Origin of the sequence: Micromonospora sp. NBRC 110009 (genome assembly GCF_030518795.1) — a bacterium.
GTDB lineage: Bacteria > Actinomycetota > Actinomycetes > Mycobacteriales > Micromonosporaceae > Micromonospora.
On sequence record NZ_CP130427.1, the window covers coordinates 1,529,040 to 1,584,721 of the forward strand.

Sequence of the window (55,682 nt, forward strand, 5' to 3'; positions counted from 1 at the left end):
CGAGCGTCGGCCGCAGGCCCATGATCGCCTCGATCAGCTCGGTCTGCCCGTTGCCCTGCACGCCCGCGATGCCGAGCACCTCACCCGCGTGCACGGTCAGGTCGACCCCGTCGACCGCGCGTACCTGCCGGTCGTCGTCGACGACCAGGCCGGCGACCTCGAGGATCGGCTTGCCGGGCGTGGCCGGCTTCTTGTCCACGGTCAGCCGGACGTTGCGGCCCACCATCAGCGCGGCCAGCTCGTCCCGGCTGGCGGTCGGCGAGGCGGTGCCGACGGTCTTCCCGCGCCGGATCACCGTGATCCGGTCGGCGATCGCCTTCACCTCGCCCAGCTTGTGGGTGATGAAGACGATGGACTTGCCGGCGGCCTTGAGCGACCGCATGACCGTGAGCAGTTCCTCGGTCTCCTGCGGGGTCAGCACGGCCGTCGGCTCGTCGAGGATCAGCAGGTCGACGTCGCGGGTGAGGGCCTTGACGATCTCCACCCGCTGCTGGATGCCGACCGGCAGGTCCTCGATCACCGCATCCGGGTCGACCCGGAGGTTGTACCGCTCGGAGACCTCGGCGACCTCCCGCCGGGCCCGCCGCCGGTCCAGGAAGCCGGTGAAGCTGCCCTTGACCTGCTCGGCGCCGAGCATGACGTTCTCGGCCACGGTGAAGACCGGCACCAGCATGAAGTGCTGGTGCACCATGCCGATCCCGGCCGCGATGGCGTCCGACGGGCCCTTCAGCTTCAGCGGCCGGTCGTCGACCAGGATCTCGCCCTCGTCGGGCTGGTAGAGCCCGTAGAGCACGTTCATCAGGGTCGACTTGCCGGCGCCGTTCTCGCCGAGCAGGGCATGGATCTCTCCAGGCTCCACCGTCAGGTCGATGTGGTCGTTGGCGACCAGGTCACCGAAGCGCTTGGTGATGCCGCGCAGTTCGAGTCTCAGCGCAACCTCCTGGAGTGCGAGCGATGGTGCAGCCTAGCGGCTGACCAGCGGCCACCGCGCCGGGCGGGGGTCAGGTGGGGGGGATGAAGGTGGACCGGCCGCCCCGGCTCCGCAGGGGTGTTTTCCCCACGTACGCCGAGGCGGCCGGATCGTCATTCCTGGTGCCCGCCGGCCCCCGCTCATGATCCCATCGCGGCGGCCGGCGGATCGGTCACTTGGTCGGCTGGGCCTTCGAGGTGACCGTGATGGTGCCGGCGGCGATGTCCGCCTTGATCTTGTCGACCTCGGCCTTCAGGTCCGCCGGGACCTTGCTGTCGAAGTCGTGGTACGGGGCGATCGAGACGCCGTTGTTGGCCAGGGTGCCGACGAAGCCCGGCTTGGCCTGGAGCTTCTCGCCACCGGCGGCCTTGAGCACGGCCTCCTTGACGGCGTCCGGGATGTTCTTGACGACGGTGGTCACCAGCGCCGGGCAGTTCGGGGTGCTCTCGCAACCGTCGACGTCCACCCAGATCACCGAGTACTTGCCACCGGAGGCCTGGGCGGCGGCGGTGGTGCCGAGGCCGGAGCCACCGGCGACCGGCATGATGATGTCCGCGCCCTGGGCGACCAGCGCGTCGGAGACCTTCTTGCCCTCGTCCTGCTTGACGAAGTCGTTGGTGAAGGAGCCCTTCTGGGTCGCCTTGTCCCAGCCGAGGACCTGGACGTTCTTGCCCTTGGCCTTGTTGTAGTACGCGACGCCGTCAGCGAAGCCGTCCATGAAGATGGTCACCGGCGGGATCGGCAGGCCGCCGTAGGTGCCGACCTTGCCGGTCTTGCTCATCCCGGCGGCCAGGTAGCCGGCCTGGAAGGCGGCCTGGGCGGTGTCGAACTGCATCGGGTAGATGTTGTCCAGGCCCGGGTTCGAGTCGACGATCGCGAACTGCTGGTTCGGGTTCGCCTGCGCGGCCTTCTTGGTGGCGTCGGACATCAGGCCACCGACGGCCAGGATGAAGTCGCACTTCTGGTTGACGAACCCGGTCAGGTTGACCTCGTAGTCCGCCTCGGCCTTCGACTGGACGTTCTTGATGTCGATGTTGTCGTTCTCCTTCTTCGCCTCCTGCAGGCCCTTCCAGGCCGAGGTGTTGAAGGACTTGTCATCGATGCCGCCGACGTCGGTCACCATGCAGGCGCTGAACTTCTTGGCGCCGTTGCCACCGGCGTTGTTGTCGTCCTTGGGGGCCTCACCACACGCGGCGGCACCCAGCACGAGGCCACCCGCCACGATGGCGGAGGCGAACCGCATCCCACGCAGAGCGCGCAAGACGTCTCCTTCCCATTGCACACCGCGCGTGCGCGGTGGCAGCCCTTTCGCCGGCCTGCGGTGTGCCGCCGGCGTCCCACGTTACGGACGGGAGCGTACGCCCGCGCCCACCCACCGGCCGACAATCGTGCACGACTGTTGAGCGGTCGTTACCCCTACGTAACCCTTGGGTGGGGCAGATCACTTCTCGTGCCGACCACGCTCCGGAGAGGTGTCGCGGATGTCCGTTTCCCGCAGCGTTCTCCGCTCCTGGCGGGCCTACCGCCAGAAGACCGCCACGGCCGCGTTGACCAGGGTCAACCCAATTATGGCGAGGAAGTGGCCGCGGTTCACGGACTCCCGCTTACGCGAGAAGAAGACCATGACGAAGATCAGCAGCGCGAGCACCAACTTGGTAACAAGTTTTGCCGGCGCCGGCTCGTCCCCGTCGCGCAGCGGCGCGGCCAGACCGAGACCGGTCAGCAGCCCGATCACCGAGCCCCAGAGCATGGCCGCGTTGATCCGCAGCCGGCCGCTGACGTACTGGGCGATCGAGCCACCGAGCAGCATCGCGAAACCGATCAGGTGGACGTAGAGAAGTACCAGCCGGAGAGCTTCCATGCCGGCCATCCTCCCCTATCCACGACGATTTGTAGTAGACCGGCCGCCGAGCCGTGGTCACACCGTGACCTTGGCCCGGCGCCCCCGCTCCGGGGCCGGCTCGGCGTCGCCGCCTGACCGGAATCGACCCGCCAGCACCAGAGCCAGGCCGACCACCGCGTAGCCGGCCAGCACGGCGAGGGCACGGGCCCCGCCGGCCCCGTCGAAGAACGCCGCCGAGCGGAGCAGGGTGCCGCCGGCGCCGACCGGCAGGAACTGTCCGAGCGTTCCCCACGGCTGGGGCAGCAGCTCGGGCGCGGCGCTGACCGCGGAGAGCGGGTTGCCGACCAGGAAGACCAGCAGCGCGCCGAGGCCGACGCCGGGACCGCCGAGGAGCGCCCCGAGACCGGCCACGGTGCTCGCGGCGGCCAGCGCGAACAGCCCGATCGCACCCGCCTCGAGCCAGCCGGAGCCGGTCAGGACGCCGAGCCAGCCGTGCAGCACCGCGGCCCCGACCAGGCCGGCCAGGACGCCGTACCCGAGCAGCCCCAGCAGCCGGGCGCCCCGGCGGGCGACCAGGAGGACGAGCAGCGCCCCGGCCAGCATGCTGGTCAGCGCGAGCGGCAGGAAGCCGGCGGCGAAGCCGGCGCCGCGGGGGTCGTCCGGGTCGGCCGGGACGGCCGCCACGACCGGCACCGGGCGGTCGCCGGAGAGCTCGGCCGACGCCTCGGTGAGCAGCGCGGCGACCGTCGGGCTGGCCGCCGGGGCGGTGTGCAGGGCGACCCCGTCCGGGCCGACGACGAAGGCGGCGTACACCTCCCGGTCGCGCAGCGCCCGGTCGGCCGCCGCGCCGTCGGGGAGCGTGGTCACCGCGAAGGCGCCCGGCCGGGCGGCGGCGAGCCGGCCGGCGAGTTCGGCCGCCGCCGGCGCGGGCCCGGCGACGGCGACCGGCAGGTCGCGGGGCGCGAGGTGGGCGGCCGGCGCCGCGAACAGGGGTACGAGCAGCGCCTGCACCCCGACCGCGAGAGCGGCCAGCAGGACGGCGAGCAGCCAGGGGGACCGGACCCTGGACGACGGACCGGGCATCTTCGCCTCCTAAAACGAACGTTCATTCTCTTGATTTGAGACTGCGCCGCCAGCCGTCGCCAGTCAAGAACGAACGTTCGCTTTACACTGTGGGTCGTGCCACGCGTATCGGACGAACACCTCGCGGCCCGCCGTCGGCAGATCCTCGAGGCGGCCCGCCGCTGCTTCCTGCGCGAGGGCTTCCACAACACCTCGATGCAGGACGTGATCGCCGAGGCCGGGCTCTCGGTCGGCGCCGTCTACCGCTACTTCCCGAGCAAGAACGACCTGATCACCTCGATCGCCCAGTCGGTGATCGGCGGGGCCGACGACGTCTTCGCCGGGCTGGCCCGGCACGAGCCGCCGCTGCCCCTGACCGAGGTGCTGGAGCGGGCGCTGGCCTTCGTCGACTCCCAGATCGGCCCGGAGGGCATGCTGCCGCTCGCCATCCAGGTGTGGAGCGAGGCCCAGCGGGACCCGACCCTCGCCGAGTTCGTCAAGGACACGTACACCGGCTTCCGCAACCACTTCGCGACGCTGGCCCGGCGGGCGGTGGCGGCCGGAGAGCTGCCGTCCGACGCCGACCCGGAGGCGGTCGGCGCCGCCCTCTTCGCCCTCGTCCCCGGCTACTTCATGCAGCGCATCCTCACCGGACGCCCAGACCGGCACACCTACCTCTCGGGCGTCCGCACCCTCCTCACCCACCCCGCTCCCTGAGCCCCGCGATCTTGCAGTTCGGGCCCCGACGAAGGGCACGAAAGCCGCAGAGCGCGGGCCGAAACTGCAAGATCGCGAGGGACCGGGGTCAGGCCAGGCGCCAGACCTGGAAGGTGGGGCCGTCGGCCGGCAGGGTGATCGCGCCGTCGGCGTCCGGGCGCAGCGCGGGGGCTCCGCCGTAGACGTTCTCCGCGGCGGGCAGGCCGGGCAGGCGGACCGGGGTGCCGGCCGCGCGGCGGGCCAGCACCAGCACCGTGCCGGTGGGCGCCTCGCGGAGGAAGACCAGCGTGTCGGCGTCGGCGTGCACCCAGCGCAGGCCGCCGTGCCGCAGCGCCGGCTCGCCACGCCGCAGCGCCAGCAGCGACCGGTACGCGTCGAACGTGCGCCGGTCCCAGCGCTCCGGCCGGTGCCACGGCATCGGGGTACGCGAGCCCTCACCGTTGGTGCCGGTCAGCCCCAGCTCGTCCCCGGCGAAGATCACCGGGGTGCCCGGCATGGTGGCGAGCAGGCCGGCGGCCACCTCCTGCCGGGCCGCGTCGCCGACCACGGTCCGGATCCGGGCCGAGTCGTGCGACCCGAGCAGCTGCCACGAGTGCACGTACGAGCGCCAGGAGATCAGCGACCGGTAGGCGTTCATGGTGGCCAGCACGCCGCCCGCGTCCCGCCGCCGGACCCCGCCGGGGGTGCCGAGGAAGTTCGGCACCGGGTCGTCACCGACGCGCAGCCAGGACCAGACCGGGTCGGTGAAGCCGACGTAGTTCATGGTGCCGTGCCAGCCGTCCCGGTCCAGGTCGCCGGTGTGGTCGTGGCCGTGCTCGGCCAGCAGCAGCCCGTCGGTCCGGGTGTCGGCGACCACCTCGCGCAGCAGCCGCGCCACCTCGTGGGTGTACGCGTCGGCGCCCCGCCGGCCGGTCATGTTCGCCACGTCCACCCGCCAGCCGTCCAGTCCGTACGGCGGGCGCAGCCAGCGGCGCAGCAACGAGTCCTCGGCCGTGGCGAAGCGTCGGCGCAGCTCGGCGCTGCCCCAGTTGAGCTTCGGCAGCGACTTGACCCCGTTCCAGGACTCGTACGACGGCTCCAGGTCGCAGCGCGGCGTCAGACCGGCCTTCATTCGGTCCGGAGCGCCGCCAAGCGGCGCGGAGGCCGAATTATGGCCGCCAGCCGAGCCGGAGTTGTCGCAGCCGCCGGCCAGGTCGAAGTAGTACAGCTCCCGCTCCGGCGCGCGCACGTCGGAGGCGGCGGCGGTGAACCACTGGTGGGCGTCGCCGGTGTGGTTGCTGGTGATGTCGCCGAGCAGCCGCCAGCCCCGGGCGTGCACCGCGTCGGCCAGCCGGGCCAGTGCGGCGTCCCCGCCGAGCAGCGGGTCCACCGTGTCGAAGCTGGCCGCGTCGTAGCGGTGGTTGGAGCGGGCCGGGAAGATCGGGGTGAGGTAGACGGTGTTGACGCCGAGCCGCTCCAGGTGGTCCAGGTGCTCCGTGACGCCGTCCAGGTCGCCGCCGTAGAACTGGCGCGGGGTCTCCGGGCCGCGCCCGATCACCGGGGTGTCCCAGTCGCACGGGATGGCCCAGTCCGGCGCGGTCCGGCCGTCGGCGGCGGCCGAGCGGGCGAAGCGGTCCGGGAAGATCTGGTAGATCAGCGCGTCCCGGGCCCAGGCCGGTGGCGGCGCGTAGCTGACCAGCTTGAAGTCGCCATGATCAGGTACGTCGTGGTCGACCAGGCCGGCGCCGTTCAGCCAGCGGTAGCCCCGCCCGCCGTCGAGCAGGAAGCGGTAGTTGCTGACCGGGTTGCGGACCTCGACGTCGGCCCGCCACCACACGTCACCGTTCTCGGTGCGGTCGACCACGGCCTCGGCGAACCGGGGCTCGCCGTCGCCGGTGGTCCGCACGTGCACCTGGCGCACGTCCGCGCCGGCCGGGACCCGGACGAAGACCGGGACGGTCTGCCCGAGCGCGGGCTCCTGCTCGGGCACGTAGGTGGCGGATCCGTCGTGGTGCGGCTGCAGAGACATGAGGCTGCCTTTCGCGTCGTTCTCGACAGGAGAGGGGCGGGCAACCGCCGCGGTCGGTCACCCGACCGCGGCGGTCCGCCCGGAAACCGCTCCGGTGTACGCCGACACGACGCCCTTGCCGCAGCGTGAGCCGAGGAGGCTCAGCCCTTCACCGCTCCCGCCGTCAGGCCGGAGACGATGTAGCGCTGGAGCAGCTGGAACACCAGCACCGTCGGGATCGCGGTGAGCAGGGTGCCCGCCGCGAACATCCCGAAGTTGTTGTTGCGCTCGCCGGCGACCAGGCCGAACATCCCGACCGCCAGGGTCTTCGAGTTCGGCTCGGTGAGGAACACGTTGGCGATGATGAACTCGTTGATCGAGCCGATGAAGGCGAGCAGCCCGGTCACCGCCAGGATCGGCGCCACCAGCGGCAGCATGATCCGGAAGAACACCTGGGCGTGTGAGGCACCGTCCATGGTCGCCGACTCGTCCAGCTCCTTCGGCAGGGTGTCGAAGAAGCCCTTCATCAGCCAGGTGTTCGCGCCGAGCGCAACGCCCATGTAGAGCAGGAACAGGCCCCACGGGGTGTTGAAGCCGATCGCCGGCCACAGGTCGGTGACCGTCGTGAAGATCAGGAAGATCGCCACGATGGCCAGGAACTGCGGGAACATCTGGATGAGTAGCAGCGCGAGCAGCCCGACCCGGCGACCAGCGAACCGCATCCGGGAGAACGCGTACGCCGCCAGCGCGGACAGGAAGATCGACGCGAAGCTCGCCACGCCGGCGAGGAGCAGCGAGTTGAGGAACCAGTGCGCGAAGGGCGTGTCCTGGAACAGGTTGGTGAAGTTCTCGAACGACGCCCCGGTCGGCAGCAGCTCGGTCGACGAGAGCGTGCCGAGCGGGTTGAGCGCCGCGGAGATCACGAACAGGATCGGGAAGAGGCTGAACGCCACCGCCAGCACCCCGACCAGGTGCCGCCAGCCCACCTGGGCGAACCAGCGACCCTTCGACCTCCCGGTCGCGTTGCGGTTGGCGACGGGGGCGTCCGCGTAGGTGGTCACGAGTACACCTCCTCCATCTTGCGGGTGCGCCGGAAGCTGATCGCCGCCACGACGGCCACGATCGCGAAGATGAAGATCGATACTGTCGTGGCCAAGCCGTATTCGGCGCCCTGGGCGCCGAAGGCCAGCCGGTAGGTGTAGGTGATGAGCAGGTCGGTGGCGCCGTTGGTCGGATTGTCCGCCGGGAACGGCCCACCCTCGGTGGTGAACAGGATCGCGTTGACGTTGTTGAAGTTGTACGCGAACGAGGTGATCAGCAGCGGCGAGAGCGCGACCAGCAGCAGTGGCAGGGTGACCGCCCGGAACGACTGCCACGGCGACGCGCCGTCGACGGAGGTGGCCTCGGTCAGCTCGCGCGGGATCGCCTGGAGTGCGCCGGTGGTCACCAGGAACATGTACGGGTAGCCCAACCAGAGCTGCACCAGCAGCACCGCGGCCCGGGCGCTCCAGCTCCCGCCGAACCAGTCGACGTCGAGGCCGAACAGGTTGTTGAGCAGGCCGAAGTCGGTGTTGAACATGTCCCGCCAGACCAGCAGCATCGCGAACGACGGCATGGCGTACGGGAGGATCAGCAGCACCCGGTAGAGGTTGGTGCCGCGCATCCGGGGCGAGTGCAGGGCGAGCGCAATGCCCATGCCGAGCAGGAAGGTGAGCCCGGTCGAGCCGATGGCGAACGCGAAGTTCCAGACCAGCGTGCCGAAGAACGGGCCGGAGATGTTCGGGTCGGTCAGCACCCGGCTGAAGTTCTTCAGCCCGACGTTGACCTTCCAGCCCTGGGTGAGCCGCTCGCCGTCGGCGGCGACGAAGGAGCCGCTCTTCTCGTCGGCGGTCCAGGTCTTGCCGGTCTCGCTGTCCTTGACGCAGTCGCAGCCGGCGTCGTACGCCCGGACGGCCTTGCCCTCGTAGGCCCGCGTGAGGCCGTTGGAGCGGATGGCCCCACCGGGCGTCGGCACCACCAGGGCGGTGATCGCGTCGCTGCGGCCGCTCGCCTGACCGATGTTCAGCACGGTGTAGCCGTCGGCGGCGGTGACCTTGCCGGTGAGGCTGCTGACCGTCACCTGGGCCGCGTCGAGCTTGCGCAGCCCGCCCGCGTCACCCGCGAAGACCTCCTTGGTCTTCGGGTCGCTGAGCAGGAAGACCAGGGAGCCGGTCTGCGGGTCGCCCTTGGTGGCGATGGAGAGCGAGTACTCGGCGGAGCCGGGGACCTGCTTCACCGAGGAGGTCTGGATGGCGACGATCGCGTCGTCCTTGCCGCCGCGGTGGCCGTCGCCGAAGTTCGTGAAGGCGGTGCTCGCGGTGTAGAGCACCGGGAAGACCTGGAAGGCCAGCAGGAAGAGGGTGCCGGGGACCAGGTACTTGGCCGGGATGTGCCGGCGGCCGAGGTAGAGGTAGAACAGGCCCGCGGTGGTGACCGCCAGGATGCCCAGTCCGACCCAGTGTTCGGCCTCGATGAGCGGGAACGCCGCCCAGATCGCGATCCCGGCCACCAGGCCGAGCAGGATCACCTTGACGACGAGGCCGGTCGCGGTGATCGGCGCGTGGTTCCGCGCGGTACGGGACTTGCGCGGGAGCCCGCGGCGAACGGGCTCCCGGCCCGGAGCCTGCGTGGCAGGCTCCGGGCCGGACAGCGACGTGCTCATTACTTGATCTGACCCGCGATGGTCTTGCCCGCGGCGGTGATCGTCTTGGCCGGGTCGGCGCCACCGATGATGGCGGCCTCCGCCTTGCCGAACGGGTCCCAGATCGCGGCCATGGCCGGGATCGCCGGGAGCACCTGGCCGTTCTTGCCGGCCTCCTGGAACTTGGCCAGGTCCGGGTCCTCGCCCTTGACCTGGTCGAAGGCGGCGGTCAGCGCCGGCGGGCGCGGCTCGGCCTTGTACAGCGCGACGGCCAGCTCGGGCTTGGTCACGTAGTTGGTGACGAACTCCTGGGCCAGGGCCTTGTTCTTGCCCTTGGCGGCGACGTAGAACGCCTGGACGCCCACGAACGGCTGGGCCTCCTTGCCACCGGCGAAGCCGGGGACCGGGGAGATGTCGTACTTGATGCTGGCCTTCTTGGCGTCGGCGATGGCCCACGGGCCGGAGACCAGGAAGGCGCACTTCTTGCCGGTGAAGGTGGCGATGGAGTTCTCGCCGGTGATGGAGCGCTTGAGCGCACCCTCACCCTTCTCACCGAGCTTCGCGATCTTCTGGAAGGCCGCGATCGACTCCGGCTTGCCCACGCCCAGGTCCTTCGGGTCGTAGTCGCCGTTGGCCGAGGTGCCGAACAGGTAGCCGCCGCCGGAGGTGTACAGCGGGTAGATGTGGTACGCGTCGCCGTTCTGGCCGGACTGCAGGCAGAGGATCTCGCTGACCTTCTTCTGGGCCTTGAGCTGCTTGCCGGTGGCGACCAGGTCCTCGATCGTCTTCGGCGCCTCGGGGGCCAGTTCGGTGTTGCGGATCAGCGCGACGTTCTCGGTGGCGTAGGGGACGCCGTAGAGCTGGCCGTTGAAGGTGACGGCCTTGACCGCGGTCTCGTTGAACGCGCTCTTCTGCTCGGCGGAGAGCTGCACCGGGTCGATGGCGCCGTTCTGAACCAGGTTGCCGATCCAGTCGTGCGCGCCGACCACGACGTCCGGCCCACTGCCCTGCTGGGAGGCGGTGACGAAGTTGGTCTGCAGGTCCTTGGAGACGGCCTGGACCTCGACGGTGACGCCGTTCTCCTTGCCGAACTCCTCAGCGAACGGCTTCAGGGCGGCGGTTCGCTTGTCGTCGGCCCAGATGACCAGCTTGCCGCCGGTCGCCTTGGCGGACTCCTTGGCGGCCGGCTTGTCGCTGTCGTTGCCACCGCAGCCGGACGCGGCGAGCGCCAGGCCGAGGACAGCGACCACACCCGCGGTACGGATGCGCATCGGTACTCCTGTCGTCATGGCGGCCCGCCGGGGGAAGGACGGTCGCCAGTGGAAACGTCGGTAATTTCTTGCTGACCGGCGCCGGGGTGCAACGCCGCTGCTCTCGCATGTTGCCGGGACGTTAGCAAGAGGTTGCAGAGAATGGAAGGGCTTGCAGGAGCGTACGCAAGACTTTGCCGTTGAGCTAAAGTGCCGCCATGCGCGCTCGACTGTCCGACATCGCCCAACAGGCCGAAGTCAGCGAGGCCACGGTGTCGCGGGTGCTCAACGACCGCCCCGGAGTGGCCCCGGAGACCCGGCAGGCCGTCCTGACCGCCCTCGACGTGCTCGGCTACGAGCGCCCGGCCCGGCTGCGCAAGCGCAGCGCCGGGCTCGTGGGGCTGGTCGTACCGGAGCTGGACAACCCGATCTTCCCCGCCTTCGCCCAGGTCATCGAGTCGACGCTGGCGCAGAGCGGCTTCACCCCGGTGCTCTGCACCCAGACCCCCGGTGGGGTCACCGAGGACGAGTACGTCGAGATGCTGCTGGACCGGCAGGTCTCCGGGATCGTCTTCGTCTCCGGCCTGCACGCCGACACCGCCGCCAATCACGACCGGTACCGCGCGCTGATCGCCCGGCCGCTGCCGATCGTCATGATCAACGGGTACGCCCCCGGCATCGCGGCGCCCTTCGTCTCCTGCGACGACGGGGAGGCCACCGAGCTGGCCGTCGCGCACCTGGTCGCGCTCGGCCACCGGCGGATCGGCCTGATCACCGGCCCGGACCGCTTCGTTCCGGTGCAGCGGCGGGTGGCCGGCTTCCGGTCCGCGATGAGCCGGCTGGTCGGCACGAGCGAGGCGGAGGTCGGCGAGCTGGCCGAGCTCTCCCTCTTCGGCGTCGAGGGCGGCGAGGCGGCCGCCGGCCGGCTGATCGAGCGGGGCGTGACCGGCATCGTCTCCGGCTCCGACCTGATGGCGCTGGGCGCGATCCGGGCGGCCCGCCAGCGCGGCCGCTCGGTCCCCGGCGACATCTCGGTGGTCGGCTACGACGACTCCCCGCTGATGGCCTTCACCGACCCGCCGCTGACCACCATGCGCCAGCCGGTCGCGGCCATGGCGGTGGCCGCGGTCCGCGCCCTAGTCGACGAGATCAACGGCCACGCCGCGCCGCACTCCGAGTACCTGTTCCGCCCGGAACTGGTGGTCCGCGGCTCCACCGCGGTGGTCGGCCAGGCCGGAGCCGCCCCGGGCAGCGGCGCGAGGCGACCGCACCCGGCCGCCCCCACCCTCGCCGTCCCGGCCTGACCACGCCGGTCCCGCCCCGGTGCCCAGTCACCGGGACCGGCCGGCTGCCCGCAGGAAAGCCGTCATTTCTTGCGCAAGGAATGCTTGACTCTTGCAGCGCTCGGGCGGCATTCTGCTCAGACACCCGCGCCCGTCGCCCGCGCCCGCGCGGGTGCCAGCGTCCCTTGCCAGAGAACGGGGATCGTCACCGATGACCGCCACCCATCCCACGCCGCTGACCTCCGACGACGACTGGTGGCGAGCCGCGGTCGTCTACCAGGTCTACGTCCGCAGCTTCGCCGACGCGAACTCCGACGGCGTCGGTGACCTCGAGGGCATCCGCCAGCGGCTGCCGTACCTGCGCGACCTCGGCGTGGACGCGCTCTGGCTGACCCCCTTCTACACCTCGCCACAGATCGACGCCGGCTACGACGTGGCCGACTACCGGGACGTCGACCCGCTGTTCGGCTCCCTCACCGACTTCGACGCCATGGTCGGCGACGCGCACGCGCTGGGCCTGCGGATCATCGTCGACCTGGTCCCCAACCACACCTCCAGCGCGCACCCGTGGTTCCAGGCGGCGCTGGCCGCCGGCCCGGGCTCCTCCGAGCGCGAGCGCTACCTGTTCGCCGAGGGCAAGGGCGAGCAGGGCGAGCTGCCGCCGAACGACTGGGAGAGCATCTTCGGCGGCCCCGCCTGGACCCGGGTCGCCGACGGCCAGTGGTACCTGCACCTGTTCGACCCGGCCCAGCCCGACCTCAACTGGCGCCACCCGGAGGTGCGCGCCGAGTTCGAGGACATCCTGCGGTTCTGGCTCGACCGGGGCGTGGACGGCTTCCGGATCGACGTGGCGCACGGGATGATCAAGGCCGAGGGGCTGCCGGACGTCGGCTTCAACTCGATGACCACCGGCCGGCGGCAGTCCGAACTGCTGGGCAAGGGCCGGCTGCCCTACTTCGACCAGGACGAGGTGCACGACATCTACCGCGCCTGGCGGCCGATCCTGGACAGCTACCCGGGTGGCCGGATGGCGGTGGCGGAGGCGTGGGCGGAGACCCCGCAGCGGCTGGCCCGCTACATCGGCCCGGACGAGCTGCACCAGGCATTCAGCTTCGACTTCCTCGACGCCACCTGGTCGGCCGACTCCTTCCGCAAGGTGATCGACACCGCGCTCGCCGAGTCGACCATCGTGGGCGCCCCGACCACCTGGGTGCTCTCCAACCACGACCGGCAGCGGCACGTCACCCGGTACGGCGACGGCGAGGTCGGCCTGCGCCGCGCCCGCGCCGCCACCCTGCTGATGCTCTCCCTGCCCGGCTGCGCGTACATCTACCAGGGCGAGGAGCTGGGCCTGCCCGAGGTGCTGGACCTCCCCGACGAGCTGCGCCAGGACCCGGCGTTCCTGCGCACCGGGGAGAGCCGGGACGGCTGCCGGGTGCCGATCCCGTGGAGCGGCGAGCTGGCCCCGTACGGCTTCGGCCCGGACGGCAGCGAGCTGAGCTGGCTGCCGGCGCCGGCGACCTGGCGGGCCCTCTCGGTGGCCGCCCAGACCGGCGCGCCCGGCTCGACGCTGGAGCTCTACCGGACCGCCCTGCGGATCCGGCACGAGCACCCGGCGCTGGCCGGCACCGACGGCATCACCTGGCTGGAGACCGAGCCCGGATTGCTGGCGTTCCACCGCACCGCCGGCGACGCCGAGCTGACCTGCGTGGTCAACCTCAGCGGCGCGGCGGCCACGGTCGCCGGTCACGGCCGGCCGGTCGTGGCCAGCGCCGAACTCACCGAGCGGGGCGACGGGCACGTCCTGCCGGTGGACGCAGCTGCGTGGTTCGAACGGCGCTGAGCCGGGTAACCCGCCATTGACCTGGTCGTCCGTTGTGCCCCGCGCCGACGGGCGGCTGGGCAACCGACCCCTTGTGGTGGGGGGTGAGGTGGCACCGGCCCCTCGGGAGTCCGCTCCCGCAGGGGCCGGTGTCCATCCGGGACCGTGGGGTACCACAAGGACATGACCACCGCGCGGCTGAGCGCGCTCAGTCCCCCTTGCTGGTGAGCAGCTTGGCGATCCGGGCGAAGCCGGCCCGCACCTCGTCCCGGCCGGGCGGGGGCAGCGGCTCGGGCACCGGCTCCCGCTCGGCGGCCAGTTCCAGCTCCTCGTCGATGACGTCCTCGAAGTCGCCGTAGAGGTCCGCCTGGTCGACCCGGGCCGCCTCGTCCTCGGCGGCGATCTGCGCGGCGGCGATCTCGCTGCGGATCTCCTCGGTCGTCAGCGCCGGCAGCAGCGGCTCCACCACGGCCATCAGCTGCTCGTCGGCGACCACCGCCTCGGCCAGGGCGAGCGCGTGCGGCCGCTCGTACGGGCCGCAGACCACCGGCTCCCACTCGTCGGCGTCGCCGAGCGGGCCGAACGTGATGATCCACGGCAGGCCGAGCATCGGCGAGTCGTCCGGCAGGTCCAGTGTCACGAGTGCGCCCACCGGCTCATCATGGTCGCTCCCGGCGGGGACATGGACCTCATTCACCCCAACTCCCCCCTCTCCGGCGGTCGCTCTCACCCGTGGGTACCGGCGTCGAGGGCCGCGCGGACCAGGGCGAGGGCCCGCTCCGGTGGCACGCCCAGGCGAGCGGCCTCGGCGGCGTACCCGGCCGCGGCCCGGTGCAGGCGGTCGGTGGCGTCGTCGCGCCCCGGGGCGACCACGGTCCCGTGCCGCCCCCGGGTCTCCACCAACCCGGTGCCCTCCAGCTCCCGGTAGGCGCGGGCCACCGTGTTCACCGCCAGCCCCAGGTCGGCGGCGAGCTGCCGGACCGCGGGCAGCCGGGTGCCCACCGGCAGCCGGCCGTCGCCGATCATCGCGGCGAGCTGCCCGCGCACCTGCTCGTACGGCGGCGCGGCCGAGTCCGGGTCGAGCCGGATCCGGGCGGTCATCCCGCGCCGCCCGGCGTACCCGGCTCGGTCTCCTCGTCGATCTCCACGTCCACCTCCCGTGCGGCGGCGCCCTCGGCCAGGTCCACCACCCGGCCGTACCGGCTGGTGGCGGCCAGCGCCGCGCCGAAGAGCAGCAACTGGTTGAGCAGGTAGAGGTAGAGCAGCAGCCCCACCGCGCCCGCCACCACCGTGTACGCCGGATTCCGTTCGGTCCGCACGACGTAGTAGCGCCCGACCGTGTTGAGCAGGGTGATGCCGACCGCGACCGCCAGCACCACCGGCCGCAGCCGGCGGCGGCTCATCCGCAGCCGGGGCACCGCCACCAGCAGCGCCACGGCCAGCACCGCGTTGATCACGACGCTGAGCACCGCGCTGACCGTGGTCAGCCCGACCGAGCCGGTGCTCCGCAGCAGGAAGCGCAGCAGCGACTCCAGCGCGTCCACCGCGGCCACCGAGACGCCGAGCAGCACGAAGATCGCGACCAGCACCCCCAGGTCGACCAGGCGACGCACCACCAGGTTGCCGGGCTGCTGGTTGAAGCCGTACATCAGCCGCTGCGAGGAGCGGATGGCCTCCACCCAGCCGATCCCGGTGAAGACCAGGATGATCAGACCGACCACGCCGACCGCGTTGCTGCTCTGGGCGATCTGCTGCGGGTTCAGGAACGGCAGGTTGCGCTCCAGGAAGTCCGCGGCCGCCTTGCTGACCTCGTCGTTGTCCTGCAGGATCGCGCCGAAGATCCAGTACGCGACCAGGGCGAGCGCGAAGACCGCGAAGAACCCGTAGTAGGCGATCGCGGCGGCCAGCCGGCCGCCGAGCACGTCGGCGTAGAGCGTCCCGGCCCGCCACAGGTGGTCGAACGCCGGCAGCCGGTCCCGCGCCGCGTCGATCCGGCGACCGGCGGCGGCCTCGATCCGGCCGATCACGTTCACCATGCCATCCTCGCCGATCCCCCGTCATCAGGGAGGCGGGCCGGCCGGGCGCTCAACTCAACCGCCGAGGCGGAAGTCGCGGCGGGGCTGCCACCGGGCCGCCCCGCTGTGCGAGAAGAGGGTGAACGCCTCCACCTCGAACAGCGCGGAGAAGTCGGCCAGGTCCTCGTACGCCTTGTCCAGCACCTCCGGCGGCACGTCCTGGGCCACCGTGACGTGCGGGTGATAGGGGAAGCGGGCCTCCCGGTGCAGCTCGGGGGCCGAGTTGATGGCGGCGGCGAGCAGCTCGCACTCGCTGATCCCGGCCGCCACCGCCACGAAGACCACCTGGGTGACCGGCCGGAACGTGCCGGTGCCCCGCAGGTGCAGGGTGAACGGCAGGTGGGTGGCCGCCACCCGGGCCAGGTGCGCCTCGACGGCGGGCAGCGCGTGCACCGGGATCTCGGTCGGCCCGAGCAGGGTGACGTGGGCGGGGACCGCCTGCGGGTCACCGGCCTCGATGCGGCGGCGGGTGAGCATCCCGCCCCACGGCTCGGGGATGTCCACCGCGATCCCGATCTGGATGGTGTCGCCGGCGTCCGGCGCCCCTTCCCTACCGTCCACGCTCCGCGCCATCCCTCCGGCCACCGACCTGCGTCCCACCGATCCCGACGTGCCCGGGCCGCTACTCGGCCCGGACCGGCGGGAAGAAGCCGACCCGGTCGTACACGGTGCGCAGGGTCGCCGCGGCCACCGCCCGGGCCTTCTCCGCGCCGTGCGCGAGCAGCTTGTCGAGCTGGGCGGGGTCGTCCAGGTAGCCGCGGGTGCGCTCCTGGATCGGGGTGACGAACTCCCGGACCACCTCGCCGAGGTCCTTCTTGAGGTCCCCGTAACCCTTGCCGTCGTAGGCGGCGACCAGGTCGTCGATGCTCCGGCCGGAGAGCGCCGAGTAGATGGTGAGCAGGTTGGCGATGCCCGGCTTGCCCTCGGCGTCGAAGATGATCTCGCGGCCGGTGTCGGTGACCGCGGAGCGGATCTTCTTGGCCGAGCGGGCCGGATCCTCCAGCAGGTCGATGATGCCGGCCGGCGAGGAGGACGACTTCGACATCTTGGCCGTCGGGTCCTGCAGGTCGGTGATCTTCGCGGTGTCCTTGACGATGTGCGGCGCGGGCACCGTGAAGGTCGGCCCGAACAGCGAGTTGAACCGCTGGGCCAGGTCCCGGGAGAGCTCCAGGTGCTGCCGCTGGTCTTCGCCGACCGGCACCGCGTGCGCCTGGTAGAGCAGGATGTCGGCGGCCTGCAGGATCGGGTACGTGAAGAGGCCGACGCTGGCCCGCTCGCTGCCCTGCTTCTGCGACTTGTCCTTGAACTGGGTCATCCGGCTGGCCTCGCCGAACCCGGTGATGCAGCCGAGCACCCAGGCCAGCTGCGTGTGCTCGGGCACCTGCGACTGCACGAACAGGGTGCTGCGCTCCGGGTCGAGGCCCAGCCCGAACAGCTGCGCGGCGGCGATCCGGCTGCGCTGCTTGAGCACCTTCGGGTCGTGCCCGGCGGTGATCGCGTGGAGGTCCACCACGCAGTAGAAGGCGTCGTGGCTGTCCTGCAACGCCACCCAGTGCCGCAGCGCGCCCAGGTAGTTGCCGAGGTGGAACGAGTCGGCCGTCGGCTGGATGCCGGAGAAGACGCGCGGGCGGGCGGGTACGTCGGACATGCCGGCAATTCTGTCAGCAAGGCCCGGTGGACGTCATGACGGGCCGGCGGGTCGGCGGTCGGCGGTCGTGACCGGGGCGTTGGCCTCGCGCCGCTGCTCGGGCAGGCGCACGGCGGAGACCGCGAGCCGGGACACCCGCCGCCCCTCCAGGGCGAGCACCCGCAGCAGCCAGCCGCCCGGCGGGTCGTCCGGGTCGGGCTCGGCCAGGCCGTCCGGGCCGGAGGCCACCGGAACCTCGTCGCCGGCGACCGGCAGCCGGCCCAGGGCCGCCATCACGAACCCGCCGACCGTCTCGTACGGCCCGACGGGCAGCGGCACCCCGGTGCGCTCGGCGAAGTCGGCCAGGTTGAGCCGGCCGTCGACCACGGCGGGCAGGCCGGCGTGCGCCGGGTCGGGTGGGGCGTGGTGCTCGTCGTGGATCTCCCCGACCAGCTCCTCGACCAGGTCCTCGCAGGTGACGATGCCGGCCGTGCCGCCGTACTCGTCCACCACCACGGCGAGGTGGTGGCCCTCCCGGCGCATCTCGGTGAGCGCGGCGAGCACCCGCTTGCTGCCCGGGAGCTGTTTCACCTCGCGGGTCAGCTCCCCGACGGTGGCCCACCGGTCGGGGTTCGGGCGGAGCAGCACGTCCCGCAGGTGGACGAAGCCGACCACGTCGTCGTGGGTGCCGTCGACCACCGGGTAGCGGGTGTGTGTCTCCGTGCGGACCAGCCGTTCCGCCTCGTCGAGGGTGAGCCCCGCGGAGAGGAACACGACCTCGGTACGCGGCACCATCACCTCGCGGACCAGGCGGGCCCCGGCCACCAGCACCTCGTCGATGATCCGGCGTTCGTCCGGGTCGAGCACGGTGTTCGCGGCGACCAGGTCGCGCAGCTCGGCCTCGGTGATCCGCTCCCGGCCGGCGGTGGGGCTGGCCCCGAGCAGGGCGGTGACCAGGCGGGTCGCGCCGTCGGCGGCGCGGACCACCAGCCGGGCGACGGTCCGGGCGACGGGGCCCGGCTCGCGTCGTGGTCGCCCCGGCGGCCGGCGCCGGAGTCCGGGACCACCTGCCTCCCGCATGAGAAGGATGGTAAACAGCACTCGCCGCCGGGTCGGGGCAATGTTCGTATCTGTTCAATCATGGCGGATCATGGTGAAATAACGGTGTGTCGCAGGCAGCGGAGGCACAGCCGGCGGCCCTAGGGTGATCGACGGACGGCCGGCGCGGGGCCCGGCCAGGCAGGGAGGACCCGACGTGAAACTGCTCGTCACCGGCGGCGCCGGCTACATCGGCAGTGTGGTGACCCGGATGCTGCTCGACGACGGCCACGAGGTCACCGTCCTGGACGACCTGCGCACCGGGCACCGGGCAGCCCTCGCCCCCGAGGCCACCCACGTCGACCTGCCGATCCACGAGGCCGCCCGGGTGCTCACCCCCGACGCCGGCTTCGACGGCGTGCTGCACTTCGCCGCGCTGATCGCCGCCGGCGAGTCGATGGTCAAGCCGGAGCTCTACTGGCGGACCAACACGATCGGCTCGCTCGCCCTGCTCGACGCGGTCCGCGCCGCCCGGGTGCCCCGACTGGTCTTCTCCTCCACCGCCGCGGTCTACGGCAACCCCACCCAGGTGCCCATCCCGGAGACCGCCGTGCAGGCCCCCACCAACACCTACGGGGCGACGAAGCTGGCCGTCGACATGGCGCTCACCTCCGAGGCGGTCGCGCACGACCTGGCCGCCGTCTCGCTGCGCTACTTCAACGTCGCCGGCGCGTACCTGCACGACGGGCAGGCCATCGGCGAGCGGCACGACCCGGAGACCCATCTCATCCCGCTCGCCCTCGACGTGGCCGCCGGCCGCCGCGAGAAGCTGCAGCTCTTCGGGGACGACTACCCCACCCCCGACGGCACCTGCGTCCGCGACTACATCCACGTGGCGGACCTCGCCCGGGCGCACCTGCTGGCGCTCGCCGCCGCCACCCCCGGCCGGCACCGGATCTACAACCTCGGCAACGGCAACGGCTTCACCAACCGGCAGGTGATCGAGGTGGTCCGCGAGGTCACCGGCCACCCCGTGCCGGTCGAGGTGGCCCCGCGCCGCGAGGGCGACCCCGCCGAGTTGGTCGCCTCCGCCGAGCGGGCCCGCACCGAGCTGGGCTGGGTGCCGGCCAAGCCCACCCTCCAGGACATGGTCGCCGACGCCTGGGCGTTCTACCGCGAGCACGTCCTGGGACAGCGGTGAGCGGCCCCACCGCGCCCGCCGCCACGCCGACCGCGCCGTCGGGCGACCTCGCCGCCCGCGCCACCGCCGGCTTCCAACAGCGGTACGGCGGGGAGCCGGCGGGCCGCTGGGCGGCTCCCGGCCGGGTCAACCTGATCGGCGAGCACACCGACTACAACGACGGCTTCGTGCTCCCGTTCGCGCTGCCGCTGCGTACCGTGGTCGCCGCGGCGGCCCGGGAGGACGAACGCTGGACGGTCTGGTCGGAGCTGGACGACGACCCGGTGGAGTTCGGGCCGGCCGAGGCCGACGAGCCCGGCCGGGTCACCGGCTGGGCCGCCTACGTGGCCGGGGTGGTCTGGGCGCTGCGGGCCGCCGGCCTCCCGGTGCCCGGCGCCCGGCTCGCCATCGCCTCCGACGTGCCGGTCGGCTCCGGCCTCTCCTCCTCGGCGGCCGTCGAGGCCGCGGTGCTGGCCGCCCTGGTCGAGCTGGGTGGGCTGGACCTGCCGGCCGAGCGGTGGCCGCGGCTCGCCCAGCGGGCCGAGAACGACTACGTCGGCGCGCCCACCGGGATCATGGACCAGTCGGCGGTGATCCGGGGCCGCCGGGGCCACGCCCTCTTCCTGGACTGCCGCACCGAGCAGGTCGAACAGATCCCGTTCGACCTGGACGCCGCCGGGCTGGCCATGCTCGTGATCGACAGCCGGGCCCCGCACCGGCACGCCGACGGCGAGTACGCCGCCCGGCGCAAGACCTGCGAGCGGGCAGCGCAGGCCCTCGGGGTGCCGGCCCTGCGCGACGTGGCCGCCGCCGACCTCGACGCGGCGCTGGCCGGCCTGCCCGACGACGAGACCCGCCGCCGGGTCCGGCACGTGGTCACCGAGGACCAGCGGGTGCTCGACACGGTGGCGTTGCTGCGGGCCGGCCGGGTACGCGACATCGGCCCGCTGCTGACCGCCTCGCACGCCTCGATGCGGGACGACTTCGAGATCACCGTGCCGGAGATCGACACGGCGGTGGACGCGGCCCTGGCCGCCGGGGCGCACGGGGCCCGGATGACCGGCGGCGGTTTCGGCGGGTGCGTGCTGGCGCTGGTCGACGCGGCCGCCGCCGACGCCGTGGCGGCCGCCGTGACCGCCGCGTACGCCGAGCGTGGCTTCGCCGCCCCCGGCACCGTCACCGTCCTCCCGGCCGGCGGCGCCACCCGCCTCGACTGAGCCGACCGTCCGATCCGGACGGTCGGTAGGGTGGGTGGCCGCGACGGAGGGGGAGGCACGGTGAGCGACATCGGGGTGGCTGCCCAGCAGCGGGCGCAGGCGCTGATCCAGGTGGGCCGGCCCGCCGAGGCGGCGCGGCTGCTGCGTGAGGCGCTGGCCGGGCAGCCCGAGCACGCCGGGCTGCTGCTGCAGCTGGCCCGCTGCCATCGCGAGCTGGGCCAGCTCGCCGAGGCGAACCGGCTGGTGGACCGGGCGCTGGGCCGGAGCGCGGCGCCGCAGCACCTCTACGCGGAGAAGGCCCGCATCTTCCTCGCCGCCGACGAGCCCCGGTTCGCGGCGGCGGCCGCCCAGCGGGCCCTGGAACTCGCGCCCCGCACCTGGGAACACCACGGCCTCATGGCCGAGTCCCTGCTCCAGATGGGCAACCCCAACCGGGTGCTGGCCGCCCGGCGGCACGCCGACGACGCCCTGGAACTTGCCCCCGACCACGCCGAACTGCACGTGCTGGACGCCCGGCTGCACGCCCGGATGGGCCGGCTCCGCGCGGCCCGGGAGGCCTGCGGCCGGGCCCTCGCCGTCGACCCCGGGTTCGAGCCGGCGCTGCGCGAGCTGGCGAGGTTCGCCGCGGAGCGGGACCGGACGAGCGCCGCCGCCCGCGGCTTCGGCGACGCCCTCGCCGCGAACCCGGGCGCCAGCTGGAATCTGACCGCCCACGAGGTGGTCTCCCTGGCGCTGGGCTGGCGACTCTTCGACGTCGCGGCGCTGGCCGCCCTCGCGTACTGGTCGGGGTTCGCGCTCGTCGACCCGGTGCCCACCGGCGTCCGACCGGTGGTGGCCGCCGTGATGCTGGTGGCCCTCGCCGGCGCGACCTGGCACGCCTGGCGGCGGCAGCCCGACCCGGTACGCCGGCAGCTGCGCCGCTGGGCCCGCGCCGCGGCGGCGGTGCCCGGGCTGCTGCTCGTGCTGGCGGCGCTCGCCTCGCTGGTGCTCGGCGGCCTGGCCCCGCAGGCGGACAGCCCGGCGGCCGGGGCCGCGGCCCTGCCGCTGCTCCCGGTCACGGCGGTGCTGGCGGTCCGCCTCTGGCGGCAGCTCCGCCGCCGGGCAGCTCTAGCCCTGCGCCGCCTCGGCTACGCCGCCTGGGGGCGCCTCGTCGCCCACCGCATCCCGGCCGCCACCTGAACGCCCCCAAGCGGCCTCTCTGACGGAGAGAGTGGCCATCCCCGCCGGAATGGCCACTCTTTCGGTGAATCAGCGCCCAGACGGCGGCTCAGCTCGCTTCGACGATCATGCCGGCGCCGACCGTGCGGTTGGTGGTCTCGTCGATGATGACGAAGCCGCCGGTGGTGCGGTTGCGGCGGTACTCGTCGGCGAGCAGCGGCAGGGTCGTGCGCAGCCGGACCCGGCCGATCTCGTTGAGCTTCAGCTCGCCGGCCGACTCGTCCCGGTGCAGCGAGTTGATGTCCAGCCGGTAGTGCAGCCCGCGCACGATCGCCCGCGCCGAGCGGGTGGTGTGCTTGATCGCGTACTTGCCGCCGACCTGCAGCGGACGGGTCTCGTCCATCCAGCAGACCATCGCCTCGATGTCCTGCGCGACCGCCGGGGCGTTGTTCGGCCGGCAGATCATGTCGCCCCGGGAGATGTCGATCTCGTCGGTCAGCCGCACCGTCACCGACATCGGCGGGAACGCCTCGGCCACCGGGCCATCGGCCGTCTCCACCGCGGCGATCCGGCTGGTGAAGCCGGACGGCAGCACCATCACCTCGTCGCCGGGCTTGAGCACGCCCGAGGCCACCTGGCCGGCGTACCCCCGGTAGTCGGTGACGGTGGTGGACTGCGGGCGGATCACGTACTGCACCGGGAAGCGCACGTCGACCAGGTTGCGGTCGGAGGCGATGTGTACCCGCTCCAGGTGGTGCAGCAGCGACGGCCCCTCGTACCACGGCATGTTCGCCGAGCGGGAGACGATGTTGTCGCCCTTGAGCGCGGAGACCGGGACGACGGTCAGGTCCGGCACGTCGAGCTTCGCCGCGAACGCGGTGAACTCGTCGGCGATCCGCTCGAAGACCTCCTCCGACCAGTCGACCAGGTCCATCTTGTTGACGCAGAGGACCAGGTGCGGCACCCGCAGCAGCGAGCAGAGGAACGCGTGCCGGCGGGACTGCTCCACCAAGCCCTTGCGGGCGTCCACCAGGATCAACGCCAGGTCGGCGGTGGAGGCGCCGGTGACCATGTTCCGGGTGTACTGGATGTGCCCGGGGGTGTCGGCGATGATGAACTTCCGCCGCGGCGTGGCGAAGTAGCGGTACGCCACGTCGATGGTGATGCCCTGCTCCCGCTCCGCCCGCAGGCCGTCGGTGAGCAGCGCCAGATTGGTGTACTCGTCCCCCCGGGCCGCGCTGACCGCCTCGACCGCGGCGAGCTGGTCGGTGAAGAGCGACTTCGTGTCGTACAGCAGCCGGCCGATCAGCGTCGACTTGCCGTCGTCGACGCTGCCGGCGGTGGCGAACCGCAGCAGGTCCATCGGCCGGGTTGCTTCCGCCTCGGCCGGTGCCAGCGTCTCCACGCTCATCAGAAGTAGCCCTCCCGCTTGCGGTCCTCCATGGCGGCCTCGCTGACCCGGTCGTCGCCGCGGGTCGCGCCGCGCTCGGTGATCCGGGTGGCGGCCACCTCCTCGATCACCTTCTCCACCGTGTCCGCCTCGGAGCGGACGGCCGCGGTGCAGGAGGCGTCGCCCACGGTCCGGTAGCGCACCTGCGCCTTGAACCGCTCCTCGCCCGCCTTGGGCCGGATGAACTCGTTGACCGCGTAGAGCATGCCGTCCCGCTCGATCACCTCACGCTCGTGCGCGTAGTAGATCGACGGCAGCGGGATGCGCTCCCGGGCGATGTAGTGCCAGACGTCCAGCTCGGTCCAGTTGGACAGCGGGAAGACCCGGATCGACTCGCCCGGGTGGTGCCGGCCGTTGTAGAGCGCCCACAGCTCGGGCCGCTGGTTCTTCGGGTCCCACTGGCCGAACTCGTCGCGGAAGCTGAACATCCGCTCCTTGGCCCGGGCCTTCTCCTCGTCCCGCCGGGCGCCGCCGAAGAGCGCGTCGAAGCGGTGCTTCTCCACCGCGTCGAGCAGCACCGGGGTCTGGATCCGGTTGCGCATCCCGTCCGCCGACTCGCGGACCAGGCCCGAAGCCAGGGCCTCCGGCACGCTGGCCACCAGGAGCTGCAGGCCCAACTCGGCGACCCGCTGGTCCCGGTACTCGATGACCTCGGGGAAGTTGTGCCCGGTGTCGACGTGCATCACCGGGAAGGGGATGTTGGCCGGGGCGAACGCCTTCTGGGCCAACCGCAGCATCACGATCGAGTCCTTGCCGCCGGAGAAGAGCAGCACGGGCCGCTCCATCTCGGCGACGACCTCGCGCATCACGAAGATGCTCTCCGCCTCCAGCGCGTCGAGGTGGGAGACCTGGTACGCGGCCGGGGACGTCACGGCACGAATCCGTTCATGGAATTCCAGACCTTTCCGGTCGGACTCGTCAAGAAGACGTTCAGGCTACCCGGAATGACGCTGCAACGCTGCAAGCAACCGACTGGCGAGATCCTTGCGACAGACCAACAGGTCCGGCAGGCGCGGGTCGGCCTCGTTGTATTTCAGCGCAGAACCGTCGATCCGGGAAGCGTGCAGCCCGGTGGCCGTCGCCACAGCCACCGGCGCCGCCGAGTCCCACTCGTACTGGCCGCCGGCGTGGATGTACGCGTCCACCTCACCGGTCACCACCGCGGCGATCTTCGCCCCCGCCGAACCCATCGGCACCAGGTGCGCGCCCACATCCTCGGCCAGATCGGTGAGGAACACCGGCGGCCGGCTGCGGCTGGCCGCCAGGCGCAGCGTCCGCGCGCCGCCCGAGGTCGCCGCCTCCAGGGTCATCGGCGGGTACGCCGGCGGGTAGTCCGTGCCCAGCACCCGGTGCTGCGCCGGTAGCCCCACCGCCCCCGCCACCAGGCCGTGCGGGGTCGGCGCGTGCCGCGCCCAGAGCGCCACGTGCACCGCCCAGTCCGAGCGGCCCTCCTCGGCGAACTCGCGGGTGCCGTCCAGCGGATCGATGATCCACACCCGGTCGGCGGCGAGCCGGGACACCGCCTCGCTGCTCACCTCCGCCGTCCAGGCCAGCCGCGAACCCTCGTCCTCCTCCGAGAGCACCGCGTCGGCCGGGCGCCACTTCGCCAGCTCGGTACGGATCAGGTCGTGCGAGACCTTGTCCCCGGCCGACTTCAACGCCCCCGGATCGGCGAAGCCCAGCTCCGCACGCAGGTTCATCAGCGCCTGCCCGGCCCGCGCCGCCAGCCAGCGGGCGAAGGCGCCGTCGATCATCGGAGGATTGGCCATGGGTCTTCCGCTCCCGTCGCTCGCGTCGCCGCCAGAAAGGCGCAGACTACCGGCCGCAACCCGCCGCGGACCGTAGCCCCGCCCGAGGTCACGCCCCGTGGTAGAGGTTCTGGGTCGGCTCCACCCCGCGGGTGACCACCGACTCCACCACGTCCGCCGCCCGGTCCACCAGAAACTCCAGCTCCTTGCGCTCGGCCGAGGAGAAGTCCGACAGCACGAAGTCCGCCGGATCCTGCCGCCCCGGCGGCCGGCCGATGCCGAACCGCACCCGGACGTAGTCCTTCGTGCCCAGCGACTTCGACATCGACCGTAGGCCGTTGTGCCCGCCCTCACCGCCGCCGCACTTCACCCGCACCTGCCCGTACGGAATGTCCAGCTCGTCGTGCACCGCGATCACCCGGGCCGGCGGGATCTTGTGGAACTGGGCCAGCGCGACCACCGGGCCGCCGGAGAGGTTCATGTAGGTCAGCGGCTTGACCAGCACCAGCTTCGGGCCGCCGAAGCCCAGCCGCCCCTCGGCGACCTCCGCCACCGCCCGCTTGTGCCGCCCGAGCTTCGCGCCCATCCGGCTGGCCAGCAGCTCGGCCACCAGGAAGCCGACGTTGTGCCGGTTACCCGCGTACTCCCGGCCGGGGTTGCCCAGGCCGACCACCAGCCACGGCCCCGCCTCGTCCGTCACGCCACGTCCCTTCCGTCATGTCGCCGACCCCAGCTCGGCGCGGCCACCGCCGCGCCACGACCCGCCACCCGCCCGCGCGCCGCCACCCGGGCGGCCAGCCCGATACGCCGACAGGCGCCCCCGGAAACCGGGGACGCCTGTCGGCACAGCCTGCGGACCGATCAGGCCTCGGTCTTCTCCTCGGCAGCCGGCTCGCCCTCGGCCGGAGTGCCCTCGGCAGCCTCGGCGGTCTCCTCGCCAACCTCGGCCTCCGCCTCCTCCTCGGCCACCTCGACCTCGGGGAGGGTGGCCTCGAGCTGCTCGGCGGTCGGGGCGGCGGTCACCGTGGCGACCGGCAGCTCCGGGTCGGCGGCCAGCTCGACGCCGGCCGGCAGCGCCACGTCACCGGCGGTGACCTGGACGCCCGGCACGGCACCGTCGATCGAGGCCTCCAGGTGGTCCGGCACCTTGGTGGCGTCGGCGGTCACCGACAGGGTGTCGTGGTCGTGCACGATCAGGGTGTCCTGCGCCGGCTCACCGGTCAGCTGGACCGGGACCTCGACGGTGACCTTCTCGCCACGGCGGACCAGCAGCAGGTCGACGTGCTCGAAGGTGTCCTTGATCGGGTCACGCTGGATCGCCTTCGGCAGCGCCAGCACCTGGGTGCCGTCGCTCACCTCGATCGCGAAGAGCTGGTTCGCGCCGCCCTTGCGGATCGCCGCGGCGAACTCACGCGCCGGGAGCGCGATGTGCTTGGGCTTCTCGCCGTGGCCGTACAGCACGGCGGGCACCTTGCCGGCCCGGCGGGTACGACGGGCACCACCCTTGCCGAACTCGGTACGGGGCTCGGCGCTGATCTTTACCTCGGACACGGGGAAACTCCTGATGCTTCGCTGCGGCTGCTTGTCGACTGGCGGTGCTGGGCGAGGGGCTCGCTGGGGCTCATGCGTCATGAACGACTGCCCGGAGCACCGCGTCGATGACGGCGCCTCCGTGCGGTGCTTTTCAGCGGCCCGCCGGGCACCCTCGCCGTGGCAACCGCACTAGTCTACCCGAGCGATTTCCCGGCTATCCGGCAGTCCCCACATCACCGCCGCGGCCGGCCCGCGGGCCAACCGTCCGGTCGCCGGCGAGCCGCCGGCGACCGGAGCGCCACCTCAGCTCAGACCGCCGAAGAGGGTGGTCACCGAGCCGTCGTCGAAGACCTCCCGGATCGCCCGCGCCAGCAGCGGGGCGATCGACAGCACGGTGATCTTGTCGAGCTGCTTCTCCGGCGGCAACGGCAGCGTGTTGGTCACCACGACCTCGCTGATCGGGCTGTTCTTCAGCCGCTCGGTCGCCGGGTCCGACAGCAGCGCGTGGGTCGAGGCGACCACGATCTCCGCCGCGCCCGACTCCTTCAGGATGTCGGCGGCCTTGGTGATCGTGCCGCCGGTGTCGATCATGTCGTCGACGATCAGGCAGACCCGGCCCTCGACCTCACCGACCACCCGGTTCGCCACCACCTGGTTCGGCTTCAGCGGGTCCCGGGTCTTGTGGATGAAGGCCAGCGGGCAGCCACCCAGCCGGTCCGTCCACCGCTCGGCCACCCGCACCCGGCCCGAGTCCGGTGCCACCACGGTCATCGGCCGGCCCGCGTACCGGTGCTCCACGTACTCCGCGAGCACGTCCATCGCGAACAGGTGGTCCACCGGGCCGTCGAAGAAGCCCTGGATCTGCGCGGTGTGCAGGTCCACCGTCAGGATCCGGTTCGCGCCCGCCGTCTTCAGCAGGTCGGCCACCAGCCGCGCGGAGATCGGCTCCCGGCCGCGGTGCTTCTTGTCCTGCCGCGAGTACGGGTAGTACGGCAGCACCACGGTGATCCGCTTGGCCGAACCGCGCTTCAGCGCGTCGACCATGATCAGGGTCTCCATGACCCAGGTGTTGACCCCGTGCGTCACGGACTGCACCACGAAGGCGTCCGAGCCGCGAACCGAGTCCTTGAAGCGCACGAAGAGCTCACCGTTGGCGAACTCGTACGAGTCGGAGGGGGTCGGCGGGACGCCGAGCACCTCACCGATCTCCTTGGCCAGCTCCGGAAAGCCACGTCCGGAGAAGAGCATCAGGCTCTTGCGGTTTTCGGCGACGATGCTGCCCATGGGCCCGTCTGCTCCCGTATGTCGGTGGTTCCCGGCGGCGGTGGAGCCGGGGACTATTCGGTTGCAGTATCCCCCGCGTTCACCGCTCCACCCACGGCGTCCGGCACCCCGTGGATTCAGTCACCTTCGCTTGCGGCTCCGGCCTCATCCGACGCACCCTCGCGGGCCCGCTCCGCCGCCTCCGCGGCCGCCGTGCCGGCCCGCTTGCGCAGCACCCAGCCCTCCACGTTGCGCTGCTGGCCCCGGGCCACCGCCATCGCACCCGCCGGCACGTCCGAGATGATCACCGAGCCGGCCGCGGTGTACGCCCCGTCGCCCACCCGCACCGGGGCCACGAACATGTTGTCCGCCCCGGTACGCGCGTGGCTGCCGATCGTGGTGTGATGCTTCTTCACCCCGTCGTAGTTCACGAACACCGTCGCCGCGCCGATGTTGCTGTGCTCGCCGATCGTCGCGTCCCCCACGTACGACAGGTGCGGCACCTTCGAGCCCTCGCCGATCGACGCCTTCTTCGTCTCCACGAACGTGCCGACCTTCGCCTTGCGCCCCAGCCGCGACTCCGGCCGCAGGTACGCGTACGGCCCGACGCTCGCCTCCGGGCCCACCTCGGCGCCGACCGCGTGGCTGCGCAGCACGCTGGCGCCCGCGCCCACCGTGGTGTCGATCAGCGTGGTGTCCGGCCCCACGGTGGCCCCGGCGCCGACCACCGTCGCGCCCTGCAGCTGCGTGTTCTGGTCGATCACCGCGTCCCGCTCGACGGTCACCGTCACATCGATCCAGGTGGTGTGCGGGTCCAGGATGCTCACCCCGGTCCGCATCCAGCCGTCGTTCACCCGGTCCCGCAGCAGCCGGCGCAGCCCGGCCAGCTCGACCCGGTCGTTGCAGCCCAGCGTCTCCACGTGGTCCGCGGCGCAGTGCACCGCCACCGGCTCTCCGGCGTCCCGGAGCAGGCCGAAGACGTCGGTCAGGTACTCCTCGCCCTGGTCGTTGTCGGTGGAGAGCTTGCCCAGCGCGTCCCGCAGCCGGGCCACGTCGAACGCGTAGATGCCCGCGTTGATCTCCCGCAGCGCGCGCTGCTCGGGGGTGGCGTCGCGCTCCTCGACGATCTGCTCCAGCCGGCCGTCCGCGTCCCGCACGATCCGGCCCAGGCCGGTCGGGTCGGGCACCTCGGCGGCCAGCACGGTGGCCGCCGCGCCGGCGCCCTCGTGCGCCTCGACCAGCACCGCCACGGTCTCCGGCCGCAGCAGCGGCACGTCGCCGTTGATCACCACGACGGTGCCGGCGACCTCCGGGACGGCGTCCAGCGCGATCCGCACCGCGTGACCGGTGCCGAGCTGCCGCTCCTGGAGCACCGGGGTGGCTTCCGGCGCGATCTCGGCCAGGTGTGCGCCGACCTGGTCGGCGCCGTGCCCGACCACCACCACGGTGCGGTCCGCGGCCAGCGGCGCGGCCGCGGCCAGCACGTGACCGAGGAGGGTACGACCGAGCAGCGGGTGCAGCACCTTGGGCAGGGCAGACTTCATCCGCTTGCCCTCACCGGCGGCGAGCACGACAACGGTGCGGAGGTGGGGCTGGGACACGACGTGGCTCCCGTCGGGACGGCGACAGTCTCGCGGCCATGCTAACCACGCGGCCGTGGGCAATTCGCATCCGGCCGCACAAATGGTCTCACCCGCCTGCCAAAACTGCGACTGAGCTGGGGTGCCTGGATTCGAACCAGGAGCTCAAGGCTCCAAAGGCCTGCGGGTTGCCGTTACCCCACACCCCATTGCCGCGTCAAGACCTACCGGCCACCAATTCAGGCTTGTTCACCATCCACGAGCCGGAACAGCTCGGCGATCATACCTTCGATTCGCCAATAGAGCGCACGACTGCGCGGCACGGAGATCACCAGACAGCCATGGTAGTCGTCACCCGTGTTCTGGCGCACGGTCACCGGGTTGTGCCGCTTGAGCGCCGAGCGCTGGAACCGATCCGCGGGCAGCCGCAGCCTCTCCCGCCACCAACGGACCGCCGCCTCGGCATCGGCCGACTCGTGGATGCTCACCCGGTACGTCGGCCCCGAACGGTCGACTCCACAGGCCTCAAGAAAGCTGAGGAACAACGCCAGCAGTCCGGGATCGCTGTTGATGAACTGCACCTTCTCGGCCCGGCGCCACGGCTTCGACTTGGCGCCCTCACACCAGTAGATCGCCGCGCCGAGCAGCAACAGCGCCCGCTCGTCGAGTCCGCCGACGCCATCGGCGGCCCGGGCGTGTTCGGCTGCCTGCGCCGCGTCCCGCGCCGCTCGGTATGCGCCCCACCGGGCCTCGGTCATCACCTTCGAGTGCGCCCGCCGCCGCTCCGCCGCCGCCTCGTCCGGATCCAGCGGCAGATGCTTGACCCACTGGTACGCGGTCGACTTCGCCACGCCGAGCCGCCCCGCGATCTCGTTGACCGACCGGCCGTTGGCGCGCAACCGCACCGCCTCGGCCCGTAGTGCGTCCTTGGCGTTCGGCCGGCGGGTCCACTCCGGCGGCGGGACCCCGCGCAGCAGTGCGTAGACGCGGTCACGGCCGATGCCCAGCCGGGCCTGGATCTCACGGACGGAGAGCTGCTCCTCGACGCGCAGGCGGCGCGCCTCGACGGCGAGCGGATCAGTCACGGTGAGAGGTTAGAACGCGCGTACGACAGCTCCGTCCATTCACGAACGAAAGTGTCCGCTGCGATCAAGGCGTCCCCTGGTTACGGTGACGTAGGCGTAGCCCGTTTCGTTGGGAGGTGCCATGTCGACCGCCCTGACCGGCCCGGACACCGGGCCGAAGCCGCTGACCCAGGGACACCAGTCCCGAGGCATCCTGGTCGCCCTGTGGGCGTTCGTGCTCGTCCCGTTCCTGGCCCTGCTCGCCGCCGTCCCGGTGGCCTGGGGCGGCTGGCTCGGCTGGACGGACGTGCTCGTGGCCGTCTTCTGGTACGTGCTCTCCGGGCTCGGCATCACGGTCGGCTACCACCGTTACTTCACCCACGGTTCCTTCAAGGCGAAGCCGTGGCTGCGGGTGGGCCTGGCGGTCGCCGGGTCGTTCGCGGTGCAGGGCGAGATCATCCAGTGGGTGGCGGACCACCGCCGGCACCACGCCTTCTCCGATCTGGAGGGTGACCCGCACTCGCCGTGGCGGTTCGGGGCGAGCGTGGGCGGACTGGCCCGGGGGTTGTTCCACGCGCACGTCGGCTGGCTGTTCGACCGGGAGCTGTCCAACCGCGAGCGGTTCGCCCCGGACCTGCTCGGCGATTCGGCCACCCGGCGGGTCGACCGGCTCTTCCCGGCGCTGGTGGCGCTCTCGCTGCTCGGGCCGGCGGCGATGGGCGGGTTGCTCACCTGGTCGTGGCAGGGCGCGCTGACCGCGTTCTTCTGGGGCGGGCTGGTCCGGATCGCGCTGCTGCACCACGTGACCTGGTCGATCAACTCGGTCTGCCATGTGTACGGGGAGCGGCCGTTCGCGGTCCGCCAGGGCGACCGGGCGTCGAACTTCTGGCCGCTGGCGCTGCTGTCGTTCGGGGAGAGCTGGCACAACCTGCACCACGCGGAGCCCACCAGCGCCCGGCACGGGGTGCTGCGCGGTCAGCTCGACCCGTCGGCGCGGGTGATCTGGTTGCTGGAGAAGATCGGGGCGGCGTGGGCGGTCCGGTGGCCGAGACCGGAGCGGATCGACGCCAAACTGGTCGGCCGGGGGCGGGTGCGCGGCCGGCCGGCGCGGTGACCGGTCGATCCATCGGACGCCGGCCTGGCAGGATGGCCGGGTGACCGAGGTTCCCGGCAACGACGCCAGCACCGCCCGGCGGCGCGCGGTCCCGGCCGCCAAGCCCTCCTCCCGGGTACGGATGTCTGCGGCGCAGCGCCGTGAGCAGTTGATCTCGATCGCTCGGCAGATCTTCGCCGAGCGGGGGTTCGACGCCACGTCGATCGAGGAGGTGGCCGCCCGGGCCAAGGTGTCCAAGCCGGTGGTGTACGAGCACTTCGGTGGCAAGGAGGGGCTCTACGCGGTGGTGGTGGACCGGGAGGTCCGCTCGCTGCTGGACCGGATCACCACGGCGCTGACCGCGGGGCACCCTCGGGAGTTGCTGGAGCAGGCGGCGTTGACGCTGCTGACGTACATCGAGGAGGAGACCAGCGGGTTCCGGGTGCTGGTCCGGGAGTCGCCGCTGATGTCGGCGACGGGCAACTTCAGCAGCGTGATGAACGACGTGGCGCATCAGGTGGAGCACATCCTGGGCGCAGAGTTCTCCAGCCGGGGCTACGACCCGAAGCTGGCGGAGCTGTACTCGCAGGCGCTGGTGGGCATGGTGGCGCTGACCGGGCGCTGGTGGCTGGAGGTGCGCAAGCCGCGCAAGGAGACGGTGGCGGCGCACCTGGTGAACCTGGCCTGGAACGGCCTGTCGCACCTGGAGGCGAAGCCGGGCCTGATCACGCTCCGCGGCAAGTCGGGCTGACCGGGCTCAGCGGTTGGCCTCGGCGATGCTGTGGTTGCGCCGCCGCCGTTCGTCCTCGGCGTGCTCGGCCGAGCCGATCTTGTCGTAGAGGCCGGTGCCGAGCAGGATCAGCCCGAACAGCATCGACACGATGACCGTCGACATCGAGAAGTTGAGGAAGTTCGCCGGGGTCTGCAGCACGGCCATCATCAGGATGCTGGTGAGCAGGAAGACCGCCCCGGCGGTCAGGTTCATGTAGTGCCCCAGGTTGGTGCGACGGGACGCCCCGATCAGCAGGAACGCGCCGAACACGACGGAGACGAGCGAGAACGCCAGGTTGGTGCGGAGTCCGAGGGCCCAGTTGCCATCCCGGCTGAAGAGCCCGTCGCCCCAGGTCAGGAACGTTCCGAACACGCCGAAGATCAGAATGTAGAGCCCGATCAACCCGGAAAGGACGCGGTAGATCGGCCGCGCGGGATGGTTCACCGGGATGTGCGCCATGGGGACCCCTCCAGCCAAGTGACCGATTCGGGGCAATTGTCACCCGCAGCGCCCCGCCCCGTCCCCGGAAAACGCCGAAGGCCCGGCGTGCGCCGGGCCTTCGGATGGTTGCTGGTCAGAGCACCAGGCGGGCCTTCTGCCACGCCTCGTGCTCGTCGTCGGTGCCCACCTTGCCGTACATGCCGGCCATCAGGAGCACCAGGGCGAGGACCAGAACGACGATGTCGGTCATGATCGAGAAGTTGAAGATGTTGGCGTCGGTGTGCAGGAACGCCAGCTCGCCCAGGCCGAGGATCATCAGGACGTAGGCCAGCCACTGGTTGATCGCCACGTCGAGGTTGCGGCCGATCGCGACGCCGATCAGGATCGCGGCCCCGAGCACGATGGAGAGCAGCGAGAAGCCGAGGTTGGTGCCCTGGCCGAGGACCTTGGTGTCGTCCCGGGCGAGCACGTCGTTGCCGGCGCTCGTGATGATGCCGAGCACGCCGAAGACGACGAGGTACAGACCAACGAGCCCGCCGATCGCCCGGTAGACCGGCCGCGCGGGGTGGTTGACGGGGGTGTGGGCCATCTCTGCGTCTCCAAGACCGTTCGGGTGAGGGGTCGCCCGCGATTGTCCCGTACGCCGAGGTGTGACGCCGCACACCCCCCACCCCATGCCGAGGTCAGCCGGCCGGCAGCTCGTCGGCGAGGGCCAGCCAGGCCTCCTCGGTGCGTTCCCGCTCGGCCCGCAGCTCCTTGAGCTGGGCGTCCAGTTCGGCCACCTTGGCGTAGTCGGTCGCGTGCGTGGCGAGCTGTTCGAGCAGCGTGGCTTCCTTCTGCTCCAGCTTGGCGACCTGCCGTTCCAGCCTGCCGAGCTCCTTCTTGGCGGTGCGTACCTCGGCGGCGGACATGCCCTCGCGGGCCGGCGCGGCCGCGGCCGGGGTGAGGTCGGCGGGCGCCGGGCCGCGGCCCGCGGCGGCGCGGGCCAGGTACTCGTCGACCCCGCCGGGCAGGTGCACCAGTCGCCCGTCGCCGAACATCCCGTACGCGACGTCGGTGACCCGCTCGATGAGGTACCGGTCGTGGCTGGCCACGATGATCGTGCCGGGCCAGGAGTCGAGCAGGTCCTCCAGCGCGGCGAGGGTGTCGGTGTCCAGGTCGTTGGTGGGCTCGTCGAAGAGGAGCACGTTGGGCTCCCCGGCGAGCAGCCGGAGCATCTGCAGCCGCCGGCGCTCGCCACCGGAGAGGTCGCTGACCGGGGTCCAGAGCCGCCGGTCGTCGAAGCCGAAGATCTCGGCGAGCTGGGCCGCGCTTATCTCCCGGTCGCCGAACTGGACCCGCCGGGCCACCTCCTCGACGGCCTCCAGAACGCGCAGGTGGCCGGGGAGTTCGGCGAGTTCCTGGGAGAGGAACGCGGGCCGCACGGTCTGCCCGGTGGTGAACCGGCCGCCATCGGGGCGGCTCACCCCGGCGAGCATCCGCAGCAGGGTGGTCTTGCCGGCGCCGTTGCGGCCGAGGATGGCGACCCGGTCGCCGGGGCCGACCTGCCAGGTCACGTCGTCCAGGATCTCCTTCGGGCCGGCGTGCAGGGTGACCTGGTCGAGGTCGTACACCTGCTTGCCGAGCCGGGCGGTGGCGAGCCGTTGCAGCGACATCGTGTCGCGCGGCTCCGGGACGTCGGCGATGAGCGCGTTGGCGGCCTCGATGCGGAACTTCGGCTTGGAGGTGCGGGCGGGCGCGCCGCGGCGCAGCCAGGCGATCTCCTTGCGGAGCAGGTTCTGTCGGCGGGCCTCGGTGGCGGCGGCGATCCGCTGTCGCTCGACGCGGGCGAGGGTCCAGGCGGCGAAGCCGCCCTCGTACGCCCGGACGGTCTGGTCGGCGACCTCCCAGGTGGTGGTGCAGACGGCGTCGAGGAACCACCGGTCGTGGGTGACCACGACGAGCGCGCCCTTGCGGGTGACCAGGTGCTTCGCCAGCCAGTCCACGCCGCCCACGTCGAGGTGGTTGGTGGGCTCGTCGAGGATGAGCAGATCGGCGTCGCGGACCAGCAGCGCGGCGAGGGCGACGCGGCGGCGCTCGCCGCCGGACATCGGCCCGACGGGCGCGTCGAGGCCGAGGTGGGGCATGCCGAGGCCGTCGAGGATGGCCCGGACACCGGCGTCGCCGGCCCACTCGTGTTCGGCGCCCATGCTCTCGCCGAGCCAGGCGGTGCCGAGCACCACGTCCCGGACGGTGGCGTCCGGGGCCAGGTTCAGGGTCTGCGGCAGCCAGGAGACGCGCAGGTCGCGGCGGTGGGTGACCCGGCCGTCGTCGGGCTCCTCGAGGCGGGTGAGCAGCCGCAGCAGGGTGGACTTGCCGGCGCCGTTGAGGCCGACCACGCCGACCCGGTCCGCGTCGTCGAGGCCGAGTGAGACGTCGGTGAGCAGCGGCCCGGCAGCGCCGTACCCCTTGAACACCCGGTCCAGGTTGACGATGTTGGCCACTCCCCCACCTTTCATGATCAAGGCGTCCCGGTGCCGGCGGGCACCTCGGGACGCCTGGCCCCTCAGGGTACGCGGAGACCGGAGTGCGCCCGGTGGGCGTCCGGCCCCGTCGAGGGTCAACCACCCCTGCCGCCCGATTTGTTCCACCCCGGGCGGGAGGTTCAGACGATGCGCGCTCCGGCGACCGGGCCGTGGGCGACCCGGGCCTCCCGGCAGACGCCGGCGGTCGCCAGGTCGGCGGCGATCCGGGCGGCGTGCGCCTCGTCGGTGGCGAGGAAGACGCAGGTCGGGCCGGAGCCGGAGACGAGGCCGGCGAGCGCGCCGGCCGCCTCCCCCGCCTTCAGCGTCTCGGCCAGCGCGGGGCGCATGGTCAGCGCGGCGTCCTGGAGGTCGTTGCCGAGGGCGGCGGCGAGCACCCGCGGGTCGCGCTGGCGCAGCGCGGCGAGCAGCGCGTCGGTGCTGCCCAGCGGCTCGCCCGCGCTGCCGGCGTCGCGGAGCCGGTCCAGCTCCCGGTAGGCGGCCGGGGTGGAGAGGCCACCGTCGGCGACGGCCACCACCCAGTGCCAGGAGGTGGGGCGGGCCAGCACCGGGCTGACCGCCTCGCCCCGGCCGGTGCCGAGCGCGGTGCCGCCGTGGATCAGGAACGGCACGTCGGAGCCGAGGTCGGCGGCGATGTCGGCCAACTGGTCCCGGGACAGCCCGGTGCCCCAGAGGGCGTCGCAGGCCACCAGGGCGGCGGCCGCGTCGGCGCTGCCCCCGGCGAGCCCGCCGGCGAGCGGGATCTGCTTGCGCAGGTGCAGCCGGGCGTGCGGCAGCACCCCCGCGTACCCGGCGAGGGCGTGGGCGGCGCGGATCACCAGGTTGGAGTCGTCCAGGGCCAGCTCACCGGTGCCCTCGCCCTCCATCGTGAGGGTGAGGGTGTCGCCCCGCCGGGCGGTGAGCTCGTCGTAGATGGAGATCGCGTGGTAGACGGTGTTCAGCTCGTGGTAGCCGTCGCGGCGCAGCGGGCCCACCCCGAGGTGCAGGTTGACCTTGGCGGGCACCCGGACCTTGACCGGGCCGCTGGCGCCCCGCCGCCGCTGCTCGTCCTCGTCGTCCGGACGCCAGGCCTCGGTCACGGGGCGATGTCCCGCGGGCGCTGGCGGATGTCGAACGGCTTCTCCACGGTGGGCTCCTCGGCGGGGGTGAGGCGACGGCGCCCAGCCTACTGGGCGGCGCCGCTGGCGGTCGGGGCCGACGCGGCAATGGCGGCGAACTGCTCCACGGTGAGTGACTCCCCGCGCGCGCCGGGGTCGACGCCGGCGGCGGTGAGTGCCGCGGCGGCCCGGTCGGCGCCGCCGGCCCAGCCGGCCAGGGCGGCCCGCAGGGTCTTGCGGCGCTGCACGAACGCCGCGTCGACCACCGCGAAGACGGCCGGCCGGGGTACGTCGGCGCGGGGCGGCTCGCGCCGGGTGAAGGCGACCAGCCCGGAGTCGACGTTCGGCACCGGCCAGAAGACGTTCGGCGGCACCTTGCCGGCGGCCCGGGCGCGGGCGTACCAGGCGAGCTTGACCGACGGGATGCCGTACACCTTGGAGCCGGGACCGGCGACGAGCCGGTCGGCGACCTCCTTCTGCACCATCACCAGGCCGTGCCGCAGGGTGGGCAGCTCGGCGAGGAGGTGCAGCACCACCGGCACGGCGACGTTGTACGGCAGGTTCGCCACCAGCGCGGTGGGGGCGGGTTCGCCCAGCTCGGCGGCGGTGGCCCGGAGCGCGTCGCCGGGGTGCACGGTGAGCCGGGCGGCGTCCGGGCCGGCGAACCGGGCGGCGGTCTCCGGCAGCGCGGCGGCCAGCGCCGGGTCGAGTTCCACGGCGTGCACGTGCGCGGCGACCGGGAGCAGGGCCAGGGTGAGAGAGCCCAGGCCGGGCCCGACCTCCAGAGCCACGTCGTCCGGGGCCAGCCCGGCGGTGGTGACGATCCGGCGCACGGTGTTCGGGTCGTGCACGAAGTTCTGGCCGAGCTTCTTGGTCGGCGTCACGCCGAGGCGCGCGGCGAGCTCCCGGATCTCCGCCGGGCCGAGGAGACCGGTCACGCCCCGTAGCGTATGCGGCCGGGCCGGGATGCAAGGAGGGGCCCCTTCTTAACAGACGTCCGTTTAGAAGGGGCCCCTCCTTTCACCACGGGCCGAAGGCGCGGTTGCCGGTCGCGGAGATCGCCGCGCACAACTCGTCGAGCTCCGTCCCGGTGGTCTCGGCCAGGAAGCGGACCGTCAGCGGGATCAGGTACGACGCGTTCGGCCGGCCCCGGTGCGGCATCGGGGTCAGGTACGGGGCGTCGGTCTCCACCAGCAACTGGTCGATCGGGGTGACCAGGGCGGCCTCGCGCAGCGCCCCGGCGCTGCCGAAGGTGACCGTGCCGGCGAAGCTGAGCAGGTAGCCGCGGCGGACGCACTCGCGGGCGAAGTCGGCGTCCCCGGAGAAGCAGTGCAGCACCACCGTGTCCGGGGCGCCCTCGTCGTCGAGGATCCGCAGCACGTCGGCGTGCGCGTCCCGGTCGTGGATGACCAGGGCCCTGCCGTACCGCTTGGCGATGGCGACGTGCGCCCGGAAGCTCTCCTCCTGCGCGGCCCGGCCCTCGTCCCCGGTCCGGAAGAAGTCCATCCCGGTCTCGCCGATGCCACGTACCCGGTCGCGGGCGGCGAGGGTTTCGATCTCGCGCAGCGCCTCGTCCAGGTCGGTCAGGCGGGGTGCCTCGTTGGGGTGCAGCGCCACGGTGGCGAGCACCGCGCCGTAGCGTTCGGCGACGTCGGCGCTCCAGCGGGACGACTCGACGTCGACGCCGACCTGGACCAGCCGGTCCACGCCGACGCCGGCGGCCACCGCGACGGCCGCGGCCACCGGGTCGTCGGCGGGGCCGCCGCCGGGTACGCCGGCCTCGCTGACGGTGATGTCCAGGTGGGTGTGGCTGTCCAGCACGGGGACGGGCAGCGCCTCCGGGGCGGGTGGGAACTCGCCGGCCCGGCGGGCGGCCCGCTGCTTGCGGGTTTCGGTCTGCTCGGTCATCGCGGCCAGCATCACACACCGCCCGGGGCCGCCGTCTCCGGACCGCCATCGACTGTTCACATACTCCACATCTATCGCGCTTAGCGTCGCAGGGTGACCGTCACCCCTCAGGCCAGCGGGGCCGCCCCGGAGCGCACCGGGCTGCGCGTGACGTACGAGGGCCGGGTGCACCCGGCGGAGGAACTCGCCCGCGGCGCGGCGTACGAGCTGTTCAGCGCCGAGGAGGTGCCCGGCTTCGAGTGGGCGCCCCGGCCCGGCGTGGCGTACCCGTGGCGGAAGTTCGTGCACGTCACCGAGGTGAGCGCGGTGCAGGGGGCGGCCGAGCCGACCGAGGAGGCGGACTCGCCGCTGCTGATGCCGGTGCACCGGGAGCGCGGTTGGGCGCACCTGCACCAGCTCAGCCAGCAGCCAACTGCGGCCGGCGACCCGACGCTCGCGGCGGTGCGCGCGTCGGCGGTGATCCGGCCGGGGACCCGGATGGTGAAGGTGCTCTCCGCCCGGCAGCTCGCCGGCTACGTACGCGGCTGGCTGCCGCACGGCTTCTGCTACCGGGAGCACGACGTGGCGCACCTGCGTACGCCGGCCGGGATGGCGGTGCTGCGCGGCGACGGCGACGGCGGCGACGTGGCGTACGCGCTGCGCTGGCGGGCCGCCGACCCGGCCGACTACGACATGCCGGTCGGCCCGGCGCACCTCGGCCTGACCGGGTTGCCGCCCCGGGACCGGCTCGGGCCGCCGGTGCTGGGCACCGGGTTCGTGCCGAGCAACGCCCAGCTCATCCCCGAGTTCGTCACCCGGGACTTCGCCGACCTGCCGATGCCGGCGAACGCCACCCTGCTCGCCTACCCGGCGGAGGGGGTGGAGGTGGTGCTCTACAGCTACCAGGCGGAGCAGCGGGGCTGGCTGCGCATGGTCGGCCCGCAGTGGCGGCACCTGCTCGCCGCGGTGCCCGGCCTCTCGCCCGACCAGGAGTACGTGCCGACCGGCGATGCGCCCCGCTCCACCCAGCTCGTCGGCGCCTACGGCGGCGGCGAGTACGAGGCGGTGGCCGACCAGCCGGGCGGGTTCCGGGTGCTGGCGATGACCCGGGCGGCCCGGTACCCGGTGGAGTCGGCGGCCCGCCGGCTGCGCCAGGCCAACTGGCGCGGGGTGCCGTGCCTGGTGCTGCGGGAGGAGTCGGGCTGGTTGCGGCTGCGGCTGCGTCATCCGGATCCGGAAGCGGTGCTGACCACCGGCGCGCAGTGTCACGAGCGGGGCATCTACGAGACCTGGGCGCCCGGCGTCGAGCTGACCGACGACCAGGTGGTCACCCTGCCGTACCCGGCGGAATAAGCGGGGGCGTCCCGGGAATGCGCGGGGTCCGACAAGCACCCAGGCTCAGGAGACCGCAATGCCCTTCATCACCGTCGGCACGGAGAACTCCGCGCCCATCGACCTGTACTACGAGGACCACGGCTCGGGGCAGCCGATCGTGCTGATCCACGGGTTCCCGTTCAACGGTGCGACGTGGGAGAAGATGTCCGTCCCCCTGCTCAACGCCGGGTATCGGGTGATCACGTACGACCGGCGGGGATTCGGCAACTCCGCCCAACCCACGTTCGGCTACGACTACAACACCTTCGCGGCCGACCTCGACGTGCTGATGACCGAGTTGGACCTGCGCAACACGATCCTGGTGGGCCACTCGATGGGCACCGGCGAGGTCACCCGCTATCTGGGTGCGTACGGCTCGGATCGGGTGGACCGGGCGGTGCTGATGGCCCCGCTCGCGCCGTTCCTGTTGAAGACGCAGGACAATCCCGAAGGTGTCGACAAGAGCCTGTTCGACGGGTTCCAGCAGGCCATCATCCAGGACCGGTTCGCCTATCTGACCCAGTTCTGCGAGGCGTTCTTCAACTACAGCGAGAACAAGGGCAAGTGGGTGAGCGAGGAGGCGCACCGGGCGCACTGGGAGATCGGCGCGCGGGCGTCGGCCAAGGGCACCCATGACTGCGTCGACTCCTGGCTGACGGACTTCCGCGGCGACCTGCCGAACATCAACGTGCCGGTGCTGATCATCCAGGGCGACAAGGACAACGTGCTGCCGTACCCGAAGACGGGTCAGCGGTTGCAGAACATGCTGTCCGACGTCCGGATGGTCACCTTGAAGGGGGCGCCGCACGGCATCCCGTGGACCCACCCGACCGAGGTCAACCAGGCACTCATGCAGTTCATCGGCGCGCCCTCGATGGCCCGCGCCTGACCACGCACGCGCCGCGGCCCCCCGGGGAATCCCCCGGGGGGCCGCGCGTGCCTGCTTCAGCCGGTCAGCCGGGCCAGCTCCTCGTCGACGATGGACGGGTCGAGCTTGCGGAACACCGGCTTGGGCGCCGCGAGCGGCCGGCCGGTCTCGATCGGTACGGACTCCCAGCGCGCGCCGATCGTGTAGTCACCGGTCAGCACCGGGTACGCCGGCCCGCCGTCGAGGTCCTCGACCTCCTCGATCACCGGCATCGGGGCGTGCACGCCGGTGCCGCCGAGCAGCTCGTGGATCTTCTGCGCGGAGTGCGGCAGGAACGGGGTGAGCAGCGTGTTGGCGTCGCTGACCACCTGGAGGGCGACGTGCAGGATGGTGCCCATCCGGGGCTTGTCGTCCTCGCCCTTGAGCTTCCACGGGGCCTGCTCGGAGAGGTACTTGTTGGCCTCCGCGACGACCCGCATGGCCTCGCCGATGGCCTGCTTCTGCCGGTGCCGGGCGATCAGGTCGCCGACGGTGGTGAAGCCGGCCCGGGCGGTGTCGAGCAGCGCCTGGTCGGCCTCGGTGAGCCCGGCCGGGTCGACCGGGGGGATCGCGCCGAAGTTCTTCGCCGCCATCGAGATGGACCGGTTGACCAGGTTGCCCCAGCCGGCGACCAGCTCGTCGTTGTTGCGCCGGAGGAACTCCGCCCAGGTGAAGTCGGTGTCGTTGCTCTCCGGCCCGGCGACCGCGATGAAGTAGCGCAGCGCGTCGGCGTCGTACCGCTCGAGGAAGTCCCGGACGTAGATGACCACCTTGCGGGACGAGGAGAACTTGCGCCCCTCCATGGTCAGGTATTCGCTGGAGACCACCTCGGTGGGCAGGTTGAGCCGGCCCAGCTCGCCCGGCTCCCCGTCGCGGGAGCCCTCCCCGGAGTAGCCGCCGAGCAGCGCCGGCCAGATCACCGAGTGGAAGACGATGTTGTCCTTGCCCATGAAGTAGTAGCCGCGGGCGTCCTTGCCCTCGCCGTCGGCGGACCACCACCGGCGCCACGCGTCGGGGTCGCCGGTGCGGCGGGCCCACTCGATGGAGGCGGACAGGTAGCCGATGACCGCGTCGAACCAGACGTAGATCCGCTTGTCGGGCCGGTCACGCCAGCCGTCGAGCGGGATCGGCACGCCCCACTCCAGGTCCCGGGTGATGGCCCGGGGTTGGAGGTCGTCGAGCAGGTTGCGGGAGAACCGCAGCACGTTGGGGCGCCAGCCCTCCCGGGTGTCCAGCCACTGCCGCAGCGCGTCGGCCAGGGCGGGCAGGTCCAGAAAGAAGTGCTCGGTCTCGACGAACTCCGGCGTCTCGCCGTTGATCTTCGAGCGGGGGTCGATCAGGTCGATCGGGTCGAGCTGGTTGCCGCAGTTGTCGCACTGGTCGCCGCGGGCGCTGTCGTAGCCGCAGATCGGGCAGGTGCCCTCGATGTAGCGGTCGGGCAGGGTCCGCCCGGTGGACGGGGAGATCGCCCCGGTGGTGACCTTGGGGACGATGTAGCCGTTGCGGTAGAGCCCCTGGAACAGCTCCTGCACCACCGCGTAGTGGTTGCGGGTGGTGGTCCGGGTGAACAGGTCGTACGACAGCCCCAGCGCCCGCAGGTCCTCGGCGATCACCCGGTTGTACCGGTCGGCCAGCTCGCGCGGGGTGACCCCCTCGGCGTCGGCCTGCACCTGGATCGGGGTGCCGTGTTCGTCGGTGCCGGAGACCATGAGCACGTCGTGACCGGCCATCCGCATGTACCGGGCGAAGACGTCGGAGGGAACGCCGAATCCGGATACGTGGCCGATGTGGCGCGGGCCGTTGGCGTAGGGCCAGGCGACCGCGGCGAGAACGTGACTCATGAGCAGCAAGCCTAGTGATTGCCGTGGGCCACCTGCGAACCAATAGGGCGCGTCCCACGACCCGACCCGGACAGGCCGCCCGATTTGTCGCCGACAAGCGGCCTGAACTGCCCGGCGCCCGGGCCGTTCGGTTCAGCTGTGCACGACCGTGTAGACGTCGCGGCGGCGCAGTCCGTACTCGGTGGCGACCTCGGTGATGGCGTCGCGCCGGGACAGCCCGGCCGCCTCCCGCTCGGCCACCGCGGCGCGTAGCGTGTCGTCGTCCGGCCGGGTCGCGGCGGCCGGCGGGGCGCCCGCCACGACCAGGGTGATCTCGCCCCGGGGCTCGCTCTCGGCGGCCCAGCCGGCCAGCTCGCCCAGCGGCCGGCGGACCACCTCCTCGTACGTCTTGGTCAGCTCCCGGCAGAGCGCGGCGGGCCGGTCCGGGCCGAATTCGGCGGCCAGGTCGGCCAGCGCGCCGGTGATCCGGTGCGGCGCCTCGAAGAAGACCAGCGTGCGTTCCTCGGCGGCGAGGGCACGCAGCCGGGACCGGCGGGCGCCGGGCGTGCGGGGCAGGAAACCTTCGAAGCAGAACCGGTCGCAGGGCAGCCCGGAGAGGGCCAGCGCGGTGGTCACCGCGCTCGGGCCGGGGGCCGCGGTGACCGGGACGCCGGCGTCGATGGCGGCCCGGACCAGCCGGTAGCCGGGATCGGAGACGCTGGGCATACCCCCGTCGGTGACCACGGCGACGGTGTAGCCGGCGGCCAGCACCTCGACCAGCTCGGGGGTACGCCGCTCCTCGTTCCCCTCGAAGTAGGAGACGATCCGGCCGGGCACGGTGACGTCCAGGTCGCGGGCCAGCCGGGTGAGCCGCCGGGTGTCCTCGGCGGCGACCACGTCGGCGCTGGCGAGCACCTCCCGGAACCGGGTCGAGGCGTCGGCCGGGTTGCCCAGCGGCGCGCCGAGCAGCACCAACCGGCCAACCTCGGACATTTCACCCACGGGGTGCACTCCTTCATCGAGGGCCGTACCAATCTCGGAGACGACGGGCGCCACCGGGCACCTTCGCAGCCTACGATCGCCGGGTGACGAGTGCGTCGACAGCACAGAGCGCGATCGCGGGTCGGGCCGGCTCGGACCGGGCGACCGCCGGCGAGCCCACCGGCGACCGGGCCACGACGAGTGGTGCGGGCAACGTCCCGGCCATCGTCCGCCGACGACTCGCCACCGTCGACGCCCGCCTGGACGGGCACGCCTGGCTGGCCACCGCGGTCGTCGTGGTGATCGCGGCGATCCTGCGCTTCGTCGGGCTGAGCAGCCCCAAGGGCAAGATCTTCGACGAGACCTACTACGCCAAGGACGCGTACGGGCTCATCGACCGGGGCGTCGAGTGGAACTACAAGGACAACGGCCCGTCGTACGTGGTGCACCCGCCGCTGGGCAAGTGGCTCATCGGGCTCGGCGAGTGGGCCTTCGGCTACCAGGACCCGGAGACGAACATCTCGGTGCCGGGGCACCTGATGACCACCGCCCCGGAGTTCGGCTGGCGGTTCGCGGCGGCCGTCGCCGGCACCCTGTCGGTGCTGATGCTGGTCCGGATCGGCCGGCGGATGTTCCGCTCCACCACGCTGGGCTGCGCGGCCGGGCTGCTGCTCGCCCTGGACGGCTTCCACCTGGTGCTCTCCCGGGCCGCCCTGCTGGACATCTTCCTGCTGCTGTTCGTGCTGGCCGCGTTCGGCGCGCTGGTGCTGGACCGGGACGCCCGGCGACGCCGCTGGGCCCGGGCGCTGGACGCCGGGCTCGACCCGTCGGCCCGGGGTCGGGCCGGCCGGCCGCCGTCGACCTGGCGGGACTGGCCGTGGTGGCGGCTGGCCGCCGGAGTGCTGCTCGGCTGCGCCTGCGCGGTGAAGTGGAGCGGGCTCTACTTCGTGCCGGCCTTCGCGCTGCTGGTGATCTTCTGGGAGGTCGGCGTCCGCCGGTCGGCCGGCGTCCGCCACCCGTGGCGGGACGCCCTGCTCGACGAGCTCCCCTGGCTGCTGCTGGCCGGGGTGCTGATGGTCGGCACCTACCTGGCCACCTGGTCGGGCTGGCTGCTCAGCGACGACGGCTACTACCGCCTGGCCAGCCGCTACCCGAACACGCCGGGGCTGAGCGACGCCCCGGTCATCGGGCCGCTGATCAACCTCTGGGAATACCACCGGGCGGCGTACGGCTTCCACGCCCAACTCGACGACCCGCACAAGTACCAGTCCTGGCCGTGGCAGTGGCTGCTGCTCGGCCGGCCGGTCGCCTTCTACTGGGCCGGTGACGGCAACTGCGGCGCGCCGCAGTGCGCCTCGGAGGTCCTGCTGCTCGGCACCCCGCTGCTGTGGTGGTCGTTCCTGCCCGCGCTGGCGGCGACGGCCTGGCTCGGGTTGGCCCGGCGGGACTGGCGGGCCGGCGCGATCCTGCTCACCGTGGCCGCCGGGCTGCTGCCCTGGTTCTGGTTCGCTCTCGACGGCCGGACGATGTTCTCGTTCTACCTCGCGCCAGCGCTGCCGTTCCTGGTGCTGGCCGTGGTCTACGTGCTCGGCGCGATCATCTCGCCCGCGCCGGCCCCCGGCACGGCCGCTCCGCCACGGAGCGGGGAGGAGCTCTCCGACCGCCGACTGGTGGGCGGGATCGTCGCGGGGGCGTACGTGCTGCTGGTGGCCCTCTGCTTCGGCTACTTCTACCCGATCTTCGTGGGCCAGCTGATGACGTACGCGGACTGGTCCGCCCGGATGTGGCTGGACGGCCGCTGGATCTAGCCCTGGCCCCGGGGCGCTCGCTCGCCCGCGGCTCGGCGGATCTCCCGCCGGACCGCGGATTCCGGTTGCGCGCGACGGAACCTGGCAGGACCGGGGGTACGAAGAAGCGCGCCCCGATCGCCTGCCACGGGGGAAGCGGGCGATTGGGGCGCGCAAGAAGAGCTTAACCACACTCCCGCACTCGCACAACGGGTCGTTCCCGGTCAGATTCTCGACCGATGCGCCACCACCTAAATGGTTTACACCGGACAGGTAACGACCCGTCACTCCGTCAAGACAGTACGCATTCCTTACCGAGACGAGGTTTGACTCGATCAGCGCGGGCGTCACCCCGATGATCTTCCGAAGTGGATCTCACACTTCGCCCGGTGATCAACAAGAGACGGTCGGCCGAGCGCGGCGGCCATCGGGGGGCGATGGTCAGGAGGTACGCGGGCTGCGTGGCACCCAGCCGATGAACCGGTCCTGGAGCGACGGCGTCGAAGCGGTGTGCAGGTCGTGCGTGGCGGCGGCGAGGCAGGAGCCGAGGTAGACGCTCAACGAGGCACGATCGGCCCGGTACTCGCGCAACAGCCGGCTGCGCTTCGTGACGCAGGGCCACTCGTCGCCGCAGGTGCCGCAGGTCCAGTCGGGGGTCAGCGGCGCGTGCTCGTCCGGTTCGGATCCCGACGGCGTGGCACCAGGCGTCATCGGGCGGTCCTCTCGTCAGTGGACTTTTCGCGTGTGGACATTCGCGCCCCCGCAACGCCCGTACAGCGTGCCGCCACGCTCCGGCGTTACATCGCTCCGGTACGTTCACCGTCCATGGCCGCCACACACCTCGCCCACCTACGCCGCCCCGGGGAGCCGGGCGGTGCGTGATCTGCTGCCGCCGGCCGTCGCGGTGGCCGTGGCCGACGCCGGGGACTGGTCGGGCGAGCTGCTCCCCGCCGAGCGGGCCTGCCTGAGCGACCGCGCGGTGGCGGGCCGGCGCCGCGACTTCACCGCCGGCCGGGTGTGCGCCCGCCGGGCCCTCGCCGGGCTCGGGCTGCCGACCACGGCGGTCACCTCGGCGCCCGACCGGTCCCCGGTCTGGCCGGCCGGGGTGGTCGGCACCATCACCCACACCCGGAACTACTGCGCGGCCGCCGCCGCACGCGCCGCCGAACTGCGCTCCGTCGGCATGGACGCCGAGCGCCGCCGCGACCTCACCGCGGGGGTACGCCGGAAGGTGTGCCTGCCCGAGGAGGAGGCGGAGCTGGCCCGGCTGCCCGCCGGCGTCCCCTGGCCGACCGTACTGTTCAGCATCAAGGAGACCGTCTACAAGGTGTGGTACCCGGTCGCCCGGACCTGGCTGGATTTCGCCGACGCCCGGGTGACGCTGGACCCAGGGGGCGGGCACGTTCACCGCCCTGATCGCTCCGGCCCGGGTCGCCGCGGCGCGGATGACCGCACCGCCGACGTCGATCGCCGGACGGTTCGCCGTCGACGCCGATCTGGTCCGCAGCGCCGCCGTTCTGGGACCCGGGTGAGGCCGACGCGGTGGCCTTGCTGGTGACTTGTACGGTCGTTCCGACTGAAAATCTCCGATGGTGCCAAGGAGTACGGTGAGTCACCCTCAGCCTCCGTTCGGACCGCAGGATCCGAACCAGCCCGCGGAACCGCCCACGCAGCCGTTCCCCACCGCGCCGATGCCGCCGGTGCCGACCAACCCGTACGCGCCGCAGCCGCCCACCTCGGGGGCTCAGTACCCGCCGCCGCAGCCGCCCACCTCGGGCGCGCCCTACCCGCCGCCGGCCGCCGCGGGCGGGGCGTACCCCCCGCCGCCGCCGCCCGGGGCGCCGTACCCGCCGGCCAGCGGCCCGTACCCGCCCGCGCCCGGCCAGCCGTTCGGCGCGCCACCGAAGAAGTCCAACAAGGGCCTCTGGATCGGCCTCGGCGTCGGGGCGCTGGTCCTGCTGCTGCTCTGCTGCGGTGGCGGCATCTTCGCCATCTACAGCGGAGCGAAGAAGACGCAGGACGCCATCGACAGCCTCCCCACCCCGGGGATCACGAGCGGGCCGTTCGACGACACCCCCGCCCCGGGCGAGCCGCAGTCCACGCCGGAGGCCGGCCAGACCGACGGCGAGACCTTCAACATGGCGCCGGGCGACACGCTCATCATCAACGACGACGACGGCACCATCGAGATCACCGTCAGCAACTTCCGCACCAAGAAGGACTCCTGCCAGCAGTCCATGCCTGGTCCGAAGAAGGGCATGTTCCTGATCGCCGACGTGACCGCCGAGGTCACCAAGGGCACCGGCTCGGTCAACCCGTTCTACTTCCGGTGGAAGGGTGCGGACGGCAGCGAGGAGAGCGGCATCTCGGGCGCCTTCTCCGGCTGCGGCAAGCTGCTCACCTCGGGCAACGACCTGCCGACCGGCACCAAGCGCGCCGGGCAGCTCGTGCTCGACGTGACGGACAAGAACGGCGTGGTGGAGTACCAGCACAACTTCCGGCCCGCCGGTTCCTGGAAGCCCTGAACCGCGACGCCCGTGACGGAAGCCGGTCCCACCCGGGACCGGCCCCCGTCGTACGCGGTGAGCCGGGTGGGGCCGGCAGGCCGCAACCATGCCGTCAAGGACGCCGCCGAGCGCGGAGGACGGCGTCCCGGAACATGACCTCCCGGCCGTCGTGCCCGACCACCGGTCGGGACCTGACCTCGGCGACCAGCACGTCCCACCGCTCGGGGTCGAGGCCGGCCGCGAGCTCCTCGGGCGTGACGTGCGACCCCGGGGCGTGCGGCGACGACTCGGCCGGGGCGTGGCCGAAGACGAGCAGCGTGCCGCCCGGGGCGACCGCCGCCGCCAGCCGGCGGAGCAGCCCCTCGTGCCCTCCCGCCGGATGCACGTAGCTCGCGCAGACCAGGTCGAAGTGCTGCCCGGCGGCGGCGGGGGTCCACGTGGTCAGGTCGGCCCGCACCCAGTCGACCCGTCCGGTGTGGTCCTGCTCCCGCGCCCGCTGGAGCGCGGCGGCGGCGATGTCCACCGCCGTGACCCGCCAGCCGCGCTCGGCCAGCCAGCGGGCGTCGGCGCCCTCGCCGCAGCCCGCGTCCAGCGCCGTGCCGGGCGGCAGCTCCCCGACCTCCGCCACCAGCTGCGGGTTGGGCCCCCGGCCAGAACCGCCGGAGTGCCGGTACCGCTCCTCCCAGTACGCCCGGTCGAACACCGTGCCCTCCTCCCGACTCACCAACCGTGGCGACGGTCGCCCGCCACCAGTTCACCCACCCGCGCCTCGGACCCGGGTGAGAACGGCTCCCGGCGGGCGGCGACCGCCTGCCGGGTCTCCTCGGCCACCAGGTCACCGTTGATCTGCGCCCCGGCCAGGGCGCCCGCGGCCGCGGCGGCACCGACCTGCGCGGCCGGGTCGGTGACGTTGCCCGCCACCCACACCCCCGGCACCTCGGTCCGGCCGGCCGCGTCGGCCGGGACGTGCTCGCCCATCCCCGACGGGTGTTCCGCGGTGCGCAGCCCGAGCGCGGCCAGGAACCCGGCGCGCGCCACCATGCGGGAGGCGACCGCCAGCGCCTCCCGGGGGATCAGGGGGCCGTCGGCCAGGCGTACCCCCGCCAGGCGGTCCCCGACCACCTCCAGCGACGCGACCTCGCCGCGCACCACCCGGATGCCCCGGGCGGCGAGCTGCTCCGCCTGCTCCTCGGTCGGCGGCACGGTGTGGGTGAAGTACGTGACGTCCTCGCTCAACTGGCGGAACAGCAGCGCCTGGTGCACCGACATCGGCCCGCTGGCCAGCACGCCGATGGCCCGGTCGCGGATCTCCCACCCGTGGCAGTAGGGGCAGTGCACCACGTCCCGCCCCCACCGGTCGCGCAGCCCCGGCACGTCCGGCAGCTCGTCGACCAGCCCGCTGGTCACCAGCACCCGGCGGGCGCGCGTCGCCCGGCCGTCGGCCAGCGTCACCAGGAAACCGTCGCCGTCCCGGGTCACGGCGTCGACCTCGCCGCACACCACCTGGCCGCCGTAGCCCCGAACCTCCGCCCGGCCGCGCTCCAGCAGCTCGGCCGGCGGCATCCCCTCCCGGGCCAGCAGCCCGTGCACCCCGTCGGCCGGGGCGTTGCGCGGGGCGCCCGAGTCGATCACCACCACCGACCGCCGCGCCCGGGCCAGCATCAGCGCCCCGTTCAGGCCGGCGGCGCCGCCACCGATCACCACCACGTCGTACCCGTCTCCGAGCTGCTCGGTCACCATGACCACCTCCCACGGCAACGATGCGACCGGTACGCCGAGACTGGCAAACCTTGTTGCCGAAGTGGCAAACTAGCGGCATGGACGACGACCTGGACCGGGCCCTCGACGCGGTCGGCCCCCGGCTGCGTACGCTGCGCCAGCAGCGCGAGACCACCCTGGCCGACCTGTCGGCCGCCACGGGCATCTCGGTGAGCACCCTGTCCCGGCTGGAGTCCGGCACCCGCCGGCCCACCCTCGAACTGCTGCTCCCCCTGGCCAAGGCCTTCGGCGTCACCCTCGACGAACTCGTCGACGCGCCGCCCACCGGGGATCCGCGGGTCCACCTGCGGCCGATCAACCGGCACGGGATGACCCTGCTGCCGCTGACCCGCCGGGCCGGCGGCATCCAGGCGTACAAGTTCGTCATCCAGGCCAGCGACCGGCCCGCCGAGCCCGATCCGCAGACCCACGAGGGCTACGAGTGGGTCTACGTGCTCAACGGGCGGCTGCGGCTCGTCCTCGGCGACCACGACCTGGTGCTGTCGCCCGGCGAGGCCGCCGAGTTCGACACCCGGGTGCCGCACTGGTTCGGCTCGGCCGACACCGAACCGGTCGAGTTCCTCAGCCTCTTCGGCCGGCAGGGCGAACGCGCCCACCTCCGGGCTCGCCCGAAGCGCCAGGAATGAGCACCTGGACGCCGGGCCGGGGGAACGCACCGGCGGGTGGAAGGAAGAGTTGCCCGCGCCAGGCGCCGCGGACGGTGCGCGTCGCGACCGTCGCCCAGGCGGCGACCAGCAGCCCGTACAGCAGCACGGCGAGGGTGGTCAGCATGGCCGAGCCGGTCCGGGCGGCCAGGCCGGTCACACCGGTGACCAGGGTGCCGACCGGGAAGGTGAAGCTCCACCAGGTGAGCGAGAACGGCAGCCCGGCGCGCGCCGTGCGCACGGTGATCGCGGCCGCCAGGGCCAACCAGAGCAGGGCGAAACCCATCACCGGTACGCCGTAGAGCACGGCGAGCAGCTGCGCGCCGGCCGCGTACGGTTCGGGCAGCACCCCGTCGGCGGCCCGGCCGAGCAGGTGCGCGGCGGTGATCGACTGGCCGAGCGGACCCAGCACGATCCACAGCGTGGGCACCATCCGCGCGGCGCCGGCCCGGTGGTGGACCAACCGGGCCCAGAGCTGCGGAAGGATGACGAGGGTGGCGACCAGGCTGATGCCGAACATCGCGTAGCAGGCGAGGACCAGGTCGAGCCGGACCTGGCCGGCCGGCAGGTGCGGCACGAGCAGCGCGCCGTTGGCGGCCGAGACCATCGGCGGCACCACCGGCATCAGCCAGCCGCCGAACGCGGCGTCCGGCCCGATCCGATGCCGCGTGATCATCAGGTACGGGATCGCCACCGCGGTCAGCAGACCCAGCCCGGTCCCGACGCTCCACAGGACGAGGTCGACCGCGACGGCAGCCCGTTCGCCGATCAGTGCACCGCCCAGCAGCAGCGCACCGCCGCCGACGGTCATCAGCGCCATCGGCGGTGCACCCCAGAACTGCGCCATGACCGGGTCGGACGCGTGCCCGAACGCCACGTTCCGATGCCGGCGCAGATGCACCGCCCACCCGGCGACCAGCGCCAGCAACAGCAGCGCCGCCGCGATCCAGACGAGGGTCGCCGCGAACCGGAGGCCCGGCAGGCGCACCGGCAGGCCGGCGGCGGCAGTGGCCACGATCCCGGTGCCCATCACCGAGGCGAACCAGTTGGGCCCGAGGTGCGCGAACACGTCCCGCGGATGCGCCAGCGCGGACAACGGTGCAGGCCGCCCGACAGCCGCCGAGCGGCGAAGAAGGGTGTTCATGGAACCAACTGTCGAGTCACCCGGACCGGACCGGTAGCCGCCAATTCCCGAGACAGTCATAACCTTCTCTTATGTCTCTGCCACCGCAGGTAACCGACCTGACCAGCTTCGACCTGCTGCTGTCCGTCGCCCGGCTCGGCAGCATCGGACAGGCCGCGGCAGAACACCGCATCTCCCAACCAGCGGCCAGCGCCCGCCTCCGTCAACTGGAACGCCGCCTCGGCCTCACCCTGCTCCAGCGCACCGCCCGTGGCTCCGTCCTCACCCCCACCGGAGCGCTGATCGCCGACTGGGCCCGGACGGTGGTGGACGCCGCCGATTCCCTCGCGGCCGCCGTCCAGGCCCTGCGCATCTCGCACGAGAGCCGACTCACGATCTCCGCGAGCCAGACCGTCGCCGAGTACCTGCTGCCGGCCTGGCTTGTGGCACTGCGCGCCCGGCACCCGGACCTGACCGTCACCCTCCAGGCCGCCAACTCCGCGGATGTGGCCGCCCGGCTCCTCGCCGACCGGGCCGACCTCGGCTTCGTCGAGGGCCCCGACCTGCCGCCGGGCCTGGACGCGGACACCGTCGCCGGGGACCGGCTCACCGTCGTCGTCGCCCCCACTCACCCCTGGGCCCGACGCCGACGTGGCATCACCCCGACCGAACTCGCCACCACGCCGCTGGTGTCCCGCGAGGCCGGCTCGGGCACCCTCCGGGCACTGGAGAGCGCCCTGCGTCAGCAGGCCATCGAGGTGCTCGCCGCCCCGCTGCTCGAACTCTCCTCGACCACGGCCATCAAGCACGCCGTCGCGGCAGGTAGCGGCCCCGCCGTGCTGAGTTCGCTGGCGGTCACCGCCGAACTCGCGGCCGGCACGCTGACCGCCGTACCCGTCAGCGGCCTCCCCCTGCACCGCCAGCTACGCGCGGTGTGGCCGGCCGGGCGGCAGCTCACCGGCCCGGCCCGCGACCTCCATGCGATCGCCCGCCGGCCCCGGTAGTCCTGCCGGAGGCCGGGCCAGGGTTTTCACCCATGCGTGGCGGGGACCCGGGAGAGGAGAGGCGGACAGCGCGTCGGTCCGCCGCACCGACAGGGAGGCGACATGGGCTTCACCGAGCGGGCGAAGGACAAGGTCGAGGAGCTGGCGGGTCCGGCCCGGGCACGGGTGGGTGATATGACCCAGGACGACCGGTCCGAGGCGGAACAGGTGATGCGGCGCGACGAACTCCGGGGCACGCACCCGGGCGACCACGTCCAGGAGGACGCACGGGACGCGAACGACAACTTCACGAACTGACCCGGTGTTCGCGGGCTGGACGCAGGCGGTAGCCGACAGCTGCCGTGAGCGGGGTCCGCTCACCGACCGGGTCACGGGTGGGGCGAGGCCGGCCGTGGGCCGCGATAGGACAGGGTGGCGCTGTAGACCACGTTCGTCGTGGTGCTGCCGAACGCGGCGAGGTCGTTGACGACCTGTTCGAGGTGTGCCATCGACGTCGCGGCAACCTTCAGCACGTAACAGTCGTCGCCCGTGGTGCGCAGGCACTCCAGGATCTCCGACCGTTGCTCCAGCAACCGGCGCAGAGGTTCGTGCTGGCTGCCGGGATACTTCAGCCGGACCACCGCGAGTACGGCGAAGCCCGCCTTGGGCAGGTCGACCTCGGCGCGGTAGCCGGTGATCACACCGGTCGCCTCCAGCCGCCTCACCCGTTCGCTGGTGGCCGACGCGCTCAGCTTGACCCGCCGGCTGAGCTCGGTGATCGGCAGCCGGCCGTCGCCCTGCAACTCGATCAGGATGGACCAATCGACGGCATCGAGATTCTCGGCCATCGGGTCAATCTACCGACGGATCCACGGCAAAAGCCAACAAAGGCAGGGAAGATTCTGTTCACACGCCAGACCTGCGCTGGCTAGCCTCGGACCCGTGCAGATTGGCGTGAACGTACCGAACTTCGCCCCGGGCACCGACCCTGGCGTGCTGCGACAGTGGGCGCAGACGGTCGAGGGTCTCGGCTTCGACCTGCTGATGGTCTCCGACCACATCGCGGTGACCCCGGACGTGGCCGAGCAGTATCCGGCGCCGTTCTACGAGCCGTTCACCACGCTGTCCTGGCTGGCCGGGATGACCCGCCGGGTCCGGCTGGGCACCACGGTGCTCGTCCTCCCGTACCGGCACCCGCTGCTCACCGCCCGCATGGCGGCGAACCTCAACCGGCTCAGCGGCGGCCGGCTCGTCCTCGGTGTCGGCGTCGGCTGGGCCCGGCAGGAGTTCGAGGCGCTCGGCGTGCCGTTCGGGCGGCGCGGCGCACTGACCGACGAGTACCTGCGCGTCATGTGCGACGCCTGGCGGAACATCGACGACTACGACACCGATGACATCCCCATCTGGGTCGGCGGCAACAGCGACGCCGGCATGCGTCGCGCCGTACGGCTCGGTCACGCCTGGCACCCGCTGCGCGTCACGCCCGGATGGCTGGCCGAAGCGGCCGGGCGGCTGAAGGCGACCGCCGACGAACTGGGTCGACCGGTGCCCGCGTTGACGCCGCGCATCGCACTCCGGGAGACCCGGGAACCGGTCACCGACCCGGACCGGCTCGCCGGTGTCGGCACCACCGACCAGATCATCGCCGACCTCGACCAGATCCGTCTGCTCGGTGCGGAGACGGTGCTGCTCGACCCGTTCAACGGCGACCTGACCGCGATCCGCCGGCCAGAACGCGCCTGGCGGACGCTGGCCGCCGTGGCCGCGTACCACAAAGCCCAGGAGGACCGATGACCCTCGACGACGAGAAGTTTCTCCGCCGTGCCGTAGAAATCGCCAGCCAGGCGGGGGCGTCCGGCGAACGGCCGTTCGGCTCGTTGCTTGTCGGCGCGGACGGCACCGTCCTGATCGAGGACCACAACACCGTGGTCTCCGACTCGGACATCACCGCCCACCCGGAACTGAAGCTGGCCCGCTGGGCCGCTCGGGAACTCGACCCCGACGTGGCGGCCGGCACCACCATGTTCACCAGTTGTCAGCCCTGCCCGATGTGCGCGACCGCGATCGACCGGTCCGGCCTCGGCCGGGTGGTGTACGCCCTGTCCGCCGAACAGTTCGAGAAGGTCAGGCCGGCCGTCCCGCCGCTGCCGCCGGTGCGGTACGAGGGGCCGGCGCTGTTCGACGAGGCCCGCCAGCCGATCGACGACTACTACTAGTCACGGAGCGCCGATCACGTTGCCGCCGATCGGCCCGGGCGGGCCAGCCAGACGCCCCGGTCGGCTGTGGTGAGATCGCTGGATGGCCACTCCTCGCGTCATCGCCACAGATCTCGACGGCACCCTGCTGCGCAGCGACTCGACGCTCTCTGACCGCACGCGAAAGGCACTGCGAATCACCCGAGCCGCTGGCGTGCGCGTAGTGGCGGCAACTGCCCGCCCGGCGCGCGTCATCGAGGACCTCTTCGGGTCCGAAGATCTCATCGACCTGGCCCTCTGTGGCAACGGGGCGGTCCGCTACGAGGTCGGCAGCCATCAGATTCTGATCACCCACCCGCTGCGCGAGGAGGTGACGCGGCAGGTGATGGCGGAGGTCTCGCGCCTGGTGCCGGGTGCGGGCTTCGCCGTGGAAACCGGCCACCACGCGCTCTTCGAACCCGGCTACCGCTACCGCCCGACCCTGGACAGCGACCGGGTGCCCGTGGCCACGCTCGCGGAACTCGTCGCTGACCCGCTGGTCAAGATCATGGTCTGGCTGCCCGATCAGGACCCGGACGCCGCCTGGGAGCGGCTGCGTCCCGGTCTCGATCAGCTCGTGGAATGCACGTGGTCCACCGAGCGCGCGCCGCTGGAGATCGCCGCACCCGGCGTGTCCAAGGCTGCGGCCCTGGCCACGCTCTGCCAGGACTGGACGGTCGATCCCGCCGAGGTGATCGCCTTCGGCGACGGTCCCAACGATCTGCCCATGCTCGCCTGGGCGGGTACCCCGTACGCCGTCGCGAACGCGCACGCCGCGGTACTCGCGGCCACGCCCAACCACACGGCCGGCAACGACGAGGACGGCGTTGCGCGGGTCCTGGAGGAGCTCTTTGCCTAGCGGCGCCAGCCCTTGGTGATCCTGCTCACTCCAGCTAGATCGGGTATCGACCGACCGGCAGCCTGGCCGGGTGACAACCACGGTGCTGCCGGAAAGCCCTGGCGTCGCTGTCGCGCCCGTCAGCCGCGACCCGTACATCGACAACGTCAAGGGGCTGTTGATCGTCCTGGTCGTGCTCGGCCACCTGGTGGGGCAGACGGTCGGCTCCTCGCCAGGTGGCCGGACGATCTACACGTTCATCTACCTGTGCCACATGCCGGCCTTCGTGCTGCTTTCGGGGATGCTCTCGGCAACCGAACTCACCGGCCGTCGTGCGGCGTCGCTG

At 72.4% G+C, this 55,682-nt stretch carries 53 protein-coding genes, 1 tRNA gene and 2 pseudogenes (2 of these 56 cut by a window edge); 20 read left to right on the plus strand and 36 right to left on the minus strand.

The features are described 5' to 3' along the window. The 4 genes from Q2K19_RS07235 to Q2K19_RS07250 all read right to left on the minus strand — a co-directional run. A protein-coding gene (locus tag Q2K19_RS07235; RefSeq protein WP_302772315.1) for an ABC transporter ATP-binding protein crosses the window boundary here: on the minus strand, positions 1-931 show its 5' portion. It extends 662 nt beyond the left edge of the window; the window shows 931 of its 1,593 coding nt (coding positions 1-931); the start codon lies at positions 929-931; its stop codon lies beyond the left edge, outside the window. A 211-nt stretch (positions 932-1,142) separates the two neighbouring features. After that, positions 1,143-2,213: a BMP family lipoprotein gene (locus Q2K19_RS07240; protein WP_302772317.1), complete on the minus strand. Its 1,071-nt coding sequence runs from the start codon at positions 2,211-2,213 to the stop codon at positions 1,143-1,145. Positions 2,214-2,489: 276 nt separating this feature from the next. After that, complete coding sequence (locus Q2K19_RS07245) at positions 2,490-2,831, minus strand: hypothetical protein (RefSeq protein ID WP_302768687.1); 342 nt, start codon at positions 2,829-2,831, stop codon at positions 2,490-2,492. A 57-nt stretch (positions 2,832-2,888) separates the two neighbouring features. Then, complete coding sequence (locus Q2K19_RS07250; RefSeq protein WP_302768689.1) at positions 2,889-3,896, minus strand: hypothetical protein; 1,008 nt, start codon at positions 3,894-3,896, stop codon at positions 2,889-2,891. Between the two features lie 96 nt (positions 3,897-3,992). Here Q2K19_RS07250 and Q2K19_RS07255 point away from each other — a divergent pair, with 96 nt between their 5' ends. Beyond that, the gene (locus tag Q2K19_RS07255; RefSeq protein ID WP_302768690.1) at positions 3,993-4,592 is read left to right on the plus strand and encodes a TetR/AcrR family transcriptional regulator; all 600 of its coding nucleotides are present in this window, start codon (positions 3,993-3,995) and stop codon (positions 4,590-4,592) included. 88 nt (positions 4,593-4,680) lie between these two features. On the opposite strand, the gene Q2K19_RS07260 is transcribed toward Q2K19_RS07255, so the two are convergent. The 4 genes from Q2K19_RS07260 to Q2K19_RS07275 all read right to left on the minus strand — a co-directional run bounded on the left by Q2K19_RS07260 (position 4,681) and on the right by Q2K19_RS07275 (position 10,530). After that, on the minus strand, positions 4,681-6,600 hold the full coding sequence (locus tag Q2K19_RS07260) for a glycoside hydrolase family 13 protein (RefSeq protein WP_302768693.1): 1,920 nt from the start codon (positions 6,598-6,600) through the stop codon (positions 4,681-4,683). 140 nt (positions 6,601-6,740) lie between these two features. Continuing rightward, a complete protein-coding gene (locus tag Q2K19_RS07265) occupies positions 6,741-7,640 on the minus strand; it encodes a sugar ABC transporter permease (protein WP_302768694.1) in 900 nt (299 codons plus the stop codon). Then, the gene (locus Q2K19_RS07270; RefSeq protein ID WP_302768696.1) at positions 7,637-9,280 is read right to left on the minus strand and encodes an ABC transporter permease subunit; all 1,644 of its coding nucleotides are present in this window, start codon (positions 9,278-9,280) and stop codon (positions 7,637-7,639) included. The genes Q2K19_RS07265 and Q2K19_RS07270 overlap by 4 nt, the downstream gene beginning before the upstream one ends. Then, a complete protein-coding gene (locus Q2K19_RS07275) occupies positions 9,280-10,530 on the minus strand; it encodes a sugar ABC transporter substrate-binding protein (protein ID WP_302768698.1) in 1,251 nt (416 codons plus the stop codon). Before Q2K19_RS07275 ends, Q2K19_RS07270 begins: the two co-directional genes overlap by 1 nt. 197 nt (positions 10,531-10,727) lie before the next feature. Between Q2K19_RS07275 and Q2K19_RS07280 the strand changes: the two genes are divergently transcribed. Together Q2K19_RS07280 and Q2K19_RS07285 are read left to right on the plus strand one after the other, a co-directional pair. Next, complete coding sequence (locus Q2K19_RS07280) at positions 10,728-11,813, plus strand: LacI family DNA-binding transcriptional regulator (RefSeq protein ID WP_302768700.1); 1,086 nt, start codon at positions 10,728-10,730, stop codon at positions 11,811-11,813. 190 nt (positions 11,814-12,003) lie between these two features. Next, on the plus strand, positions 12,004-13,635 hold the full coding sequence (locus Q2K19_RS07285; RefSeq protein ID WP_302768702.1) for a glycoside hydrolase family 13 protein: 1,632 nt from the start codon (positions 12,004-12,006) through the stop codon (positions 13,633-13,635). Positions 13,636-13,822: 187 nt separating this feature from the next. On the opposite strand, the gene Q2K19_RS07290 is transcribed toward Q2K19_RS07285, so the two are convergent. The 6 genes from Q2K19_RS07290 to Q2K19_RS07315 form a co-directional block, all read right to left on the minus strand. Then, a complete protein-coding gene (locus Q2K19_RS07290) occupies positions 13,823-14,266 on the minus strand; it encodes a hypothetical protein (protein WP_302768704.1) in 444 nt (147 codons plus the stop codon). A gap of 74 nt (positions 14,267-14,340) precedes the next feature. Further along, a complete protein-coding gene (locus Q2K19_RS07295) occupies positions 14,341-14,715 on the minus strand; it encodes a GntR family transcriptional regulator (RefSeq protein WP_302768707.1) in 375 nt (124 codons plus the stop codon). After that, positions 14,712-15,647: a YihY/virulence factor BrkB family protein gene (locus Q2K19_RS07300; protein WP_302772319.1), complete on the minus strand. Its 936-nt coding sequence runs from the start codon at positions 15,645-15,647 to the stop codon at positions 14,712-14,714. Before Q2K19_RS07300 ends, Q2K19_RS07295 begins: the two co-directional genes overlap by 4 nt. 57 nt (positions 15,648-15,704) lie before the next feature. Continuing rightward, positions 15,705-16,262 (minus strand): 2'-5' RNA ligase family protein, encoded by a 558-nt coding sequence (locus tag Q2K19_RS07305; RefSeq protein WP_302768709.1) that lies wholly within the window; start codon positions 16,260-16,262, stop codon positions 15,705-15,707. A gap of 49 nt (positions 16,263-16,311) precedes the next feature. Next, complete coding sequence (gene trpS, locus Q2K19_RS07310) at positions 16,312-17,337, minus strand: tryptophan--tRNA ligase (RefSeq protein WP_302768712.1); 1,026 nt, start codon at positions 17,335-17,337, stop codon at positions 16,312-16,314. Between the two features lie 33 nt (positions 17,338-17,370). Next, positions 17,371-18,396 carry a hemolysin family protein gene (locus Q2K19_RS07315; protein WP_302768714.1) on the minus strand — a complete coding sequence of 342 codons (1,026 nt, stop codon included), beginning with the start codon at positions 18,394-18,396 and terminating at the stop codon, positions 17,371-17,373. A 229-nt stretch (positions 18,397-18,625) separates the two neighbouring features. Between Q2K19_RS07315 and galE the strand changes: the two genes are divergently transcribed. Genes galE through Q2K19_RS07330 form a run of 3 tightly spaced genes read left to right on the plus strand, consistent with a single transcriptional unit; the run spans position 18,626 to position 21,930 of the window. Then, positions 18,626-19,555, plus strand: coding sequence for a UDP-glucose 4-epimerase GalE (galE, locus tag Q2K19_RS07320; protein ID WP_302772321.1), 930 nt, complete (start codon positions 18,626-18,628; stop codon positions 19,553-19,555). After that, entirely contained in the window at positions 19,552-20,751 is a 1,200-nt protein-coding gene (galK, locus tag Q2K19_RS07325; RefSeq protein WP_302768716.1) for a galactokinase, read from the plus strand. The genes galE and galK overlap by 4 nt, the downstream gene beginning before the upstream one ends. 60 nt (positions 20,752-20,811) lie before the next feature. Further along, positions 20,812-21,930 (plus strand): tetratricopeptide repeat protein, encoded by a 1,119-nt coding sequence (locus Q2K19_RS07330; protein WP_302768718.1) that lies wholly within the window; start codon positions 20,812-20,814, stop codon positions 21,928-21,930. A gap of 88 nt (positions 21,931-22,018) precedes the next feature. Here Q2K19_RS07330 and cysN read toward each other — a convergent pair whose 3' ends face one another. The 9 genes and pseudogenes from cysN to Q2K19_RS07375 all read right to left on the minus strand — a co-directional run bounded on the left by cysN (position 22,019) and on the right by Q2K19_RS07375 (position 30,568). Next, the gene (gene cysN / locus Q2K19_RS07335) at positions 22,019-23,320 is read right to left on the minus strand and encodes a sulfate adenylyltransferase subunit CysN (protein ID WP_302768721.1); all 1,302 of its coding nucleotides are present in this window, start codon (positions 23,318-23,320) and stop codon (positions 22,019-22,021) included. Then, positions 23,320-24,231, minus strand: a complete 912-nt coding sequence (gene cysD, locus Q2K19_RS07340; RefSeq protein ID WP_302768723.1) for a sulfate adenylyltransferase subunit CysD — start codon at positions 24,229-24,231, stop codon at positions 23,320-23,322. The genes cysN and cysD overlap by 1 nt, the downstream gene beginning before the upstream one ends. Positions 24,232-24,294: 63 nt before the next feature. Beyond that, complete coding sequence (locus Q2K19_RS07345) at positions 24,295-25,128, minus strand: inositol monophosphatase family protein (RefSeq protein WP_302768725.1); 834 nt, start codon at positions 25,126-25,128, stop codon at positions 24,295-24,297. Between the two features lie 88 nt (positions 25,129-25,216). Further along, positions 25,217-25,807 carry an aminoacyl-tRNA hydrolase gene (pth, locus tag Q2K19_RS07350; RefSeq protein WP_302768727.1) on the minus strand — a complete coding sequence of 197 codons (591 nt, stop codon included), beginning with the start codon at positions 25,805-25,807 and terminating at the stop codon, positions 25,217-25,219. 161 nt (positions 25,808-25,968) lie between these two features. Next, positions 25,969-26,658: a 50S ribosomal protein L25/general stress protein Ctc gene (locus Q2K19_RS07355; RefSeq protein ID WP_302768728.1), complete on the minus strand. Its 690-nt coding sequence runs from the start codon at positions 26,656-26,658 to the stop codon at positions 25,969-25,971. Between the two features lie 285 nt (positions 26,659-26,943). Then, complete coding sequence (locus Q2K19_RS07360; protein ID WP_302768729.1) at positions 26,944-27,924, minus strand: ribose-phosphate diphosphokinase; 981 nt, start codon at positions 27,922-27,924, stop codon at positions 26,944-26,946. A gap of 53 nt (positions 27,925-27,977) precedes the next feature. Beyond that, a pseudogene (glmU, locus tag Q2K19_RS07365) lies at positions 27,978-29,447 on the minus strand (bifunctional UDP-N-acetylglucosamine diphosphorylase/glucosamine-1-phosphate N-acetyltransferase GlmU). 173 nt (positions 29,448-29,620) lie between these two features. Next, a tRNA-Gln gene (locus tag Q2K19_RS07370) sits at positions 29,621-29,692 on the minus strand. A 30-nt stretch (positions 29,693-29,722) separates the two neighbouring features. Beyond that, on the minus strand, positions 29,723-30,568 hold the full coding sequence (locus Q2K19_RS07375) for a helix-turn-helix domain-containing protein (RefSeq protein WP_302768731.1): 846 nt from the start codon (positions 30,566-30,568) through the stop codon (positions 29,723-29,725). A gap of 121 nt (positions 30,569-30,689) precedes the next feature. On the opposite strand from Q2K19_RS07375, the gene Q2K19_RS07380 reads away from it, so the two are divergent. Together Q2K19_RS07380 and Q2K19_RS07385 are read left to right on the plus strand one after the other, a co-directional pair. Then, positions 30,690-31,661 (plus strand): acyl-CoA desaturase, encoded by a 972-nt coding sequence (locus tag Q2K19_RS07380; RefSeq protein WP_302768733.1) that lies wholly within the window; start codon positions 30,690-30,692, stop codon positions 31,659-31,661. A 40-nt stretch (positions 31,662-31,701) separates the two neighbouring features. Next, positions 31,702-32,391 (plus strand): TetR/AcrR family transcriptional regulator, encoded by a 690-nt coding sequence (locus Q2K19_RS07385; RefSeq protein ID WP_302768735.1) that lies wholly within the window; start codon positions 31,702-31,704, stop codon positions 32,389-32,391. A 6-nt stretch (positions 32,392-32,397) separates the two neighbouring features. Here the strand turns inward: Q2K19_RS07385 and Q2K19_RS07390 are convergent, their stop codons facing one another. From Q2K19_RS07390 to Q2K19_RS07415, 6 genes are all read right to left on the minus strand, one after another. Further along, positions 32,398-32,871, minus strand: coding sequence for a DUF4383 domain-containing protein (locus Q2K19_RS07390; protein WP_302768738.1), 474 nt, complete (start codon positions 32,869-32,871; stop codon positions 32,398-32,400). A gap of 115 nt (positions 32,872-32,986) precedes the next feature. Continuing rightward, a complete protein-coding gene (locus tag Q2K19_RS07395) occupies positions 32,987-33,442 on the minus strand; it encodes a DUF4383 domain-containing protein (protein ID WP_302768740.1) in 456 nt (151 codons plus the stop codon). A gap of 94 nt (positions 33,443-33,536) precedes the next feature. Further along, the gene (locus Q2K19_RS07400; protein ID WP_302768742.1) at positions 33,537-35,336 is read right to left on the minus strand and encodes an ABC-F family ATP-binding cassette domain-containing protein; all 1,800 of its coding nucleotides are present in this window, start codon (positions 35,334-35,336) and stop codon (positions 33,537-33,539) included. A gap of 161 nt (positions 35,337-35,497) precedes the next feature. Continuing rightward, positions 35,498-36,454: a 4-(cytidine 5'-diphospho)-2-C-methyl-D-erythritol kinase gene (locus tag Q2K19_RS07405; RefSeq protein WP_302768745.1), complete on the minus strand. Its 957-nt coding sequence runs from the start codon at positions 36,452-36,454 to the stop codon at positions 35,498-35,500. An 86-nt stretch (positions 36,455-36,540) separates the two neighbouring features. After that, positions 36,541-37,410, minus strand: coding sequence for a 16S rRNA (adenine(1518)-N(6)/adenine(1519)-N(6))-dimethyltransferase RsmA (rsmA, locus tag Q2K19_RS07410; protein ID WP_302768747.1), 870 nt, complete (start codon positions 37,408-37,410; stop codon positions 36,541-36,543). An 82-nt stretch (positions 37,411-37,492) separates the two neighbouring features. After that, entirely contained in the window at positions 37,493-38,392 is a 900-nt protein-coding gene (locus Q2K19_RS07415; protein ID WP_302768749.1) for a TatD family hydrolase, read from the minus strand. Between the two features lie 81 nt (positions 38,393-38,473). On the opposite strand from Q2K19_RS07415, the gene Q2K19_RS07420 reads away from it, so the two are divergent. Beyond that, positions 38,474-39,712: a hypothetical protein gene (locus tag Q2K19_RS07420; RefSeq protein WP_302768751.1), complete on the plus strand. Its 1,239-nt coding sequence runs from the start codon at positions 38,474-38,476 to the stop codon at positions 39,710-39,712. A gap of 58 nt (positions 39,713-39,770) precedes the next feature. Then, complete coding sequence (locus Q2K19_RS07425) at positions 39,771-40,622, plus strand: alpha/beta fold hydrolase (protein ID WP_302768754.1); 852 nt, start codon at positions 39,771-39,773, stop codon at positions 40,620-40,622. A gap of 56 nt (positions 40,623-40,678) precedes the next feature. Here the strand turns inward: Q2K19_RS07425 and metG are convergent, their stop codons facing one another. Next, positions 40,679-42,481: a methionine--tRNA ligase gene (metG, locus tag Q2K19_RS07430; protein ID WP_302768756.1), complete on the minus strand. Its 1,803-nt coding sequence runs from the start codon at positions 42,479-42,481 to the stop codon at positions 40,679-40,681. 132 nt (positions 42,482-42,613) lie between these two features. Then, positions 42,614-43,453 (minus strand): 16S rRNA (cytidine(1402)-2'-O)-methyltransferase, encoded by an 840-nt coding sequence (rsmI, locus tag Q2K19_RS07435; RefSeq protein ID WP_446839761.1) that lies wholly within the window; start codon positions 43,451-43,453, stop codon positions 42,614-42,616. 92 nt (positions 43,454-43,545) lie between these two features. Between rsmI and Q2K19_RS07440 the strand changes: the two genes are divergently transcribed. Next, positions 43,546-45,249 (plus strand): dolichyl-phosphate-mannose--protein mannosyltransferase, encoded by a 1,704-nt coding sequence (locus tag Q2K19_RS07440; protein WP_302768761.1) that lies wholly within the window; start codon positions 43,546-43,548, stop codon positions 45,247-45,249. A gap of 420 nt (positions 45,250-45,669) precedes the next feature. On the opposite strand, the gene Q2K19_RS07445 is transcribed toward Q2K19_RS07440, so the two are convergent. Continuing rightward, a complete protein-coding gene (locus Q2K19_RS07445) occupies positions 45,670-45,939 on the minus strand; it encodes a hypothetical protein (RefSeq protein WP_302768764.1) in 270 nt (89 codons plus the stop codon). 163 nt (positions 45,940-46,102) lie between these two features. Between Q2K19_RS07445 and Q2K19_RS07450 the strand changes: the two are divergent. Beyond that, positions 46,103-46,760, plus strand: a pseudogene (locus Q2K19_RS07450) (4'-phosphopantetheinyl transferase family protein). A gap of 75 nt (positions 46,761-46,835) precedes the next feature. Further along, a complete protein-coding gene (locus tag Q2K19_RS07455; RefSeq protein ID WP_302768767.1) occupies positions 46,836-47,753 on the plus strand; it encodes a hypothetical protein in 918 nt (305 codons plus the stop codon). Between the two features lie 94 nt (positions 47,754-47,847). Here the strand turns inward: Q2K19_RS07455 and Q2K19_RS07460 are convergent, their stop codons facing one another. Both Q2K19_RS07460 and Q2K19_RS07465 read right to left on the minus strand, forming a co-directional pair. Further along, positions 47,848-48,459 (minus strand): class I SAM-dependent methyltransferase, encoded by a 612-nt coding sequence (locus Q2K19_RS07460; RefSeq protein WP_302768769.1) that lies wholly within the window; start codon positions 48,457-48,459, stop codon positions 47,848-47,850. Next, positions 48,456-49,472 (minus strand): NAD(P)/FAD-dependent oxidoreductase, encoded by a 1,017-nt coding sequence (locus Q2K19_RS07465; RefSeq protein ID WP_302772326.1) that lies wholly within the window; start codon positions 49,470-49,472, stop codon positions 48,456-48,458. Before Q2K19_RS07465 ends, Q2K19_RS07460 begins: the two co-directional genes overlap by 4 nt. An 80-nt stretch (positions 49,473-49,552) precedes the next feature. Here Q2K19_RS07465 and Q2K19_RS07470 point away from each other — a divergent pair, with 80 nt between their 5' ends. Then, complete coding sequence (locus Q2K19_RS07470; protein ID WP_302768772.1) at positions 49,553-50,140, plus strand: helix-turn-helix domain-containing protein; 588 nt, start codon at positions 49,553-49,555, stop codon at positions 50,138-50,140. On the opposite strand, the gene Q2K19_RS07475 is transcribed toward Q2K19_RS07470, so the two are convergent. Further along, positions 50,076-51,302 carry a TDT family transporter gene (locus Q2K19_RS07475; protein WP_302768774.1) on the minus strand — a complete coding sequence of 409 codons (1,227 nt, stop codon included), beginning with the start codon at positions 51,300-51,302 and terminating at the stop codon, positions 50,076-50,078. The genes Q2K19_RS07470 and Q2K19_RS07475 overlap by 65 nt on opposite strands. 71 nt (positions 51,303-51,373) lie before the next feature. Here Q2K19_RS07475 and Q2K19_RS07480 point away from each other — a divergent pair, with 71 nt between their 5' ends. Both Q2K19_RS07480 and Q2K19_RS07485 read left to right on the plus strand, forming a co-directional pair. Next, on the plus strand, positions 51,374-52,285 hold the full coding sequence (locus tag Q2K19_RS07480; protein ID WP_302768775.1) for a LysR family transcriptional regulator: 912 nt from the start codon (positions 51,374-51,376) through the stop codon (positions 52,283-52,285). A 102-nt stretch (positions 52,286-52,387) separates the two neighbouring features. Continuing rightward, positions 52,388-52,582, plus strand: coding sequence for a CsbD family protein (locus Q2K19_RS07485; protein ID WP_302768776.1), 195 nt, complete (start codon positions 52,388-52,390; stop codon positions 52,580-52,582). Between the two features lie 71 nt (positions 52,583-52,653). Here the strand turns inward: Q2K19_RS07485 and Q2K19_RS07490 are convergent, their stop codons facing one another. Next, positions 52,654-53,112 carry an Lrp/AsnC family transcriptional regulator gene (locus tag Q2K19_RS07490; RefSeq protein WP_302768777.1) on the minus strand — a complete coding sequence of 153 codons (459 nt, stop codon included), beginning with the start codon at positions 53,110-53,112 and terminating at the stop codon, positions 52,654-52,656. 94 nt (positions 53,113-53,206) lie between these two features. Here Q2K19_RS07490 and Q2K19_RS07495 point away from each other — a divergent pair, with 94 nt between their 5' ends. From Q2K19_RS07495 to Q2K19_RS07510, 4 genes are all read left to right on the plus strand, one after another. Then, entirely contained in the window at positions 53,207-54,058 is an 852-nt protein-coding gene (locus Q2K19_RS07495; RefSeq protein ID WP_302768779.1) for an LLM class flavin-dependent oxidoreductase, read from the plus strand. Beyond that, complete coding sequence (locus Q2K19_RS07500) at positions 54,055-54,480, plus strand: nucleoside deaminase (protein WP_302768782.1); 426 nt, start codon at positions 54,055-54,057, stop codon at positions 54,478-54,480. Before Q2K19_RS07495 ends, Q2K19_RS07500 begins: the two co-directional genes overlap by 4 nt. Before the next feature lie 82 nt (positions 54,481-54,562). Next, positions 54,563-55,357 carry a Cof-type HAD-IIB family hydrolase gene (locus Q2K19_RS07505; RefSeq protein ID WP_302768785.1) on the plus strand — a complete coding sequence of 265 codons (795 nt, stop codon included), beginning with the start codon at positions 54,563-54,565 and terminating at the stop codon, positions 55,355-55,357. A 70-nt stretch (positions 55,358-55,427) separates the two neighbouring features. Beyond that, positions 55,428-55,682, plus strand: the 5' portion of a protein-coding gene (locus Q2K19_RS07510) for an acyltransferase family protein (protein WP_302768788.1). The gene runs 828 nt beyond the window's last position; 255 of the gene's 1,083 nt are visible here — the first part of the coding sequence; the start codon lies at positions 55,428-55,430; its stop codon lies beyond the right edge, outside the window.

Excerpts from the sequence above, each read along its gene's own strand:
- Q2K19_RS07380 (WP_302768733.1), top strand. The coding sequence starts at position 30,690 with ATGTCGACCGCCCTGACCGGCCCGGACACCGGGCCGAAGCCGCTGACC.
- Q2K19_RS07245 (WP_302768687.1), bottom strand. The coding sequence starts at position 2,831 with ATGGAAGCTCTCCGGCTGGTACTTCTCTACGTCCACCTGATCGGTTTC.
- Q2K19_RS07415 (WP_302768749.1), bottom strand. The coding sequence starts at position 38,392 with ATGCTGGCCGCGATGACCGAGCAGACCGAAACCCGCAAGCAGCGGGCC.
- Q2K19_RS07295 (WP_302768707.1), bottom strand. The coding sequence starts at position 14,715 with ATGACCGCCCGGATCCGGCTCGACCCGGACTCGGCCGCGCCGCCGTAC.
- Q2K19_RS07445 (WP_302768764.1), bottom strand. The coding sequence starts at position 45,939 with ATGACGCCTGGTGCCACGCCGTCGGGATCCGAACCGGACGAGCACGCG.
- rsmI (WP_446839761.1), bottom strand. The coding sequence starts at position 43,453 with ATGTCCGAGGTTGGCCGGTTGGTGCTGCTCGGCGCGCCGCTGGGCAAC.
- Q2K19_RS07260 (WP_302768693.1), bottom strand. The coding sequence starts at position 6,600 with ATGTCTCTGCAGCCGCACCACGACGGATCCGCCACCTACGTGCCCGAG.
- metG (WP_302768756.1), bottom strand. The coding sequence starts at position 42,481 with ATGAGTCACGTTCTCGCCGCGGTCGCCTGGCCCTACGCCAACGGCCCG.
- Q2K19_RS07285 (WP_302768702.1), top strand. The coding sequence starts at position 12,004 with ATGACCGCCACCCATCCCACGCCGCTGACCTCCGACGACGACTGGTGG.
- Q2K19_RS07505 (WP_302768785.1), top strand. The coding sequence starts at position 54,563 with ATGGCCACTCCTCGCGTCATCGCCACAGATCTCGACGGCACCCTGCTG.
- Q2K19_RS07395 (WP_302768740.1), bottom strand. The coding sequence starts at position 33,442 with ATGGCCCACACCCCCGTCAACCACCCCGCGCGGCCGGTCTACCGGGCG.
- Q2K19_RS07345 (WP_302768725.1), bottom strand. The coding sequence starts at position 25,128 with ATGGCCAATCCTCCGATGATCGACGGCGCCTTCGCCCGCTGGCTGGCG.
- Q2K19_RS07315 (WP_302768714.1), bottom strand. The coding sequence starts at position 18,396 with ATGCGGGAGGCAGGTGGTCCCGGACTCCGGCGCCGGCCGCCGGGGCGA.
- Q2K19_RS07475 (WP_302768774.1), bottom strand. The coding sequence starts at position 51,302 with ATGAACACCCTTCTTCGCCGCTCGGCGGCTGTCGGGCGGCCTGCACCG.
- Q2K19_RS07275 (WP_302768698.1), bottom strand. The coding sequence starts at position 10,530 with ATGCGCATCCGTACCGCGGGTGTGGTCGCTGTCCTCGGCCTGGCGCTC.
- Q2K19_RS07360 (WP_302768729.1), bottom strand. The coding sequence starts at position 27,924 with ATGGGCAGCATCGTCGCCGAAAACCGCAAGAGCCTGATGCTCTTCTCC.
- Q2K19_RS07390 (WP_302768738.1), bottom strand. The coding sequence starts at position 32,871 with ATGGCGCACATCCCGGTGAACCATCCCGCGCGGCCGATCTACCGCGTC.
- Q2K19_RS07500 (WP_302768782.1), top strand. The coding sequence starts at position 54,055 with ATGACCCTCGACGACGAGAAGTTTCTCCGCCGTGCCGTAGAAATCGCC.
- Q2K19_RS07250 (WP_302768689.1), bottom strand. The coding sequence starts at position 3,896 with ATGCCCGGTCCGTCGTCCAGGGTCCGGTCCCCCTGGCTGCTCGCCGTC.
- Q2K19_RS07490 (WP_302768777.1), bottom strand. The coding sequence starts at position 53,112 with ATGGCCGAGAATCTCGATGCCGTCGATTGGTCCATCCTGATCGAGTTG.
- Q2K19_RS07425 (WP_302768754.1), top strand. The coding sequence starts at position 39,771 with ATGCCCTTCATCACCGTCGGCACGGAGAACTCCGCGCCCATCGACCTG.
- trpS (WP_302768712.1), bottom strand. The coding sequence starts at position 17,337 with ATGTCCGACGTACCCGCCCGCCCGCGCGTCTTCTCCGGCATCCAGCCG.
- Q2K19_RS07270 (WP_302768696.1), bottom strand. The coding sequence starts at position 9,280 with ATGAGCACGTCGCTGTCCGGCCCGGAGCCTGCCACGCAGGCTCCGGGC.
- Q2K19_RS07305 (WP_302768709.1), bottom strand. The coding sequence starts at position 16,262 with ATGGCGCGGAGCGTGGACGGTAGGGAAGGGGCGCCGGACGCCGGCGAC.
- Q2K19_RS07280 (WP_302768700.1), top strand. The coding sequence starts at position 10,728 with ATGCGCGCTCGACTGTCCGACATCGCCCAACAGGCCGAAGTCAGCGAG.
- Q2K19_RS07485 (WP_302768776.1), top strand. The coding sequence starts at position 52,388 with ATGGGCTTCACCGAGCGGGCGAAGGACAAGGTCGAGGAGCTGGCGGGT.
- Q2K19_RS07470 (WP_302768772.1), top strand. The coding sequence starts at position 49,553 with ATGGACGACGACCTGGACCGGGCCCTCGACGCGGTCGGCCCCCGGCTG.
- Q2K19_RS07240 (WP_302772317.1), bottom strand. The coding sequence starts at position 2,213 with ATGCGGTTCGCCTCCGCCATCGTGGCGGGTGGCCTCGTGCTGGGTGCC.
- Q2K19_RS07480 (WP_302768775.1), top strand. The coding sequence starts at position 51,374 with ATGTCTCTGCCACCGCAGGTAACCGACCTGACCAGCTTCGACCTGCTG.
- cysN (WP_302768721.1), bottom strand. The coding sequence starts at position 23,320 with ATGAGCGTGGAGACGCTGGCACCGGCCGAGGCGGAAGCAACCCGGCCG.
- galE (WP_302772321.1), top strand. The coding sequence starts at position 18,626 with ATGCTGCTCGACGACGGCCACGAGGTCACCGTCCTGGACGACCTGCGC.